This window comes from Lactobacillus sp. A27, from assembly GCF_016742815.1.
Lineage (GTDB): Bacteria > Bacillota > Bacilli > Lactobacillales > Lactobacillaceae > Lactobacillus > Lactobacillus gallinarum.
The window spans coordinates 1-54,964 of record NZ_JAEHNT010000015.1 but is presented as its reverse complement, the minus strand read 5'-3'; the positions used below and the strand labels follow the sequence as shown (position 1 = coordinate 54,964).

Sequence of the window (54,964 nt, the reverse complement as noted above, 5' to 3'; positions counted from 1 at the left end):
ATGTCGCCCGTCATTCGTCAAGAGTGATTGCTTTAGTTTTTCAACAAATCCCGAATTTGATGTATCTGCTGCCATCATTTACTCCTTTCTATTAAAAAACTACTCAGTCTTGATTGATTGAGTAGTTGTCGTTATTGTTTTTGTTCCAACGCTTAACCCAGCGTGTACTTCTTCCTTATGATTGCTTGACCAGCTTGCTGATGTATGCCAAATTGACGTATTTGCAATTCTGCCAATCACTGCTAGATATAGATGCTTAGATGTTTGAGCTTTCCAGCCAGTCCACCAACTTACATTAGATTTAACCCGTTGATAATTCTTGTAGCTAGTGTGCATCCCGTAATAGAGATTTGACTGTGTCTTAGTTTTCCAGCCAGTCCACCAGATCGTTTTTGATCTAGCAGTAGTTTGCCATCTGTCTTGGGTGCCTACTCCGATATAGAGAGGCATTTTAGTTCGGGTTTCAAATACTATTAGGTCTAGCCAGTAGCCCATTGCCAGCATCTTGTGAAGGTTTTTCAAGATAAATTTTTCCATATGCACGTCACGAACGTAGTCGTATGGAATCTGGATACCAATGTGCCGGATGCCTGTCTTCCAAACCTTGAAGCCCTGATTAGTGCCTAATGCGTTAGACATGATCTTAACCATTGAAGGAATAGTACCCTGTGCCCGTGATAATAGCTCCATAATGTGAATTACAAAGCGATAGTATTCATCGTCTGCACTAGGTCTATATGTTTGAATATCCTCACCGAATAAATCCAAAGTTGTACCCTTAGCATCTTTTAATGCACGCCAGCGCTCAACTTTTTCAGCATTCGTATCAATAGCCTCAAACGGCTCATTAAAGGCATCTATCAGTTTATACATGTTTGACTCTGGTCTCTTTTCCCAGTAGTCAGAAGCTTCTGCTAGAAGTTCATCTGTTGTCTCATACGCCATCTACGACCACCTCAATGTTTTCAGGTTGGCATGAGAAGGATTCGAATGGCTTAGAAGCAATGTCTTCATCAGCCATGTGAGCTTTGTCAGTACCAATTTTGATCTTGGCCACACCGACACCTGGAACGTCATAAATTGATGGATAGATCTTAGTTAAGTGGACGGTTTCGCCCATTAGTAAAGTACTAATGTAATCGATAATCGTTTCCTTGACGTCATTAACACCATCATCAACGTTCCATTCATCGTTGGTACGAATTTGAACTTGCGCATATACCGGCTTATCCTTGGCATAATCAAAGTGGATAACTTGTGGATTACCGGTTTTATCTTTGGCAGTTATTGCCTTAGTCCCTGTCAAAGTGATACCAGCCGCTACTTTATCAACCAAACAATCGGCAATATCATTTTCTCTTCCGCCCAAACAAAAAACGTGGACTGAATACGGTGGATTACCGTACTGGTCCGCGTCTGCGAATGGGTTTTCAATAATGTTTACTTGTCTTACACCTGGTAAGTTTAACAATGCTGACTTAATTCCTGCTGACGATGGACCGGGTTTTGCAACGTTTTCCATGATCAACCTAGCTCTATATGCTGGATCGTCTTCGTTGTCTTGACCACCAGCCGCTTTTTCAGGATTGGTTACCGACAAAACATTTTCATCGGGATTATACATAATCGTGATTGTGTTAGGCAAAACATTGTTAAAATCGCCCGTTTCAACTGACTGCACAATACCAATACCAGTATAAGTATTATGTTCATAGTCCTTAGATGTGATTACATCCTTGATTAATTCGAACAGCACGCCGTCCGGGGTTTCAAATTTTTCACCAGATTGAATTAGATATTCCTCCGATGTAGTGATAACAATGTTAGCCTGACTAGGTGTTGCCACTTTGCGAGGTAGGTCAAGATTGGCACCGATTCGGTCAAGTGCGCTTTCAGTAGCTGTACTGATAAACGCGGAATAATAAGTCTTCTGCAATTCCTGAATTAATAAGGTTTCTCGCCAAGCAATCAGCCGAGCAATAATACCAAAATTGGAGTTGCTCGTCAGAACAATGTCTGTCCCGAATCTTTGCATGAAATCATCCATGACGCTATCCAATACTTCTTCATAAGTCGGAGCTAAGAAGCCACGTTTATGAAGCCCAAAACTAGCCATTGCCAAGGTCGAAACCTCCTTCCAATTCTTCCGGCTTGTCGTTAACTTGAACGGTTGCGTTGAATGTGACATATAAGCCACGTTGCGGCAATTTCTTAAATGAAATCCTATTGACCGTTTGAACTTCCGGAACTTTTTCAATAATTGTGGTAGACATGTCAGCAGATGCCAATTTTTCGTTGAAATTCTTGCCAAGGAAATTGCTATAATCCGCACCTTGGTCTGGATCTAGGTTAGTCATTTCACCGTAGCGAATCAGCAGTGTAGCCCTAATTCTTTGTGCTACTTCTTCGATTCCGTCCACGGTTGCTAAATCGTGAGTAGATGGATCAATAACAGGATCGCCGTATTCTGTAACTAGTAAATCCTTAGCCATTTTTTGCATCACCCCCAAGAACTCCAATTATGATTGCGTCGTTTGCATCGTGGAGCCTCGAACTGTTAGGTACATAATTGTTAACAGCTCTACCACCTTCCCAGTTGTCATTGTCACGATCTAACACAACGGCAACAACAGGAACGCCAGCCCTCATTAGACGCCTCTTTGGAAGTTTTTCAGCTAGATTAGAGCCAACATGTGCATCTACTTTTGCTAATTCTGGCTTTAAGCGCTCTAATATTTCATCTTGAATATAACAGTTCTCACTAACTGGAATATCCAAGTATTGTGCAGATGTATCACCGTTGCTTGAATTAGCTAGTGGCAATATATCTGCTTTGTGTGTAGCATTATCATATTTAATGACCTTAGCAGGAAAAGCACACTGGATTCCGGCAACAATTCCATGCATAAACTTTCTTGTTGCCTTGTACCACATGTCTCTTTCTTCATTCTGTGATTGAGCCATCTATTCACCTCCTAAATTTTAACGAGTGAGCATTGCGTTTGAGCTTGGTCCATATCAAACGTATGCTGACCAGCTTTAACGTAGAAATAGCCTTTCAAGTATTTACTAAGCATATGAACACCGACATTAGTTGTAATGTCCGGCACTAATGGAACTTGTATTTCCCATGTACCAGAACCAGAATCATCATCACTACTTTCGTTATAAGAAGGAGGTTGAATTAAGTCTTGATCATCGATTTCGTACCAAGTTCTTTTTGTGCTGCGAGGATTGATAATTTCAAGCTTTCCACCAATATAGGTGAGACTTGAACCGGTTTTCTTTACAACCCGTTTCAACAGGCTTAAAGGTTTTCCTTTGGCAGTAAACGGACGCTTTAAGGTTGGATTATGAGCTAAATCAATCTTAGAAATCACTATTCCAGATTGTGTAGCTATCCCACTAATCAATGTCTTATAATCCGTACCTTTCCGGAAGGTCATGTTAACCATCTTGGTTTTAGTGGCACGGGTCTTAATTCGCTTCTTTTTAAGGCCGCCTTTTTCGGTTACTTTGTAAGGAATGCGATGGTGAACAACGTATTTTTGCCCCTTTTTAGGGCCACGCTTGTACACTTTGACTTCGGTAGTGTGCTTATACTTAGTCACTACTTTGTCAGGCTCTCGAACCATTTTCGTGACGTATTTATTAACTTTTTCTGTTTCCGTAACTTTCAACTTGCGGGCTTCAACATTTGAGTAATTAGTTCCCTCGGTAAAGGTTAAAGAAAACGTATCAGTCGTTCCATCATGTTGAGGAATGCCAATTTTACTAATGAACCCTTCTGCAAGAACTTTCCTGTCACTTCCCCAGTTAAAAGCAACATAGCAATGCTGCTTTTTGTGGTAAAAGTCGCGGTGTTCTTTGGTCAGGTTATAGAGCGTAACCGTGTTTGATTGCGGTGTAGCAACATCAGCAAAATTAACTTCAAACGTGAAAGGATAATTATGTTTGTAATGCTCATTGTTATAAACCGTTTGAGTCTTGCCTTCCGAATTAGTGCAAACAAACCACATATGAGGATTATCGGTTATGACAGTCATTAGTAGGAGACCTCCTCATCGGTTAAGTCGTCGCTGTCTTCGTCAGGATCATAACCAAGCGGCTTAATGGTTGGGTCATCATCTTCTGAACCAAGCGGATCAATGACGTCAATATATAACTGCACATCATAGCCAAGTTCACCCTTGCCAGCATCCCTGGCGTTACCGGTTTCGTCCATGACACGTATATCAGTACGAGGCAAGCGACTATCCGGAATATCAATGCCGACCAATTGATCCAATACAAGTGGCTCCTGTTCCAGGAGCGTTTCACCATCTTGCATGATTGTAAGCGTGTAGTAATCAGCAACCGGGTTGTAATCAACTCTTAGCGTGAAAACCTCACCGGCTAATGTGATGTCGAAAATGTCAGGTAAATCATCGGTGTTAACAGGAATGTATTTACGCATGTTAACCTCCTACTTAACTCGAATCTTGCTCTTGGCTTTGTACTTCCTATCGTTAACATAGATAGGGTTGCCGGCTAAGATTCGATTAGGATTCTTAATGTGATTAACCTTTTGAAGCCAGGAAACCGTAGTGTGATACTTCTTAGCCAATCCCCAAAGCGTATCGCCTTTTTTAATGGTTATAGCAGTGTATTTTTTGCTACGGTTACCGGCCAATGTCTTAGAAGATTTAGAACGCTTAGCGTGTTTTTTGGATTTATTACTAGTTGTGATTTCGGCAGCTCTTACAAATGTAAATGTGATTGACACTTGCATTGTGTTTCTAAAACCAGTGAATTGCCGGTCAAGCTGGGAAATTATAAGGTGCTTGTAATAAATATCGCCACGGAACGTAAGCTCTTCGTGATGACTGTGCCAAGTACGAAGCCGAACCCACTTATCATGTGCAGAGCCGGTGTCTGTATCAGCAATCAAACCATCAATTGTTACTGTTTTACTGGAAAATCTGGCGTAATCCTTACGAGGTGCGCCCTGATCAACGGCATAAGAAGTAATACTTGATGAATTGCTTTCCGATTCCGTATTCACGGGAGCAAAAAAGACAATATCGCTTTTCTTCCCGTTCTTAGTCGGGAAAATAGCCATATTGCCTTCACCAGTGAATTCTTTTGCATGATCTTGAATAGCCGCAACCATTGCCGCCTGGTCTGTATCTTTAGTCTTGACCACACGGTTCTTTTTAGTCGTAGCCTTTTTTAATTGGCTCTTATATGAGTTGTAATCTCTCATATCTGCGTTGTACTTATTCAAGTACTTTTGAGTCAAACGGCTGTATTTAGCCTTGTCTTGCTCGTTTTTAGCATTAAATGCTAATGCGGCAAAATTAAGGCTTTCTTCGTTAGCCTTCATCGCAGAATGATGAGCCTTAGCAGCGTTTTCTTCCAAATCTTTAACTTTTTTGCTGATCTTAGTTTCAGCCTTTGTCTTCTTGCGCCCCTTGTGGGGCTTTGACTTGTTTTTTGGCTTTTCTTTTTTAGCCATATAAATCCTCCTAACTAATAAAGCGATGGATCCGTTCCGAATTCATCGCCTATGTTTACTAAATATTGAGTTATTTCTCGTTTTACAATTTCAGCAATCCTCTTAGCATCTTCAACCGATCCACCTATAGGACCGTTGAAATTGATGTTAATAATTGGAGCTGAATTATTTCTGTGTGTAGGTCTATTAATCTTAGGGTCAACTAAGTTAACCAAATCAGAAAGCTTGCGCTTAGTCTGCTCGTGGGTATCAACCTTAACTGGACCATCAGCTGTGATTAGTTCCGGACCACGTTCGCCGGCAATAAATGGAGTATGTGCCGCAGGTTTCCCGCCCTTGGCGTATCCATGACCATTGCCTAATGCTGAAAGGCTAGGACCATAGCGGTGTTTAGCATAATTCAAGCCAGCATAAATGTTGGCCGGACCATTGAAAATACCACCAGAGCCCTTACGCTTATAGGCTTCAAACGTTAATCTCTTGGTTTGCATTAAACCAAGTGCAGGACCGGAACCGTCACCGTCTGGGTCAGCTCCTGGCTGACGTGCGTGTGGATTACCACCAGATTCGGTATTAATCTGACGAAGCACACGGTTAACCATTGCACTAGACGTGGAGAGGTGCAGCATTCCAAGGATACGTTTAACCGTACCAGCCCAGCGCTTGACACCTTCACCACCGATGTTGCCACCAAGGGCTCCCTCGTCGCCGAGCTTGTCCTTAATCCACTTCAAAGCGGAAGGACCAAGTTCGCGTTTTGCCAGTGCTTCTAGTTTCTTGTCAGCCTTGACAGTTTTTTTACCAGTCGAAGCGTTGTGTAGCCCTTTGACACGGTAGAAACCGTAACCCATGCTCATATCGTCAGAAATCCTAGTCACACGTGCGTGTGGTGGGGTTTCGTTGAACATGGTGCCGGACTTCGGATTCTTAACGATCCCGACGTGTCCGGCAGCACCTGTGCCGTGTCCGAAGATCACTAAGTCACCTGGAATAGTGCGACTTAGTGATTTGCCAAGGTACTGCAATGCTGAACTGTGTTGCATGTCAACAGTTGAACGCCCGGCATCAATACCGAAATGCTTTAAGGCTTGTGCAACCATACCAGAACAATCACTTGCCGCCTTACTCATAGCACCCATGACATATGGGACACCAGAGAAGGTAGATTCAGCGTATTTTAGGAATTTCTCACGAGTTCCGCCTTTGCCAGCACCACCGCCAATGGCGTTATTGATGACTGACCACATAGCGTTAGACCATGGATTTCCGAAGTGTGTAGCTGAATTATTAGCAAGTCCGACCGTGCCACGTTTTAAGTCTGTGCCACCCGGTTTCAGGTGGGTTAAGAACATATCTTTGAAGCTCTTAGCTGGGTTGGCTCCCGCTTTCTCAGCTAGTTTTTTCAAAGCGCTATGACTTATGCCTGAACCCTTAGCAAAATGGCGCAGACCAGCAGAATTAGCTACTTGCTGGGTTTGTGCACCGTTAAGTACTCCCCATCCCTTTTTGAGTGGCAGAATTGTATTCTGACCACGTGGGAACAATAGCTCATTCTTATCTGTGACGATGGCTTCTTGTCTTGGCCCGACCTTGGCATCGTTAACCATTGCAAGAGTGTTTTCGGTTAATCGACCGTTTGAGTCAGTACCAGTAGCAAACTTAACTGGCTTAATAACCGATGCATTGCCACCGAATTGCCCTAATACCTTGTCAATTCCAGAAATACCCTTGTTAACTTGGCTAATGGTACCGCCCATTGCGTCATGGGCGTAGCCTTTCATGCGTCCTAACTCTTTACCAAACCCTTTTGAGGTGGTTTTAGCTAGGTCAATAACACCGTCGTGCATAGCGTTCATTTGCTTATGAGCGCCGGTGCGCATCTGACTATAATGCGAGATCACATTTTTTCGGGTCTTGCTTGCTTCTTTATTAGTAGATTGGGCAATCTCACTCCAAGTGTTCTTGCTCTTCTTAGAGAGCCCATTAAGCGACTTAGAGGACTTATCTGCAATCTGCTTATAATCGCTAGTTACTGTCTTCTTAGTTTTAGCTAATTTTTCAGTGCCATTGGCATAGCCTTTAAGGACCATACCATGACCTAAACCACCATCAAGAACTTTGCGAGTATCGTGAGCATTAAGGATATGTTCACCAGACTGAATTTTAGTGAACTGTGGACCGTTGATACCAAGCAAACGAATGTGGTTAGCATAAGGCTTATAAGCTAGTTCAGGCCCGGATTCACCAACCAAAGCACCATGCGTGGAGTGCATAGCACCACCATTAGCATGGCTCTTGATCTTTTCATACTTAAAGGTGTGTTTTGAATGTCCTGATCCATAGGCAATACTATTAGCAAAGCCTTTGATATTGTTGGTAATACCCTTTCTGATGTCGCCAGCTTTACCCCAGAAATTGTTCCAGCCTTTGCTTAGACGACCCCAGAAGTCATTCCATTTCTTGCCGAAAGCAGTAGAGAACGACTTCCAGCGTGATTGAATATCTTTCAAGGCGGTAGAGAAGAACTCACCTTTTTTGAACGCCTTTACATAGCGAGCGTTGTTAAAGCTCTTCCAACCTGCATTCCATTTCTTACCGAAATCGGTAGAGAACGACTTCCAGCGTGATTGGATGTCCTTTGAAGCGGTTTGAATAAATTCGCCTTGTTTAAATGCTTTAACATAGCGATTATTGTTAACCTTTTTCCAAGTCTGATTCCATCCGCGTTGTAGTGCTTTACCAGTTTGGGACATGTTTTTAGGCAAGTTTTTAAAGAAACTATGGCTTGCCTTCATTCCCTTGTCCCAGCCTTTATGGATATTTCTACCAACGCCACTGGCCCAACTCTTAATGCGCTTCCCCGTCTTATTAAGAGCCGAAGGAAGATTCTTGAACATGTTATGGGTAGACCAGCCAAGGTTCTCCATTGACCAGAATCTTTTAGGAGGCTTGTGCTTTTGCCAGCCTTTAGTAAAGTTGTTAACAGCAGTACCGCCCCATTTGCCGGCGACCTTGCCAAGTTGCGAGCCGACCGCAGCACCTAACGGGCCGCCGAAATACATACCGATACCGCCACCAATGGCTGATCCGATACCTTGACCTATGTCTTGGCTTCGCTTGTCAGCATTGTGACGGTCTTTGTATGCATTTACGAACTGTGACCCAGCGTCTAAGGCAACACCAACGCCAGCAGCACCATTTGCTAATTTTCCGGCAGTGCTTAATTTCTTAAGGCCTCCTGCCGACTTAGCTGACTGTAAAGCGCCAGTAAGAATACCAGCGCCGCCACGTCCTTTAGGTAAGGCACCACCGAGTTTAGTAATAGTCCCGGCAGCTTTTTCGCCACCGGTTACCTTGCCAAACAGACCACCAACAAACTTGATTGCCTTAATGGCTTCAAGTCCTTTTTTGACTTGGCCAAGAAATAAAATGAACTTCAAGCCCTTAGAAATAGAATAGCCGGCAAGAATACCGTAGCCAATCCACTTAACTTCGCGCTTGTGTGTAGCCGTCCATTTTATTAGTTTGACCAAACCGTTAGCAACCTTAGCAACCGCACCACCGACATCCTTTTGGAATTTCTTCCCGTCCTTGCTTAGCAAAAACTTAGCAAGTGCATTACTTGCTTGATTGATAGCCGGAAGCAGGGCATTGCCGAGCGTCATTTTGAAGGCATTCATAGCCTGCTTTGCACTGGCGGCACTCCCTTGTGCGGTACCCATGTTTTGAGCGGCTAACTTAGCAACGTAAGAACCCGTTTTGCCGGCCTTTTCAGTGCGCTTAGTCAAATCTTCCACTTCTTTGGACGACTTGGCCAAAATCATGGCACCGTTCATACCAGATGTACCAAAGATAGACTTGAAGAATCCGTTCTTGTCAGAACCGCCCTTACTATGGGATTCGATATGCTGATACAGCACACCCATATCATGCGATAGCCCCTTAAGGTTACCGTGTGCGTCTAACATTTCGGATTTTTTGATTCCTAACTTGGTAAAGATTGAATTTTTAGTACCAATCTTGTTGATCTGGTTAGTTAAGCCGTTGATCGTAGCTCTTAAAGCAGTACCGGCCTTATCAGATTCTAGACCGTTGTTAGATAGAACACCTAACGCGGAGGATGTTTCCGCAAGGCTAATATTATTAGCTTTTGCCGCCGTACCAACGTAGGACATAGCAGTACCAAGATCGCTAAATCCTGTTGAGGTTGCGTCAGCCGAGTAAGCTAATTCGTTAACTACTTGCTTGGTGTTTTTCAGCATTGTACTGGTGTCCTTGGCTCTCATTCCGAAAGCATCTAACACCTGTGAGGATACCGTAGTAACATCACTGAACTTGTCACCAGAAGCGACAGAAGCCTGAACTTCTGTTGTTAACGCTCCTAATGCTTGCTTAGTTGTATAGCCTCGCTTAACTAAGTCTTCGTACCCCGCCGCAACTTCTTGTTGTGACTTTCCATACTTGATGGATATGTCACGACCCTCACGTTGCATAGCAGAAACAGCCTTAGTTACTTCTTTTTGGCGTTCGCCACCAAGAACGGCAAGGTTATTAATTTCACGGTATCGTTGCTGAATTTCTGCGGATTGCTTTGCCCCTGACATAGCAGCGGCACCAACGGCACCAATACCAGCGGCGGCAACGGTAGCACCACCACGAATATTGTTCCAAGCACTGTGTAGCTTGTTTTTCATTGTGTCTGTTGCCTTAGTAGCAACCGTGGCGCCGTGAACAATTTTGTTAAAGCCAGTCGGTCGGATTCTGTCCATTTCAGCCTGTGCTGACTTCATCCCAGCTTTAAACTTGTTAATATCCGCTACGGTTTGGTTAATTTTGATTTGCTGAGTTCTGTATGCATCGCTGTTTTTATCAGCAGATGTAGCAGCCCGATTCAACGCGGTTTCAAGTTCCTTCTGCTTATTGCTTAGTTCAGCAATAGCAGAATGGTAAGCCTTAACTTTCTGTTGATTAGCTTCATATGTTTTGCCTTCGGATTCCAGACGCCTGATATATGACGCGGTAACCGTGTCAATGTGGTTGATTTCCTTAGGCAGATTGCCGTTCATGTGCATATTGTTTGCACGCCGCTCAACCTGACCAAGTGCCGCATACAAAGCATTAGTAGCCTTGCGTGCTTCCTCAACCTGCGCGAAATTGGCACGGACGACGCCTAGATTAAAGCCTTCGTGCGTTCCAGCCATTCACTACGTCCTTTCGGCAAAATAAAAAAGCCATTAATTATCTAAATGACTTCACCTCTCTATTTCTTGCCATCGCCCCAGACACCTAAGCCTGTGGCATGGGCTTGCATTTTAAATTTATCTTGTTCATCCCTTTGGACAATAGTCCAAAGCATATCTAATTGATTGCGTGTCGCTTTCATGGCTAGATCAAGCGGTACGCCGTGCATTGCTAATCTAATCGGCTCTTCCCAACGATTAGCGGCTTCTTGTAAGTGTTCTTTACTCCAAGTTGCCGTCGATTCCGTCGTTAAGAAAGGAAAGCACTTCACCAGCTACTTCGCCGTAGCCCTTGTGACTGTCCCAGAATGCAACGCTCTTAATATGAGGATTTACGAATACGTCACCATCCACGGCGCCTTGCATTAAGTCAGAAAATCTGATTGAACCGTTTGAATTAGTTGCGGCATCTTCAATTTGGGATGCAACGCCGATACCTGGATATTGAAGAGTCAAAGTGTATTCATACTTAGTGCCGGCATTGATAGTAATGTCCTTAGTGACACCACGTTGGTTAGGAATTTCACTAGTTTGTAATTGCTTGTTTCTTGCGGCAATTTGGTCAGCCATGCTCATTTGAGGAGCTTGGTTTTGTGAATCAGCAACAGCAGTGTTATCAGTTTGAGTGTTTTCTACTTGTGTGTTTTGGTTTTCAGTGTTGTCCATTAGTTAATACCTCGCTTTATAAAACAGAATTTTCTACAATGTTTAACGCATTGACAGTCCAAACGCGTTCGCCGGCTTCGTTTGCGGCACCGCCATCAGGCTTTTTCTTGATGTAGCAGTGCATTGCCACGTAGTGACGTGATCCATCACACGCATCAACAGAAAAACCGCCCTTTCTGCGTTCATTTGCTAACGCATCGAGGACGGCATTGAATGGTGACATTTGGTTAAGTGTCACCGTAAAAGTACCACCGGTTTTGTTATTTTCACTTGCGGTTGCTGTACCCTGTGGGTCTTGTTGCACACTTACCATGTCGTTATCATATGCAACTGTGAACAGAGTAGTTGCACCAAAGCCGTAGGCGGTTTTACCGTCTGCGGTGAAATAGGTATCATTGGCATCATAAGTGCCCATGAGACCAGTTTGAATGTTGTTATGTGCTGCCATTTAATTCTTCCTTTCTAGCTAAATAATCGTGTCAGAATCAACTTCACCATGAACAGTGACAGTATGAATAGAACCAGAAGCGTGGTAAGTAAAGCTCAAACCACCATAGTGGCGCTTACTAATGTCTTCTGCCGGTTGGTCTTCACGTGGAGTAGCAATAACCGTGTAATCACCCTTACCAGTCTTAGAACTGATCAAAACAATTCCTTGTTCGGTAGCTTGCTCTAATACTTGAATCGCAATACCGGAAATCTTAGTAATACCGTTGGTGTCATAGGAAACTTTCTTATTCTTTTGTAAGAAGTTTTCAATGTCGTTTTCCATGTGAGTACTTACCCAGATAATTCCGTGCAAGGTATCAATGTATTCGCCTGAAAGAACCCAACCTTCTGATGTTTCACCGGTTCCGTTAACTTCCACATAAGCAATTGCCTTCATGTGGTTGATAGATGCTAATTCACTTGTGGTAAGTTGATCCGGTGTAATACCGTTCAATTGTTGGAACTTCCAGTCAGTCATGCCGACTGTTAAAGTTGCGGCTGCACCTACCAAAGCGGCGTCCATAGCTTCCTTGGTGTCGTGAACTAAACCGATAACGTAGTTTTGACCACCAATCTTGTTGAAATTAGCTTCATCGGTATCTTGAATTACTAAGAAGCGATTCTTATTAGCTTCAAAAATGTTTGAGAGACTAACTGCATCATCATCAACACCGAAGCCTGCTTTAATTGCAAAAGTCCAACCGAAGTACCAAAATGCTTCCAAAGCCTTGGATTCCTCGCTTGGGTCATAAGTTAAGACTGCAATATGGTCAGAATGGTTATCTTGTGCAAAATAGGTTTGTGCTTTCTTGTAAATTTGAGTATCAGTGCCATAGTCAACGGCTACGGCGTCAATATCACGATATTCAACATAGATAGCCTTACTATCCTTGTCTTGCTTGCGAGATAAAACACCATCTCTGCGATCTTCGTCACTAAGTTCAGTTCTCAAAGTAGTGTTTGTGCTTTGCGTATCTTGATTGTTTTTGCCGTCACCGCTGGTGCTTGGGTCAGACGCCTTTGCAGTAACTGGATTCAAAATCACTAAGTTACCCAAGCCCTTAACAGGCTTTGGATGCACAAGGCTCATAATTACGTTGACATCAGTAAGATGATCGTATGCTGAAACTGAACTGCCAGTTTTTGTTGCCATTAAATTTCCTCCTTGTCATTTTTGGATACAGAAAAGGCGCCACCGACATGGCTGCCAGCGACGCTCCCGTTCGCCTTAACTGATTCGATCACAGGGTCCCATGGTACGAAGTTGAGGTCTTTTTCTTCAAATAAAAAGCCACCAGTAACGTAGAAACTGCAATCAAAACCGTAATCGTTGTCGTAGTTAATACCTTGCAACGTGGTTCGATTAGCAGCATTGCCTACGGTCTGGGGCACAATATACGCTTGTTTAAAAAAGCGGCGGTACGGCACTTCGTGGAGTGCTTCATACAGCCGTTGTGCTAAATTCATAGCTTCACTGTCAGAAGTTGCATGTGCATCAATCTGCATCGTGCACGTAAATTGTCTATGCTCTCCTAGCCAATCGCCAGTCGTTTCTTCACCTGGATCAATCCAACGAAACGTGAAGAATGGATAATCCTCCATCTCATCAATGGTGCTGTCTTTGACTAGTTCACAATTGGTAACTTGATTAACAAGTTTGCCAAGAATGTACTGCACTAAGAAATGATCTTGCAACTTTGGAAGTCTAGCGACCATCTGGGTGTTTTGCATCCCCTTTCAATACATAAATGACGACATCAGAGTAGCCTTGCCAGTTTGAGGAATCGACAACCCTGTACTTCTGACCTGGTTGAGAGGGCACTTCTACGATCGAATTCTTTGGATAGAGCTTAGTACTTATCCAAAGAAGGTCTCCCTGCTCCATCTCACCACCTGGTAAAAATTGAGCCATGAAAGCATCCTGCGGATTAAAAGGCACAACAGGCTCATGACGGGCTTCTGGTTGTGCCGTGGGTGTTTCATCATCTTCAATTCTTTCACCGCCTACGTAATGAAAATGAGGCTTCTTAGCCAGACTTTCATACGGGGTAACAGTTAGGTCAACACCGAAGCTGTTAATCATGTCTTTAAAAGATATATAGAAACTCATTTGATCTCTCCAATCGGCAGGATTTTCCAGGTAACGTGCTTAATTAAGCCACCGGTGTCAACAAGTGGGTTATTAACGCCCTTTTTGTTGTCAATGGTCAATGGCGCGTTACCGGGCTTGTACCATCTTTTCATTTCTTCGCGAATATCAGAGACACCAAGCTTACCCAACGTCGTCAGCAACTCTTTGCCGGTGCCGTTTTCGTAGCATATTTTGTCAATCCCTGCCAAAACATAGCGCTTGTATTTTTGCTGATTATCTAAAAAAGCCTTGCGAATAAACGCACGGGCTGGAATTCTTGATTTTTTCAGCAAGTAAAAACAGACGACTAGCTCCTTGTTCTCGGTAATGCAAGCAACACGCTTGTTCTTAGGGACAAACAAATGCGGGATGTCGCTAGGCTTGACGCTTTTGCCGTATTTTTTAATAGCATAACTAGATGGCACCCATAAATATTTGCCTTTTTTAGGCACAATATCGGCACCGTACTCGTTAGCTCTTACGATTTCAAGCAGTTGGCTATCCTCATCGCCAAAAAAGCCAATAACGACCTGATATTCGTTTAAATATTTCATTTCACGCTCAATGTGCAGAAGTGAATCATCAACTTCTTGAAATGCATCTTTCATTAGTGTTGCACCACCATATACCGACTAATACCGCCATTGCCGTAGAGGTTATACAGCCACAAATAGAGCTGTCCCCACGGTGATCGTTGGTACAAATCAAGCTTGCTAACGTCGGCATATGTACGTTTCAAAACAGAGACCTGTTCGGAAGTAACATTATTGCCGTCATTGCCTAGTGCCTTGTTAATCGTAATCAGGTGCAGAGTTAAATACTCCGTAGCCATATCACGTGGCTTAACCGGCTCTCCCTCTGGATTTGTTGCATCCACCGGAAAACCATCAGCCGTAGCAATTTCACGTGTATTGGTTAATAACCCCTTTAACACATCATCCGATATGCTAGAAGTCAAGTCTGGACTAAGCTGTTTAACAGCCTTCAATAAGTCGTCCATGGTATTTCACCTAAGCGGCTTTCTTAGGGTTGTTAATGCCCTTGAGTTGTACGAATGCGTGTGGGTAGTACATTACTAAGCCACCCATGCGTTCAACGTAAGGAATAGTAGTAGAACCGTTGTGGGTTTCTTGTTGCAATTGAGTTACCGGTTGTGCAATCGGAATCTTAACAATGTCTGAACTATTCAAGAAAATATAACCCATGTCTTGCTTGTTGCCCTTTGCGCCAAAGTTTTGGTGTTCGAATTCAGGAACTACTTTGATTTGTGAGAACCAAGGTCTAATCATTTCAAGCACAGTCATTTGTGGATTGTACTGGTTGAAAGGCATGTCCAAAGCGTCAATAGAGGCTTGTGGCAAGGCTAAAATAGGTTTAGCAGTTGAGTAACCAGCCAAGTGAGTAATCTTTGAAACTGCTGCTTTAAACCAATTACGGATTTGTAAGTTATTGTCTGTATCTTCTGCAAGATCATCAAATGCAACTGGCGCGGTAGCAGTTTGAACACCCAACTTGTCAGCATTATCAGTTAATCCGTAGATATTTAATGCTGGATTTGAGTTGTGGTTACCGTTGAAAATCAACTTGTTTTCTGCTTCTGCTAAGGCTCTACGAGCTCTTTCAGCCATAGGCGTAAGAATATCAACACCAGCTTGACGAGCTTCACCGAGTTGTTGACGGGTGTAACGAACTGCGATGGCTAAATCAGTCAAGTTAGCACTGTATTCAGTCATCTTTTCGTCTACTACTGGGATGTCAGTAGCACCTTCAACGTAGGTTGAGGCTTGTCCGCTGGTAGTCATAACCTTGTATCTAATTGATGGTGTCCATGCTGGTACCGGGAAGGTCTTAAACATAGACAAAGCAGTTAATTCTTGTTTTTTTGGTGTTTTGATGACGTTATCAACCCAAACGAGTTGCTCACGTGTGATAACACCGTTATTCGCTGTTGCTGGCATTATTATTTATTACCTCCATTCTTGTTAGTGGTGTCAGCACTTGCACCAGTGCCCGTATTGCCTGGCTTAGGTGCTGGGGATGCTGGTTGTGATGCGAGAGCTGGGGTGTCAACGTCATTGCCTACTGGGAATGCGCTGTTTTTACCCTTGCCGGTCACTACGTCGTCAGCATTTTGGATAGTTAAGTTCACGATTGCGGTCTTGCCTTTATCGCCGGAACTTAAAAAGACACCGACGATCTTGTCGCCAGTGCCTGCTGTCTTGAAGTTTCCGTTTGCGTCAACTGCTGCGTTTTCTCGGCTGTTAACGTCTTCTGAAATTGGAACGGCTACGTTACCATCTCGTAAAATGCTGATGTACTCGCCGCTGTAATAGTGATCACTCGCCATACTGTTTGGATCTGGATATAAGTGATCGCCGTTAATATGTTGACGTCTTAGTGCAACACCATAGATGTGGCTGCTATTTGCACGCACCACAAGTCCGTCCTTGATAACTACGCCTTGACCGTAATCAATGTCTCCGCCGGCTTGTTCGGTGAAAATCTTGTTAGTTAAGACGTCATTAGTTGCTAATTGACCCGCGCCTAGCGTTGGGTCGCCGTAAAGTGTTCCGTCTGGAATTGCCATTTAATCGCCTCCTATGCCAAGTGGTAGCGGTCAACCGGTTGGTCTGCGCTATCGCCCTTTGTTTCCTTGTATTCATTGCCTGTATAGCCAACCGCTGACGCTTGACTGCGGTTCTTGATTGAATCAAAGTAAGCATCGATATAGTCATCTGACTTGTCGCTTAAATCGACAGAATCAGCCTTTTGGATGGCTTCAAGCTTCATGTCCTTTGCGGATTTGCCTTTAAAATCAAAAGAATCACCGACAAATGGCTTAACTTCGTCAATTAAGTCCATTCGGTCAGCGATTGCTTTATCCAATGCATCCCCTGCAAATTTCTTTTTGGTTTCAGCTAATTCTTTTTCTAATGAATCAGCCTTGGCTTGTGCTTCGTCAGCAGATTTCTTGCTTGCATCAGCACCGCCCTTTAATTTGTCTCGTTCTGCAGTTAATGCTTTGATTTGCGCATTTAAATCCGCAATTTTCTTACTATTTGCTGAATTGTCAGCATCTAACTTCAAAATTCTGTCAGCATCAGATTTTGCAACTGTTACGTCTGCGCCGTCTAATCGAATAGTCGTGGTTTCCATTGAGTCGCCTTTCTCTTCACTATCTATAACCATTTCTGCACTGTCACCGGTCAAACGCACCGAATGTCCGGCACGTCCTCGCTTAACGACAGCCACATGATTAATTTGAATATTCTTCTGCGCCGAATCGTATTTCATTCCCTTGTAAGTACCTTTTACAGGTACCACATCGGTTTGAAATCCAATTGAGAGCTCTTGCTTGCCCTTTTGAATTTCATTGATTAACGCACTGTCCGTGATAGTCATGTCAACTTTTAACTTGTCACCATCAACATGCGCGTTATTGGCTGTAATACCTTTCATATATCGGCTCGTATTGTTGATGTTCACAGATTCACTTGGATGATCGTCTGTAATTGGCTTTGAATTGGCACTCTCAACAGCCGAATCAGTCAATAAATCGTCTGGAAGTTTGGCTTCCATCGTGATGTCCCCGTTTGATTTCTGATAGGGGAACACACCAACACGAGCGATAGGAACATTGGATACATGCAAGAATCCTGTTTGAGAATCAACAGAAAACTTGTTGACCGTCGCAGTGTCGTACCGCGTCAGCATGGTTATTCACCTGCTGGCACGTATACCGGTTCTTTAGGGATGTATAAGGTTTGTCCTTTGCGGATGCGCAATGTCGCCTTGTTGATGTGGTTGAAATAGCGCAATTGTTGCAATGCAACGTTGTATTTTTGCGCCACATCAAATAGCTTTTCGCCTTCTTGTACGACATGTTGTTGACAGCCCGTATAATCAAACTTGCCTTCTGGGTCTTTAACTTCTGCCATTGGCTTCACCTCCTTTTTTGTTGGTTGCGGTGTGGTTACCATTGTGGGTTGAGTTGGTGGATTAACTTCAATTGGCTTTTTTGGAGCAGATAACACATCAACTGCCATCTTAGTTTCTTCGTTTGTCATGCTTTTTCCTCCTAAAATTTCACAAAGTAAGAATGCTATATTGCCGGGCTTGAATTAACTTGGCTCACCGGCTGGATACTTACTTTTTTCACAATCTTTCGTAAATTTGGGCATAAAAAAAGCGCTCCCTCGCATTGAGGAAGCGTTCTTAATTTATTAATCTACAGGGTCCTGGTAACAACGGCATCGAATGGGTTGACCTGGAAGCTGTCCGTTGTCACCGCCGTTCGGATCATCATATTTGAATTCTTTGCCGTCCAATTCTCTATGCTTTGGACGTACTCGCTTGTCTTCCATTGACCGCCATATATAACGGGTTGAGCCGGTTGCTTGATTACGATATGCGTCTATCTGCGACAGTATTTTGCCGGTTTGATCGGTAGCAATTAAATCCGCGTGTTTGAGCGTCATGTTAGCCCGTGCACTGATTGAGTGGGCTAAATCACTAACGCCGCCACCGCTTGAAATAATGCGATAAATGTCGGATTTCGTTTGATCTATATATCGTTGCCTTAACGTCTTGATCAAATTAGTGTTTTCTATGATTTTTCCCATAGTGTACTCACGAAGCTTAGCATTATCACGGAGCGGATTAATCGCAAGGATACCGGCTTTCATCTGCACGACGCCCTTACGCTTTGCTACTTTGTTATAGCTGAACTGATTGACCGCATAAACGAACCTCGTTGTAATGTCATTTAAAGACGTTTCAGGCTGTTTTTGCTCAACCTCGGTAGATACAGGTTGAGTGACATTTGAACGGCGTGAAGCCAGTCAGGATTGCCAGAATTGTCAGCATCCGTTAACATCTTAGTTCCGCCTGATAAATACCGTTTAATTGACTTATCCACATTGCTTTCCACAATCTTTCGCCACGATCTAACCATTTCAGCTATGTCACGGTAGTAACTGCGCTCAATCTTCAATGGATAACCGTTTCTGCGTCTTGTCATTCAAGTCCAGCCCTCTCAATGTCTCGCTTGTACTGTTCAATCTCTTCCTTGGTGTATCGATCTTCCGGATTATCGGCACTATCAGTAACAGGATTGCTATTGTTTTGCATCCCTTGAATAGCGTTATTGCCTTGCTGATCAAACATACTGCGCACTTCGTCAGGTGCATAAATACCATTAGTAACCAATGTACCTGCTGCGTTGGCATGATTAACGAGCACCTCGGATTGCGTCTTGTCGTCTGGCGTCCATAGTGGATTGAATTCGATGTGCCATTCAAGACTGTCAGGGTCAAGATAACCGCCACCGAAACTCTGCGAATACATCAGCAATCTAACAATATTCATGATTTCAGGCTTTAATACTTGTTCCTGAAATGCTTTGACACTGTCGTAGTAGTTTTGAACGTCTTGACTAGCACCAGCCAACGTGCCGGCTTGCTCACCTGTTAGCACTGATTTAGGGATGTTACATGCGGTTGATAGATCTTGCCACAAGTAATCTAACAGCACATTCATCCCTGCTACTGGTGTTCCAAGTTTAAGTACTTTGTCATCGTTGCCGGTGAACATCATTGCCTCTGTGTTTGCTACGCGTGATATTTCAGCCTTGTCTTGCTGGAACTTGTCTAGTGGCTCATTCATAAGCCTGTCACTTTGAAATACCTTCAAAGTGAACTCACGTAGCATTTTACCGGCTGATACACTAGCGATAGCCATATTGTTAAGCTGACGCTCACAACGCTTGATAATTGAAGTACCGTTAGTGTCCTCGTCAAACTTGTCTAAGCTGATATGACTGTATCTGGTTGAATCTAAAACAATTGGCTCTAATTTGTTATTATTTGGCACAATATCGCCGTTTTTGTCGTAAGTCACGCCTGTTTGTTTAGGCATGATCTTTAATTTGGATTCTTTGCCGTAGTCGTCAGATGTTGGATCGTCATTAGTTCGGTAACTCTCAACGTTTTTTTGACCAAACGCATGCAATGCTACCAAGTTATCGATGTTATCAATCTTTAAAGGATCAAATGTGCTAGTGGGATGCAATTCACGCACGATATAAGCAATATAGCCATCACCATGCCGACGCTGGAAGTTTGTTTGCTGAGCTAAAACGTTTTGTATTTTTAATTCATTTAATCGATTTTGATAAACGTCTTGTAAATCAGGTTCGCCCGGCATAACTAAGCGGAATCCATTTCTTGTTGCGTCTTCTGCAAACTTAGCAACAATCTTATGTGCGATAGGATCATATTTATACCGATCATCCCAGCCTTGATAATCAGCAGGATCACCAGTCGTCTTCCATGCTAGGTCTTCATAACCAACACTAGGATTAAGGTCTAGCATGTCCGTTCTGACCGCTGGCGTAGATTTATAATGTTTAATTTTCTTCTTAGCCATGTAATCCTCCTAGTATCTAATAATCGGACCGTTAAACTTCGTATTAAGCCGTCTCAATGCATAAACCATGCTATCGACGTTATCATCGTGTGGCATGTTTGGGAAGCCTAGAATTTCTGTTATCCAGTCTTTAACTTCGGGGCGCCACTTTGGATGCGGAATAAATACTTGACCTGCTTCCCACATTGGAGAAACAGAAGCGGCACGTGCTTCCTTGCTATCTGCACCAGGTGAGACCGGCATAATGCCTGGAATCTCACGTTTTAAAGTGTCAATGATAGCCGGACCGTTTGCCTTGTCTTCCACCATTTTGACGGTTGCCTCTGGGTACATGCGTGACATGGCTCTAATAGCGTCTAGTGTCTCCGTAAAGCTTAACCGCTTATGACACCAGTTAGGACGCAAGTAGTAATTAGCACCACGACGTGACCACACTTGACCGGCTACGAAGTCATCATTAGCTTTACTCTTAAAGGTTGCATCCCATGCCTGGACGGTTTGATCTAAGTGCCGCGGAATAACAACGCAATCTTTATCAATTAAACCAAGTCTCGCCATGGTTTCGCGACTGTCAACGTAGTAATGTACCCACTCATCTTTGAAAATGTTACCGCCCTCGATAATTGGGCTTTGTTGATATAGTGCCGTAAACTTGACGGTACCCATGTCGTGCTTGTGCGTTTCTAGCTCTTTTAAGCTGTGCAGTTCCGGACATAGTGCCTCGCCATTGTGACGACCAATTGCGTCTGTCTCGCCTGCCGGAATGCCTTCTGCAATAGCTGGCAATTTGATTTCTTCCCACGGTAAGGATGATTCAGCAAGCAAGCGCCCTGCTAAGTCGTCTGTTTGCCATCTAGTCATGATTACGATAACCGAACCACCTTTTTGCAGACGTGGGTAAAACGTCAAGTTCCATTCGTCCCATATCTTGTTCTTGACGGTCATAGAATGTGCTTCTTCTGCGTTTTTAACGGGGTCGTCGATAACTAGCAAGTCGGCACTCATACCAGTAGCACCACCCAAAACAGACGTAGCATAAAAGCCACCACGGTGGTCCTTAATGTCGAATGTCTGGCTTGTGTTCTTGCCTGTCTTTAATTGAAACAAGCGACTTGACCATAAATTAAAAGCACGCCTATTGCTTGCCGCAAACTGACTATATAAGTCTTGTGAGTATGCAACAATCATGGCGTGCTTGTCTGGATGTTTCATAAGGTAATAAGAGGGAAAAGTCTTAGTAATTGTAAGACTCTTCCCGTGCTGTGGGAGGCATAGAAATTATGTAAAAATGCTGTTCTCCGTCCGCTATTTTCTGCAATTTTTGGGTAATTAACTTAGTATGCGGATACAGTTTCATGCTTGGATTAGCAAGCAAAAAATATTCAGCATAACTGCGCTTAGCTCGCGAATACTTAGCTGTATTTAATATTAATTGTTTAATATCTGTATCAATCATTGCTCTCACTTCCTTCAATACTATCAATAATCTTCTGCAAGCTCTCATCGCTTTGTTTATCCATAAACCGCATAAGCTTGCCTGTTTTGTCTTCACTTTCATTTGTTTTGGATTCTGCAAGTGTGGCTTCTGCATTAAGTTTGCGTAACTGTGCTTCCATAAGTGGATCATTCGTTGGATAGCGTTTAAGCAATTCTTTTGCTGCACTCATTCTGTCCTTCATTTCAGGTGGTGCTTCAATAGCCCCTTTATTTGTTATTACAAGGCTTTTTTCTTCACCCCTCATAACTCTACCTAGAAACTCTAAAATCTCTTTCTGCTTGGGTATTTTTGCATCCTCAAGTTCTTTCATGCGTTTGTCTATGTAATCTTGAACGGGGGGTTTTCGGAGGGTACGTTTAGCCTCTGTATTTACAGACTTGCCAGACATTCTTTTAGTCGAATATGCTGATTTATACGCTTCGGTGGCGTTGCCGGTCTCAATGTACTTGTCGGCAAACGCCTTTTGTTTTTCTGTCAGTTGTTTGCCCTTCAACCGGCTTCACCTCCTAATTTTGGGTACAAAAAAAGACGCTACCATTTCGGTAACGTCTAATTTATTATTTCAATCTAAAAGAACCTTCAATACGATTGCCATACTTTGTAATCATTTTCTTTTCCTCACTGGTAAGGCTTCCCCCTACTGTATCCTTGCTCCATTTAGTATGACCTTCGATCTTTTTCCTACGTCCGTGGGAATCCCTGACTATTGAGTAATGCGTAGGGACATGCTCACCTTTGAAAGTATGCACACTAACACCATAGCCAAAATGGGTTTTTACACCAACTGGAACGTTTTCTGGATACCCTTTGCCTAAAACCCTAATAGTTTTTCCGTCTTTTCCTGGAACTATAAATTTATCAGCAACACCGTATTTCTTATTACCAGGTATTCTAGTAACTTTCAAACCTGTAGTATCATACTCATGCTTGTTGTGATAAGCACTATTTTCATCGGCTTTCCTTTCATACGGCGCGAGTATACTTTCTATTTTTCTGTTTTGTTCAGATTCAATGTTTCCACGTTTTGAATAAAATTCTTGATGTTTATCATATTCTTCTTGTGTCAAGCCTGTATCATAAGTAAAATAGCCGTCTTTAGGAAGAGCCGCACCTCCAGAATGCTTAAAACTACTTGATCGTCCGCCCATAATAAACTCCTATCTATTCAAGATGCTTCAATCTATCAATAATTTGAAATTTTGCAAGACCTTGTTTTCTTAATTTTTCAGCTTCTCGACCATACTCGGTATGCTTTCTAATCCAGGTCTTGCCCTGGAGCATGTTTTTCCATTCCGGATGTTGAGACTTCAATTGATAATATCGTCTACCAATCGGATCTTGCATTTGTTCTTTTTTAAAATGCTCGTGCATTTGTTTCGGTGTCATTGGATGCTTACCAAACTCTTTAATAGGATTATACCCATATGAACTTACAAATCGTTCTTCAAATTCTCGATCTTTTCTAGCCTTCCAGCGGTCATAGGTTGCAGTATGTGCATTATAGTATGTCATATTGTCCAAACCTGCTCCATTTGTAGCTTTTTCAGCATTTTCTTTTTTATTAAGACCGCCACCAGATTTCTTAGCTCTGAAACTGCTTGATCTACCACCCATAACACGCCTCTTACTTCAATTCCTTTTTATGACTAATCCACCAACTAGCATCTTGATGGCTCATTAACTTCTTGCCCTCAGATCTATAAAACGCATTTATAGCCTTCTGGGTTTGTTTTCGTACACGTTGAGCTGTTGTCTTAGCCTGTTCCAACGTAATTTTGCCAGAACGCACATTTTCAACTAACTCATGCCGGCGATCATCCGTATCGCCGTGGTTTTGCCTTATTCTCGTTAAATCCTTAGCAACTGAATTATTCGTTTCATAATACCAAGGTGCAATGCCATTCTTCATAGCCTGTTCAGAAGTTTCACCGCGGTTAACTCTGATACCCTTGTAAATAGTATATTCATCAAGATTTTTCAAAGCGTCGGCATAAGGCTTTCTGATTTTCTCCGCCTGTGCTATCTGATCTTTAGAGCCGTGCAGGGTTGGCACAGAAGGCATTGCCCCTCCCGAATTCTTCCGACTCCTAAATGAACTACTGCGACCACCCATCTATGATTGCCTCCCTAATCTGTGAACCGTACGACTTAACATGAATGATGTTGCCTTTGCATTCATTCGGAATTTTGCCGTAAAAAATAATCGTTGAGGGGTTCAATGCCTGAATCATCGCATTATATCCTTCAACGAATTTGTCTAATACTCTATTGCAACCAACGCTGGAGACAGCTACGACGCTCTCACGTGGTTCTCCATCAAAGCACCAGTCAAAACTATCCGGCGTTGACCAGCTGATTGTAGGAATCACATGCACGCCCTTTTCTTGTAAATACGCGCCTATCCAGTGTTTTCTAAAATGGTTATAAATCTGTAGTGCTTTAGGAAAATCAGTGTACATGCTGAAATCTGGACTCATAACGTAATCAAATTGCCGGAACAGATCAACATACGCATCAATGTTTTTCCATTCTCGGACGAATTGGTAATCATCGATGAAATGATGAATGCCAACGCCCTTTCTTTTCTGTGTAGTCTTGCTTTTATTGAACGGTATCCACTTTACAGAATGAAAATCATATTCCGGTCTGATAATTGGAATATCGTAATCGCCGGCAACATCATAGTCAGTAAATAACCGCTTCTGCTGATTTTCCCAGTCACGGGTATATCTGTAATTACTCGTCATAGTCTTGCTACTGATAAATTATTTCCGTCAAGTGTGCTGTTACCCGGTTTCCTTCCACTTTGACGACTTCTCCCTTTTCAATAGATCCATCTACATGGTCTAATTCAATCGGATAATGGGGTCTAGCTTCTATTGTCAAGCCCTTCTTGAATTCAAATGATATATATATGTATTTATAGGTATATGTATATCTGAACCAACACACTGATCCAACGGTATTGTAAGTTCTGCTGTATCACTATCGTACGGTGCCAGCATCCACTTGCCATGACCTTCTTTGATGTATTTCATAATTGTCTCCTACTTGTAAGGAATACCAACGGCATCATTAATCGTTTTAAAGTAGGTATTGCCACTTTTATCTGTAATTGCTACAGTCCAAACGACGTTTAACTTAGCACCATAAGCATTTTCTCTTAAATCATGCTCAGTGATACGTTGATTATCAGTTTTTCCATAGCCGTAGATTACATAAAAACTAGTTTCATTTTCATTAATCGATTCAACCTGAAATGGCAACGTGTAGCCATCATTTTTAGAGATCGATACCATGCCGTGCGGTAATTGAGAGTAACTCAAATTTACTGAATCTTGTCGTACGGCGTTGTATTGTGTCTTACTTGATGTAATTGACACATCAGAATACACATTGTTAATACCCAGCTTCAAATTAGGATTATCTGATACTGGTTTAAGAGATAAGATTACCTTTTCAGTATTGGTAAACCGCCAGTTATGTACATAACGCTTTTCGATGCCATATTTAGCTATGAAACTAATCTTCTCACCATTGAAAGTTACTGAATGATTGATTTTCGTGTAGCTCATAACAGGATCTTTTACATGCTTCACGTTTTTACCCATCGTGGCATCGGTTTGACCCTTTAAAGTTTCACCAGAATCCTCACTACAGCCTGCTAATGCAAAACAAGCAGATAATAACAATGCTGACGCAATTAATTTATTCTTCATAGCAGTATTTTCTCCCATTTATCGATAAATCGCTGTGGTGTCATATGAGTTTCAGCAATGAACCATTTTTCAAGGTCAGGGCAATCATGCGTTAAGCAGTAATGTGCTCTTAGTATCTGACGCTCCAATAATGAGCCCGTGAACGGATTCTCAGCATCTCGGTATGATCTATGCTTACGTTTACAAGCCTGCCCTATAAATTTGTTTTCTTGCGTCATGGGGTGTTTTAATCCTTCCAACAGTTGTCATACTCCTCAATGTATTCCTTAGGCATCATGCCGGCTTCTTGCTTAAAAGCAATGAATCTCTTGATATTTTCAGTTTTGTCAGCATTTAATTTATCGAGCTTTTTAGCTTCTTCTAACAGTGCATGGTGTTTTCTAAGCTTGTAATACCGCTCTGGAGTCATTAATCGTCCTCCACGCTTAAATCAGCAATTCTTAAATTCAAAATGTTTAAAACTACCATCATTGCATTTCGTTGGGTTTTTAGCAGCTTAACTTGATAATCAGATATTCCAATAGGATTAATAACTTTAGTGTCAATTTTTAAGATGTTATCTTGAATGCTGTGCTTCTGATCGATTAATTTGTTGATTAGCGTAGAGTTCCTTGCCATTCTTGTATCCTCCTTGGTGAATGTTTTCTCGTACTGCTTAATATTAGGCACCTGTGCAATTGGTGCTCTCATAGGTTCATTTGGTTCATCTTCGAGTTTGGCTTCTGTTTCCTTAATATCTTCAATCGGTGGCTTGTACTTTGACTTGTGCCACTCGAATTTTTCAGCATTGTCTCGTGTAGCCTTGTCCTTGTTTTCTTTGCTGATCCATTCCGCCAGCGTCTCGGTAGGCTCGTCTAGCTTTTTGTGATACATAAAAACTCCCTGGAAACACAAAAAAGGCATCACTCTTACGAGTAATGCCTTTAATGATTATTTAGTTTTAATAAGGCGGTAGCTGGATTTGAACCAGCGATTATAGGGTTGCAACCTATTGCGTTTCCTCTTCGCTATACCGCCTGAGGTAAAAGAAATAAGTAGATAAATCTTGGAATACTTAAATATACATATCCGGGGCGTTAACCCCAAAGGTAGGAGAGAGATTCGAACTCTCGCGTCGCTCATCACGACCTATCTCGTTAGCAACGAGACCTCTTCAACCACTTGAGTATCCTACCAAGGCCTCTAACTATTGGCGTAGTTAAAAGCAATAAGTAAAAGTCTTACCACAAATTTTTACAGATCAATTATAAGTCATTTGGGTTTTAACCCAACAGGGTACATGGGAATTGAACCCATAAGAACAGTTCACCGCGTAAATGCATGTCCATTCTACTGTTCAACGGATGCATTACCGTCTCAGCTCGTCCATCTGCTGACGATACCCTTGCTTAGCGTCACATGGCTTGCTACGCCATGTCTATCTGTATTGCTACCACATGCGTAGTCGCGAGGTATACAGAAAACCCCGAATGGTGGTTGAAAGATTCGAACTTTCGAAGCCCGAAGGCGGCAGTTTTACGGACTGCTTGCTTTAACCACTTGCATAAGCCACCAGGAATGCACGCCTTGAACGTGACTAACTTAACTATTGATATAAGACTAGTTATTGCCTCATATCATCGCTTTATTTATTACAGCCGCTAGCTACGAACCGGCTACAGGCTCACTAGGACTTGAACCCAGATACTTAGATTTGGAATCTAAGCGTCTACCAATTGACTTATGAACCTACGATGACGTCGCACAGCTTGTCACACTGTACCAAGTCCATATTTCCTTCCCTCGGCATTAATCCAATGGACCAGGACAGCCGGCGTGCTTTATACTCCAACCGGTAGAGTTATTGCCTCTGTACAACAGGCAATATGGGTCCTGATGGATTCGAACCATCATCTCACGCCTTAAAAGGGCGTTGCCTTAACCAATTAGGCCAAGGACCCAAAATTCAGGTGGCTCTTAACCACTGAAACTTGTTAGATCGTCAATTATTCAGTCACGGATGTAGGCAAGTCGCAATACAGAGAGCGACTCTGTATCTCTTACCTACTTTGACACCGGCGAGGACTTATCCTCCAGCTTTCACCTAACATGCGATTGAATAACTTTCCAAACAGTTACATGTAATTATATTTCTCACAATTTAGGCTACTCGTACGGTACGTATCAGTTATAGCCGTATTTCTACGGGATCAACGTGAACCAAAGCTTTAGCGCATTTACCCCTTTGGGTCGTCCGGAATGCCTTCTGGGCTTTGCTGAGGCTGTTTCACTCCCACCAGTGCGAGCTTCGCAATTCTAGCTTCGCTGACATTGTACCTGCCTTATTGATAATCTAATGTTTTCTCAATCAACCGCGCCACCTTTTTCCTTTTCGGTAAAGGTCCACCAAAGATACTGCCCTTTGGTGCGTCTGAACCTCTGCCGGTATCCCGACAAAACGTCGCTGACAAATTAAGGTTGATCGGCGTGAAGCCTGTCACGGCCTTATACACACGCTTCTGATAGGAATAGCTGGGCTCGAACCAACAATACACAGGATCAAAACCTGATGCCTTACCAATTTGGCTATATTCCTTGATTTAATTGCTACAATGTTGCATTAGTTTCAAGTGAAGGGACATTCGCCCCTTTTCTATAAGATATTTAGTTGTGTAGCAATTAAAACGGTCCATGCCGGAATTGAACCGACGTTTCCGCATAGACAGTGCGGCGCCCTAACCTCTGGACTAATGAACCAAAACTTGCAGACAGATTCGTAAGAGATGGGATAATTCATATGGATGTCTGCAAGTATTAGCAGTGAGGGAATTGAACCCACGCACGTGACCGATTTGGTCTATAAGGCATAATATATTGTGTTCGTGAAAAGTATTTTCTTTATAACGTGCCTCAACACTACTGCTATCAATTGAATTCGAATAACCGAAATATTCGTTGTGCGGCTTTCCACACCGCAATTGATGCTGTGAGAATCGAACTCACATGCTGTCTAGATCAGTCATTTGGAAACAATGACCAGCAACGCCAGCGCATCAAAAGGATCCTTTAACACGTGATCCTAAGAGCTAGCGAGGAGTCGAACCTCGTCTGTGAGTAAGGCACTTCTCAGGACCCGGATCTAGCTCATGAAACTGCCCACAGTCCCTGGGGCAGAACTTCAAAATTTTGTTAAAGAACAGTATGCTTGCTCGCCGTTAACTCTTAAACCGGGTCGTCGCAAGCTATAACGATGTCGGGAATCGAACCCGGCTATAAGGCGCCAGCTATCGTTACTGTTGAAAAAGAAGTTTTTCCAATAATGAATTTCAAAACTTAAAAATGTACTAACTGCGTTCACTCCATCAGCTATGTCGATCGATCTATCTCAATCTTTCGACAGTACTATAATACAGCCACTTAACCCCTGCCGATGTCCGTTACATCCCCTTGTAATGTGCTCTCGGTATCCTTTTTCGGTTTTCTCAGAACATGGAGGTCTTCCAGGTACTCAATACCGTAATAAAGCTTCCACTTATCGAACCTGTCAGCAAACTCACACAATGCGCGGCGCTTTAATACATCGTAGCGGCTAGGGGAGTAGCCTAGCATTGCCTGAATATTAATGTCTGGTTTGTAATGCAAGTAGTTTTCAGACAAGATGGTTTGATATGGTGTTCTTTCCCCGTCTCTACAATTTTTGATAGTCCTGTAAATTGCCTTGCAGGCTTTCTCGGCTTCTATGATGCGATTAAAACTCTGTTCAGTATGATTTATCCCGCCGTGCGCTGAAACGCCTGATGCGTCCATTTTCGGGCTTGATAGGTGCGTATCATCGATAACAGATAGATCAGAAGCATTCAAGCCGGCAAAACTCAAATAATGCTCAAAGTTATAATCCAAGAAACGTCTCACCCGGTTTGCTGTCGCTTTTTGATCTATGTCAAGATCACTGTCTAGCAATAATTGCTCTGCTCTGTCTGTCATCTAACCACTCCTACTTTTTAAAAATCAAATTCTGAATTTGTTAGTCGCTCGATCATTTGATCTGCTAGTTTCTTCTTGCACCGTGTCTTCCAATTTTCCATGTTTATGCCTCACACAAAATCAAAAACCACTTAATAAAAAACAAAATTCCTACTCCTAATGCTGCCGCAATTAACATCCATATAGCAGCAGTGAAGAAAAAATCTACAGCCTTTTCTAATTTATCAATCATGTGTAGCCCACTTTCTTCTGGCAATGAGGTGGCGCATAGCAGCATCAAATTGCTTATTTTTCTTGGCATTTTTGCCAAAACAGGAAAGTTTTGTATTGCCTAACAGTTCCATAGAGCTATCAACATCTTTCTTCGTGCACCATACTTGGTGTTCCAAGGATTCATTAAACATACGCTGTTTAACTAGATTTTCACGCTGTTTGATCCGGCTTTCTTGCTCCAAATTTTCCAATACAGCTAATCGACCTCGCAGAACAATCAAGTTAGCATTTAAATCTGCGAGCTCCTCATATACCCTTTTATAGCTTACATAGGACGCCCAACTCCAAGCTAACAAAGCAGTACTAATGCAAATAATCGCAATTGAAGTCCCCATTAGTCACGCTCCTTTGGCATATTGCCAAATACGATGTGAACCTGGTCTGGTGAAATCTTAACTAATCGGCTTGTGTCATGCGTACCAAATGTATCTTTTATAGAAGTGCAGAGCACACCTACGGTACCGTTATCTGGACGCGATATAGCGTAATAACCGGCATTTTTAACAATTTGATAGTACTTACGAGTTATTTCATCATAAAACCAGTCACCCGCTTCAAGTTCTTCTGGTTCTGTGTAGTGTTTGTGCAAATTATCAATAATTTTTGTCATGTTTATTCCTCCAATAGTTGCCAGGTGCCCAGCCCTAGATACTTAATCTTTTGATCGCCACGCACCTGTGTAGTTTTACCGTTATCCAGCTTCACGCTGGCACCGTGTCTACCGTCCTCTAATTGCTCCACACCTAAATAATTCTTCATAAAGTGCCAATTAAACACCATTTCTAGCTCCATCGGTGTAGTGACAGCAAATAATTTCATATCGAATCGGTGTAATAAATAGCTATTCATCATCGTCACCTAGATTTTTAATTATCAATACGGCGTCTACTCTATCAACGTGATCCCAGCGCTTAGCCATATCTATTCTCAGTTCTTCAATTGAGTCATACCATTCACCTTGGATACCAGTATCTAGCACGCCCATACCATCTGCGGTTATATTGCCCGCTAACAAGTTGCTACGATCTAACATAGTAATTGCATATTTGTCATCTAATGCTTTGCTAACCAGACCATAACGTATTACAGGAGAACCAATATTCCAAAAGCGAATCACATCTCCACAATCATATTTTTTGCTATTCTTAATTTCTCTATCAATAATTTCCATGTTCTTGCCCTATTCAAAACTTACATATGTGAGGTTATAGTTATCAAAAGCTGTTTTAATCTCACTCATGAGCATCTTGCCTTCTTCACTATCCATGCCGTACTTTTCTAACATGTCTGTAATTTCAGCTCCAATCTGATGCGCTTGCACCATTCCTCGATAAATTGACATCTATGCTTCATCCTCCTTAGGTTGTCCTACCGTGCCATAATACGGAACATGTTCAACCGTCTTATACCATTTTGTTAGTACATCAACTATTTTTAGAATGCTAGGATCAGCTACCCCAGATTCCTCAAATTGTGCATCAGAAAACAAATCCCCGTCTCTCAAATCAACAGCACAGTAAAAATCTTTTTTCGTCATGCGTGGTCCATATGCACACCACTCATTGCTATAACCAGTATGATGGTAAGCAAGCATGTAGTAATGATGTTCGCCATGATAATTAGTGCACCGAAGTACATCTCCTCGCTTAACAGACATAACTTTCTCTTTATATTCTTTATCAATCGTTTTCATCTTCATGCTCCTTATTTATTTCTTTTAAAAATTCTTTTTTCGCTTCATTTGTCAAAAATTTAAGCGTTAGCATAGTAGCATTTAAGCTTAAATAAAGCTTTCTGGTATTAACTTTATGTCCTTTGTTCCAATGTTGTTGTTGTCTTTTAACATCACTTAATTCAGATTCAACAGTTTTAATTCCTTCATTAAATAATTCTTTATCAATCATTTTCATGCTCCTTCTAACAATTTTTTCATTTCTTTAGACAAGCTAGAGATCATGCCCTTGGCTAGAGTTGTCCAATCATTTTGAGCTAAGGAATAATTTATTTTGCAGTGCTTAATAACTTGAAATTTATTTTTACCATTCCACGCTATAATGCCAACTGTTGGGTGTTTCTCTATCCATGGGTCATTGCACTTTTTTATTTCTTTTGCCATTTTCAATGGGCAAACTAAATAATTCTTATTTCCTACAAACGTTTGAGCAGCCTTAGAATGTAAATCTCTCATTGAAACTTTAAGCTCTAAGCATGTATACATGCCGTCTTTTTCAATTACCGCATCAATATATTCTGCCTGCCCTACCGGTCTATATATACCGGCACCTATTGACTCTGTATGCCAGTATTCAACTTCGAGTGCGGGGTGCTTAGATTTACCTAAAGCATCAATTATTAAAGCCTTCTCCATTCTCTTAGTGAGCTGTGTTTTCATCTTCATGCTCCTCATACATTATCAAGGCACTTTTCATACCATCTTCGTAATCTTCACTGATTGAAAAGTTCTCTTGAAATTTAATGTCAATGATTTTCTTGTCTTTGATAAAGTCATTGATTTCTTTTTCAAATTCATCATGTGCATATGGTTCAGCAATATATTTAACTTTCATATTTAACACCTTCATAAATTGTCGCTTTAATTATCATTTTCATGCTCCGTTCTTAAATCTTCTTTGCTGATACCTTGGGCTTTCATAATCCTTTCAATGCAATCAATCGCATCTTGCTTAGATTCAAATTTAAGATCATTAGGTATGTTGATATTTATGAAGCCTTGTAAATAAGGTACTGAGACATGAAAGAAACTTGCTAGTTTTTGCCATGTTTCAAGTTTTGGCTCCGTTTTTCCATTTTCATAATTGCTATATGTACCACGCTTGATGCCTGTCTTTTCTTCCATATCATCAAGAGTGTAATTATGCTTTGTCCTTAATTCTTTAATTCTGTTTTTCATTTCACTTACCTCTAATCTGGGTCAAATGTCTGCAAAACATCGCCTTTAAAGTAAGGATTCATGCAATACGGGCAACATTCAATATCTTCACGTATTGCATTAGGCTCTGGAATAAAGTAACCGCCACATCTTGTACATGTATAAACCGTATAGCCCTTTAAATAGGCAACTGGCACATTGAAGTAATCAGCCAATTTTTGCCATGTTTCAAGTTTAGGATTACGTTGTCCAGTTTCATATTGGCTTATAGTCTGTTGAGTAATTTTTACTTCAACTGCTAATTGCTCTTGTTTTAATCCCGCTTTAAGTCTTAATTCCTTAATTCTATTCTTCATTTTCTTCACGCATTCTTAGCTAATGCCTTCCATTTCCGGTGTGCTTCTGCTTGCTTTCGTCTCTTGGCAAGCTCCTTCTGCCGTGCTTCCTTACGCCGTTGCTCTTCGGCTTTGATCTCATCAAATACACCTTGTACTAGGTTGTCATACCAAGCCTTTTGCTCATCAGACCAGGAATCATAGCCCTTAGCCTCTTTCTGTTGTGGTGTAGCCGGATGCTTTTCCAATTCAACAAAGCCAAGATGTACCTGCTGACACTCCTGATCCTGCTTCTTACGCCAGGAACCTGGTCCATGACGTTGATCATACTGCTGTTCTTCTTGTGCTCTTTTGGCTCGGATTTCAGCATACTTTTCCTGCCAATCTATGCCCTTTTCTACGCGTTTTCCGTTATTTGAGTATGAGTTTACCTGTAAGTTAAATGGATCGCCCTCCGGCTTTAATACACGTAATCTCCGTGTCATATAGCTGACAGGTTGCATAGCATTTTTATTAACAGCCTCATAAAAAACACGCCGGATGTCCTTATAGGACACATTAGGGTAAATGGTTCTAAGTTCTTCAATTTCAGCTTCCCCGACATAACAGCCTTGTATTTTCGCTTTAAAAAAGGCAACCATTGACTCTATGCTTGGTTTTTCTGATGCTTGCATAGCGAGCCTCCTAACTAGCATTCATAAGCGACTTAATCAGATATGCCGCCGGATCACGTATGCCGGACGTCATTGCATCAACTACTTGGTGCATTAGATCGGTAGCATTAGCCAGTGACATAGAGTGCAGCTTCTTATTGATCTGGTTATATTGTGGGTTAGTAAGTATCACGTTTGTCCGCTCAATAAACCATTCAATTAACTCACTTATTTTTTGATCTTCTTCTTCCTTGGTTTTTGCTGTTGGCTTAAATGGATCCTCTACTGAGGAGGAACTAGAAGAAGAAGATTTATTTAGTTTTTTGTTAGTTGAGTATTTAGTTATATTAGTATTTTGTAGATGCGGGTTATCCGTTAACGGTTTTTCCGTAGACGGATTTACCGTTAACGGGTTTCCCGTAGACGGGTCGGGTTTGGGTTCCGGTTTAGGCTCCTTTTCAGGTTGCGGTTGCTCATGAACAATTAAATCAGTTTGTGCGAATTTACCGTCTTTGCTACGGTTACGAACCTTAGTCACATAGCCAGCTTTTTGTAATTCAAGCAATTGGTTATGAATAGCATCACGACCGTCTTTGTTACAACGCTTTTCAAGGTCTTTTTCATAAAATTTCCAATCATCAGGAAACGAAAGCATTCTGACTAGAAGCCCTAATGCTTTGTTTGATAAATTAGCATCCTGTAAGGGCTGATTATCAATAACAGTGAAGCGCTGTTTTCTTTTCTCGCGATATATAGCCATTTTTAAGCCCCCATTTTTTCAGTTGTTTCTTCGTTTGGATCTTCTGCCGCTTCTTTAATTTTCTCAACTGCCTTCTTCTTTTCTATCTCATTTTTGATTTGAGCAGCATACTTGCTTTTACAAAATTGAGCGGTAGCTTGGCCTTCTGGCATATTAAGCTTCTTGATCATAGTGTGAAGCCAGCTTTGTGCCATTTCATCGCCTGACATAGCCAAGGTATAGATAGTCGAGAGCTTGAATTCCATTGGTTCAGAATCAGCATCTGGTCTATACATAACCGTGTACTCCTGCAATTGTTTGTCAGTAAGTTGCTTGTAATTTGGCTTAACCTTACTTTGCTGTTTCTTTTGTGTAGGTTTGCTTGTTTGAGATTGCTTTGACGGCTTCTTTGTTGTTTCTTCTTCTGTGCTTGGTAAATCTTCCCCAGCGTACACATCCAGCCCTAATCCAGCCAATGCTAGTGCTTTAACCAAGCAGCGCATCTGGGTTTTATTAATATCTTTAATGTTTGGATTCATAACAGGCTTGTTGAACCTATCCATGACATATAGCTTCTGCGTATACTCGTGCCCCTCAATAATCGCTGTGACTTCTACTTCGCATCCCACTGATGTTTTTCGATAATCTAACGTGCCAGCTTGTTGAAAGCCTGTGGGGGTTTTAACCCAGTTCTCATACTCGCGAATTTTATAATCAGCATCCGGATATATTGCTTTAACTAAGCCCCAAGCTTTTGGCCAGCTAAGGTAGTCTAAATATACAGTCTTTCCGGTCTTTTTACTTGTTCGTGGAATATGTTCAAGGAGCTTTGAGACATCAATTTGAGAAAGTGTCTCATAGATGCTTTTCTTCTTTTTCTCGGTCATTACTGTCACCTCTATAAAATCGTGGTTTTACGATTTTCTTTCAGGTGTGCACCTGGAACCTCTTCACCAGCCTTAAGCGCTTGATAAATAGCCTTCTTATCAGCTTTTTCAACGGGATCTGGCTGGGTTACCTTAATAAATTCCCTAGGAAGCTTTTCCTTGCTATCGATTACAGTGATAGGCGTGTAGTTTCTAGGTTTTAAGACGTGGTTCTTGGTCTTGATCTGCTTATATCCGGTATCATCAATAGCTTGGGTCAAGAATTCCATTAAGTTCTTGCTATGTTTCTTTAATGACTTGCTATATTGTTCCCATTCCTTAGCCTTTTCAGCGGCCCACTCACTGTCTCGATCGTTGTCTTCGATCCAGTTAGCGATATTGTCTAATTTTTCATTACGAGGAATTTCTAAGCTTTCGAGTGTGTCCTTAACTTGGGCTTCGGTAAGCTCTCCCTTGTCTACTTTTTCCTTAAGTTCTAAAATATTTTTGTTATATTCAAATACATTCATATGTTATAATCTCCTTTAGAATCTTTGTTTTGAGCCTTTTACTGTGCTAGCAGTAAAGGGCTTTTTTTGTACTTAAACCTAATAGACGCTTAACATTGGCTGAAAGTTCAGCAAAAGCGCCACTAGTAGCGTGAACAGCATTGCTATTAGCAAGGCAATTTTGTTGGTAGTCTTCAAGCTTATTGGTTTGTCCACTTGATACAGTGCGTTTATAAGTCTGTTCCATGTCTTCATTAGTCCTCCTTATTCATCATTTGGATAAATGCTTTGACAGTCTCACTTTTTTGGTTCAATGCACTTAACAGAAACGCTTGTACTTTCTTTGGATCAAGCCCATCGCTAATCAATGCATTAGATAAATTTTCAAAGCAGATTCCTATTAATCTAGCTAGAATAGCTGGACTACCTGACATGATGGAGCGTGAGTTACCTGTCTTTCTAGTCCCCTTTGGATTGCTCCAACTGATTACGAAGCTATCAACTTCACCGGCTTTTATAGCGTCTAAAAATGGTTCAATATCCTTAATAGTTGTCTTACTCATCTTTACTTACCTCTTACTTTTCTAAATAATTTAATTCCATATGCTGAAACAGTAATCATTAGTACAACTAACAGCGAAACTACCTGGTCTGGATTTTTCTCACCATATAGGCAGACCTGATACAAGATTCCGGCTGGTGTAGCTACGATTAATAAGAATTCCAATGCTTTCATGAAATAGATAACGATGTAACTAAGCACATGGTCCAGCTTGGTTTTGCCGTACTCTCTTTCGAACTCTTCTTCACTCATTTAACTCACCTTCTTTAAATAATCCTTACCGTGTTCTGCATACGCATCTAGGTCTTCACGCAAATAAAATTTAGTTAATCCATCTCCAGGTAAAGTCGGATCTAACTGGCCGGTTTTAACAAGCTTATCGATATAAGAGCCAGACACACCCAGATATTTAGCTGCGTCCTTGCGGTTAAACATTTTTTGCGTTAAGGTGTTGCCACGTTTAGCAAGTTCTTGAATGACCGCTTCGTGGACCCATTTGTTTACCATTTGCTTTAATGCTGAAACGTTGAAGAGTGTCATAGTGAATTCTCCTTCCTATTTCTTCTGCGACTTGATCAGACATTGCAATCAATCTTTGATTGCGGTCAAAGTCACGCTCATGTATGCGAGCACGTAGCAGCTTCGCTCTCAGTTCCCATAGCTCGTGAATTGACATGTCTTTAAGTTTCATAGTTGCTTCTCCTTGTTGCTTTCTGGATCATCCTCAACAGCAATGTAGCCATTTTTGATTGCAAAATCAGTTGGATTGCCTTCTTTATCAATCAGCTTACTTTTAACCATCACTTTGTAGACTTGCCGCTTGGTGGCGCTAGGGTCATATTTTTTAACTACTTGATAGCCTTGCTCCACCAATGGCGAATATTCCGTGCAAAACAGTTTATCTAACAGTTTGTCTAAGATCTTCATGATTAAACCTCCTAATCTCCTAACAGTTCTATCTGTTCTAACGTTGGGTGGATGTCATGCTCTGCTAACTTGTCGTAGATAAACTTGCGACCTTTTTGTGTCCACTTGAGATTGTTATGAATGCCTCTGCCCTTGTAATTCTTGTAAGCATATGGCTCATATTGTGTATAACCTTGACCGGCATATCTTTGGTAGAGCACCCAGTGATCGCCTTGTTTGTAAATGATGTGGTGAGCTTCGAGCCACTTGTTAAGCTTGGATGCTGACCAACCGAAATCTTTTGCAATTTCCGTGGTTGTCATTAATCCAGGATTTCTCATTTGAGAATCGTAGTAATCAACCTTTGGCTTTTGCCTTGCTAATTGATCCGCTTCATCTGCTGCCAGTCGTAAAGCCTCGCCCATTGTTCTTGGAATGGGAAAACTCTTTAATGCTTGCTCAACCGGATTACTGATCTGTTCCTTCATTGAGTTAAATAGGCTCACATATTGGGCTGTAAACTGATTGCCTTTCTTGCCCGTTAACTTATTAGCTACGAACTCGCAACCTAAACGAGGTAGTAGGTAGCAAGGACGAACTTGATTGTTTTTGTCCGTGTAAGTTGACGGAATAAAGAAATCTGCCGGATTCAAATTTGAATTGGGCTTAATATCCCTGATATAGCAATGAATATCTCGCATAAGATTTGAATGCTGCTTTCCAATCATCTTTGCAACATCTCTGCTGTCTAAAACAGATTGACCTTCAAAATTTAATAGTTCCATTTGCTTTCTCTCTTTCTTACTTAGTGAACTCAAAGTCATTAATCTTTTGTAATGTCTTTTTTAAGTCCATTGTTTGGATTAATGCATCTGAGATTAGACTTTGTAAGTCATCTAATTCACTAATGCTTTTGACTAACTTTTTACTCACAAAGATGCATCCTTTCTTTTCAACTACACGTATCAACTAGTTTTAGAGTAAAAAATAAGTTGATCTAATGGTATTTCGACCATTTTAGCGAATCGTTTTGCCATACCGATTCTCATTTCCACATCGCCCCATTCGTAGCCTTGATAGGTTGCTAAGGCTATTCCCAGTTGCTTAGCCGCTTCACGTTGAGTTAAATTTCGATACTCACGTGCTTGCTTAACTGTGAATTTCATATCTTTACCTCCTTTCGATTACACATAAAGTATAGTACACGATTCGTACTTATGCAACACTTTTTAACTATTTTTATAGTTTTTTTGTGTAAATGTTCTATACTCAAAGTATAGAAATCTAGTTGATACGCGTAAGGAGGTAATCCTATGAATCTAGCTGAGCGTATTAAAAACGCACGAACTAATAAACACTATACTCAAAAAGAATTAGCAGAACTTCTAAATGTTAAATCAACAACTGTATCCGGCTGGGAATTAGGGAGAAATGAGCCATCAATCGAGACACTAAAAACCTTAGCTCAAAAGCTTAATGTTAGTTTTGACTATTTAGCGGGTGTCAATGGTCAAGCCCCAAATTCTGATACAGCTCTTACATGGTCAGATCTGGACATGCCGATGCCCTACGGTGGCAAATTACCTGACGAATTAAAAAGCACTTATGCAGATATAGCTAAAGGCTATTTCAAACGTCATCCTGAAATGCTAAATGATAAAGAGTAGATCTATATGAACAATTCTATTGAAGACATGTCATTAGAAACTCGTAAAAACTACGACAAACTAATGCAATACCTTATGAATTACGCTATGTTTGATTGTCATATTGGTGTCGAATTTACTAATAGACTTCCAGCATATGCCCCTTCTGTCAGCTATAACGAACCTGGAAAGTTAATCATCATGAATGCCAATTGGCCATTTCCAACTCAAACGCCTTTTCTTCTAGCCCATGAGATAGGACATGTTCTGCACGAATACGAAGCATATTTCAATCTAAATGACGACACTAAACGCAGTGGCGAAGCACAAGAAAATGTTTTTGCTATTAAATTGCTGCAAAAATACTGCATTGAAAATGAATTTAATTTTAGTAGTATTTATCAGTTTGCTAGAAGTTTTGCCATTCCTCAGGAATGCTACTACCTGCTTGCTGACATTGCATAACATAGTCCATCACACCAGCGACTATAAACCTATGGCAAAAATATCTATTATGGAGGAATACAACATGACAGGATTTCGAAAACCTTCTGCGAAAAAGTCTTTTAGTGCTAGAACTACAGGCAGAATTAATCGCTCCGTAAAGCGCGCAACCAATCCGTTCTATGGCAAAAAAGGCGCTGGCTTTATAAAAGATCCGGAAAGAAGTATTAAAAATTCTATTTATCATAAAACTACAACTGGTGGATTAAGTTCCATTAAAAGTAGCAAAGCAGAACAGTCAGATGATCTATCAGCTGATGAATGGGTTAAAGTTATCCTATTTTTTATCGTTGTCTTTATAGTTGGTGGATTTATTGGAGTTACTTTCTTCTAAGCAAAATAAAAGCCGCCCGAAGGCGGCGGAAAGGATATAGATAATGAAACATAAATACTTGATGGTTGCTTTATCAGCTGTAATGCTGTCTGGTGGGATTGGCGCGGTAAGTACCTCGTCTGCTTCCGCCGCAGTTCATTCAATTAACTCTTCTTTCTGGAATAAGACTAGAAAAGTTAAGGTAACAAAAAAGACCACGTTTAGACGCTTTGATGCTTTAAAGCGTAGATATGTAAAAGGCCACAAAACATTTAAAAAAGGTAAAGTAATTAAAGTACGTGCCGCAGGAGAATTTAAAGGCTGGGTTTTGCCTGCAAAAGCTGGGAGCCGTTACTGGTATGTTAGCGAAAAGAAATCTAGTAACTGGATGAAAGAATACCATAAGCGTCATACAGTAAGTGAGTATACAGATGACTATCACGATCCTCATTGGAGTGGAAATACTTATACAGTAGATGATGGCTCAAAGATAACCGTTAATGGTCTTACTAAAATCAATAGAAATTTAGGTTTCACCAATGCCGGTTACCTTCTTTTAAATATTACGCTCAAATACAACAGCACTACTCCTCGTGTAGCTGATAATTATTTCAACAAAAACTTCTACCTTTATCCTGCAGGTAAATCATATAACGACTATCAAAGTGGAGACCGCACAATCATTGCAGCCGATCTCGAAAAATTGCCTCAATATCAAGACGCTATAAAAGCTGGTGGCAAAACTATTTCATATGGCCAAACAAGAACATTCATCGTTTCATTTTCATTAGATGATGCTTTCGTTAATGCTTCAAGTTTTACCATTGAAGACTTATACGGGCAAAAGAAGACCTTTACTAGTGAAAGCGTAAATATTTAGGGCAAACTAAAAAAGCCGCCCGAAGGCGGCAGAAAGGATGCGTATTATGAATGAAAATTTACCACGTCTACTCTACTTTGAGATAACAAATGGAAATGGTGACAGACGCTACACTTTACATCAAGGCGAAGCAGCTTTTATAAAAACAGCTATCTATATTTCTGATGAACTATTAATTTCACAGGCAAAGGATGGAGATTTTTTTATTCAATGGAATATTGGTAAGAGAGTTGAATATGATAATATCCCTATCCAAGAAATGATAAAAGAAGGCAAACATATATTAAATATTTATTTTGAACTCGATAATAGTTTCCAAGGCCCAATCAATATTAATTTGTCTTTAGGTGCAAAACACAGTGATATTCCACCTCAAGAGCAAATTGAGAAATTCTCATTCTTTAGAACTATTATCGAACGTAAACCTCAAAGTACTAATTCTCAAACTAATGAAAAAATAAAAAAGGAAGAACCATCACGGAAGGCTCTTCGATTTGATAATGAGGACTGGCTTGCTTCTCACTCACGAGATGAAATAAAGAAACATCAGGATAAAGAATTTAATGAAGAAAGGGATACAGATAAAAAAGATTAATCTTTTAAATTAGCAATAATAACAATAAATTTTTGCTGGAAATTTACATATTGCAATATGTCATATTTATTAGCTAAATTATCCTTTTGAATTTTTTGAGTTATTTCTTCAAAAGTTGGCTGCTTTCCCTCATCATAAGCAGGCTGAAAACTTATAGAATAATTGCTTTCTTTATCATTTGAAATTCCAACTCGCCATCCAAAGCCCAGCGGATGATGATCGAAATCATACAAATAAACTTTTTGCCACTGATTCTTATTAGTTTTTAATGAACTTTGCCAATTAGTAGCTGATCTCCTAAAAGACATATTATTTTTACCACGTACAAAATTAATTAAGTCATAGAATTTCTTGTTAATCCATTTTGAAGCTAGAAAAGATATGACTAATGAAATTAGTGCTGTTGAAACACAAGTAGCTATTAGTAATGGTATGCCCTTTAGATGAAAACCATACAGTAATTTCATTAGTAAATATAAGAAATAGTCAAACATAGTAAAGACAAGAGCTAATGCTTTTTCTCTATTGCTACCATTTTGAGTAGTATCTATTGCACTCAATTGTTCAGCAATTATGTAATTGATTATTCCAACACCACCGACAGTTAAAAGAGCTGCCATTATTTCATAAAAAGTTTTTGTCATTTGATCACCCGTTCGTATAATTAATTAATTTAATCATACCAGCAAATGATGCATCCCGCCAAATAAAAAAGAAGATACCTTTTACAGTACCTTCTTTAAACAAGCATCCCTTTGAGTTAAAGCTCTTGGGGCGCCCGCTCACTCATGTTTTTACACTCTCCTCATTTTAACGCAACAAGTTGCGTTGTCTTTCACTCGGAGGTGAAAAACATGAACGATATAAATCTTACATTAATCATATTACTTCTTTTGATTCATGAAATCAACAAGAAGTAATCTATCACGCGGGCGCCCCATGCGCGCTCGTGCCGAGCGCGCATCATTAAAAACAACAAAAAAGAGCCTGCCTACTCTTTCGAGTAAACAGGCTTATATTTTAAAGTTATTAGAACATTAGTTTCACTAGAAAGGAGGTGAAAATTATGCCTAGAAGAAAAGACCCAGAAATAACTCAATATACCCTACAAAATGGCCAAACTTACTTTAGGTTGAAAACTTATGTCGGTACTAATCCTGAAACTGGTAAACCAATTAAAGTAACTCGTAGTAAGTTAAAATCTCGTAAGGAAGCCGAATTGCTTAGAAATAAGCTTAAAGCTCAAGGTCCTGCAGCCGTAGCAAATAAGTTAGAAATCAGCAGTAAACGTAAAACGGTTGAAGAAGTTTACAGCATCTGGTTAGATAACATGAAACTTGAAGTTCGTGGCTCTACCCTCAGTCGGTTTAAGGACACATGGAGAAATCAGACACAGCCTGAATTTGGTAATAATTACATTGATGAGATTTCTCCTGATCATATCCAAAATTATGTAAACTCGCTTGCTTCTAAATATACTACTTACAAATCTATTGCTAATCAGTTACACAGGCTTATCAGATACGCTATTTTCCGTCACTGGTGCGAAAATGATCCCTTCGACTTTGTACTGATGCCTAAACGGTCAGCAAAGCAAAAACGGGACACATCACATAATTACTATGAGTTAGACGAATTAAAGCATTTTCTAGAAGTGGCAAAAGACTACAATCTGATGAAATATACTTTTTTCCTCACAGTAGCATCCCTAGGATGTAGACGTGGTGAAGCATTGGCACTTAAATGGTCCGATATTGACTTTGACCGAAAAACTGTCATGATCCAGCGGACTGTCGCAAAAGATTCCGACGGCAAAAAAACAATTGATGATGTAAAAAATGGTGTGCATCATATGGTCCCTATGTCTGATAACTTGTATCAAATCTTGCAAGAATATAAGCAAGACTGCAACGATAAAGAAATTAACTTTGAATGGGTGTTTCCTACTAAGTCAGGGAGCTTTAATTGGGCACAGCAGACCGATTTATGGATTAAATATCTTTATAAGTTTGACGAAAGGCGCTGCGAGAAATGGAACGAAGAACATCCTAATGATAAAAAGAAGCCCCTTCGCAAGATAACCCCTCATGGATTGCGTCATACCCTCGCCACACTGCTTTACGATGGCCATAGTAGAATTACACCTAAGGACGTTCAATACGTTTTAGGCCACAAGACATCTAAAACAGCAATGGAAATTTATACCCACGTAACCGAGAAACAGAAGAAGGATATTAAAGGATCAATCAATAATTTGAACTTTTAAAGTATGTTTTACGTAGATTTTACGTAAATTACGTAAATAAAAAGGCAAGAATAGCCAAATCCCTTGGTATTCCTGCGTCAGTTCAAATCTTATTTACCTTTGATATCATCGTCATTCATCTTAAGTACAGCCATAAAGGCGTCTTGTGGCACTTCTACCCTACCAACTGCCTTCATTCGTTTCTTACCACGCTTCTGTTTTTCCAAAAGCTTGGCACGACGGTCTGGGTCACCGGTATGGATCTTCCAAGTAACATCTTTACGATATGGCTTAATGGTTGCACGCGAAATAATCTTAGCACCAATCGCACCTTGAATATCAACTTCAAAGTTTTGACGTGGAATTAACTTCTTAAGCATAGAAGTCATTTGACGTGCACGGTCTTGTGCTTCAGATCTATGAGCAATGAAACTCAAAGCATCGATTGGCTCTTTATTAAGCAAGATATCAATCTTAACCAAATCAGTTGAACGATATCCGGTAATTTCATAGTCAAGAGAAGCATACCCCTTAGTTGAAGACTTCAAATCATCAAAGAAGTCAAAGATAATTTCAGCTAATGGCATATTGTAAATTACATTAACCCGATACTTATCAAGGTAGTCCATAGTAACAAATTCACCACGTTTGCGTTGGCACAATTCCATTACTGGGCCAACGAAATCATTCGGTACCATGATTTCTGCTTTAACATAAGGTTCTTGTACTTCTTGATATTCACCAGCATCTGGTAAATCAGATGGATTATCAATTACCTTAGTAGATCCATCATTCATAATTGCGTGGTAGTCAACACTTGGAGCAGTCATGATTAACCCTAGATCAAATTCTTGCTCAAGTCGTTCTTGCACAACATCCATATGAAGCAAACCTAAGAAACCACAACGGAATCCAAAACCTAAGGCAGTTGAAGTTTCAGGTTCAAATTCCAAAGCAGCATCATTTAACTGCAACTTTTGCAAAGCTTCCTTTAAATCATCGTAATCTCGGTTGTCAACTGGATACATACCGGAATAAACCATCGGTGGAATCTGACGATAACCTTCTAATGGTTCCTCAGTTGGATTAGTTGCATCAGTAATGGTATCACCAACACGAGTTTCACGAACTGATTTAATATTGGCAGTGATATAACCTACATCCCCAGCAATTAAAAGATCTTTCTTAACTGGATGAGGACTTGAAACACCTACTTCGGTTACTTCATATTCCTTTCCGGTGTTCATAATCTTAATTTTATCGCCAGGCTTAACTACACCGTCTTCAATTTTGACAGACATAACAACACCGCGATAATCATCGTACTTGGAGTCAAAAATCAAGGCTTTAAGTGGTGCTGTAATATTACCAGATGGAGCAGAAATATCCTTTACTACCTTTTCCAGCATATCTTCGATGCCTTGGCCTGTTTTACCTGAAACTTCGGCAGCTTCTGAAGCATCCAAGCCTAACATTTCTTCTATTTCTTCCTTAGTTTTAGGAATATCTGCTGAAGGTAAGTCAATCTTATTAATGACAGGCAAAATTTCCAAGTCATCATCAATAGCCAAATAAGTATTGGCTAAAGTCTGCGCTTGCACACCTTGAGAAGCATCAACAACCATTAAAGCACCTTCACAGGCTGCAAGTGATCTTGAGACTTCGTAAGAGAAGTCTACGTGCCCAGGTGTATCAATTAAGTGGAAAATATAATCTTCTCCATCCTTAGCATGATATTTAACTTCAACGGAGTTCATCTTAATAGTAATACCACGTTGACGTTCAAGTGGCATGTCATCAAGCATTTGATTTTTAAGTTGGCGCTGACTTACTGTATCAGTTAATTCTAGAATTCTATCAGCGATCGTAGATTTACCATGGTCAATATGGGCAACTATGGCAAAATTACGAATATGCTTTTGATAATCTTTTAATTTTTCTAAATCCATAAATTTATTCACCCTTTACTATCCTTAATATTATAGCAAAGGTCCTTAATCTTATAAAACGAATAGATATACAAAAATGACATTGCCTGATGCAATGTCATTTTTCTTAATCTTCACCACTTAATTTGTCTTTAAGTCGTTCAAAAAATCCTTTTTCTTTTGGTGTAATATCTCCGCCACCATCATGAACAAAGTCAGTCAAATCTTGCTTTTGCTTTTCATTGATATGCTTTGGAATCACGATATTAATTGTAATAATTTGATCACCATTACCATTTCCGCGAAGATATGGTACACCCTGTCCGCGAAGAGTAAACTTCTTATTTGGTTGAGTACCAGCTGGAATAGTTAATTTTTGATCACCATGGACAGTTTTAACAGTAATTTCATCACCTAATGTAGCTTGAGCAAATGAAATTGGAACATCAGTATAAATGTTTTGACCACGACGTTGGAAAATCTTAGATGGTTTAATACGGTAATTAATATACAAATCACCGTAAGGTCCGCCGTTTATACCAGCCTCACCTTGGCCTTGATAGCGAAGTTGTTGGCCATTATCAATACCTGCTGGAATATCAACTTCAATAGTATTCTTTCCTTGAACAGTACCTTTACCACCACAAGTCTTACATGGGTGTTCAATGATTACACCGCGACCATGACATTTATCACAGATGGTTTGACGACGAATCATCCCTAACATAGATTGCTGAGTAACAGTCATATAACCTGTACCGTGACATTTATCACAGGTAATTGGGTGAGTGCCTTTTTCACAACCATTGCCGCCACAAGTACCACAGGTTTCACTACGAGTATAGCTAACTTGCGTCTTCTTGCCTTTAATCGCATCCATAAAGTCAATAGTCAAAGTATAGTCTAAATCTTGACCACGTTGTGGAGCAGTCGGATCTACTCTTTGTTGTCTTCCTTGACCAAAGATATCACCAAAAATGTCGCCAAAATCACCAAATCCAGAAGTATCAAATCCAGCACCGCCAAAGCCTTGGCCAGCGCCACCAAAACCACCTTGGCCATTTACACCAGCGGAGCCAAATTGATCATATTGTGCACGCTTTTGCTTATCATGCAAAACTTCATAAGCTTCGTTAACTTGTTTATATTTTTCTTCAGCACCAGGTTCATGGTTCAAATCTGGGTGATATTTTTTAGCTAACTTTCTATATGCTTTACTAATTTCTTGGTCACTGGCGTTACGATCTACGCCAAGCACTTTATAATAATCTTCTTGTGCCATTAATTGAACTCCTTATATTTTCAAAAGAAAAGAACTACTCAATGGGTAGTTCTTTTCTCCTTTTGTTTAATTATAAACCCATTACTTGTTTGGATCTACCTTATGGAATTCACCATCTTGGGCACCACCATTGTTACCACCTTGTGGGCCATTTTGTGGACCTTGAGGACCGGCTTGTGGGCCAGCTTGACCTGCAGCACCTTGTGCTCCACCGTTTTGTTGGTAAAGCTTAACTGCTAAATCTTGTGCAGCCTTTGATAAAGCATCCTTCTTTTCCTTCATTTCGTCCAAGTTGTTGTCCTTTTGAGCCTTCTTCAAAGCTTCAAGAGCATCTTCAACTGGCTTACGGTCACTATCAGAAAGCTTATCCTTAGTGTCCTTCAAAGTCTTATCAGTAGTAAAGATTAATTGATCAACTTCATTTCTAAGATCAACTTCTTCTTTACGCTTCTTGTCTTCTTCAGCATGTTCTTCAGCGTCTTTTTGCATACGCTTGATTTCTTCATCTGACAAACCGGATGAACTCTTAATAGTAATCTTTTGTTCCTTACCAGTACCCATATCCTTAGCAGATACGTTTACGATACCGTTCTTATCGATATCGAAGGTAACTTGAATTTGTGGAACACCACGTGGTGCTGGTGGAATATCAGTTAATTCAAAGCGACCAAGGGTCTTATCATCTGCAGCCATTGGACGTTCACCTTGCAATACGTGGACATCTACTGCTGGTTGGTTATCTGCAGCAGTTGAGAAAATTTGACTCTTTGAAGTTGGGATAGTAGTGTTTCTGTCAATTAACTTAGTGAAGACACCACCCATGGTTTCAATACCAAGTGACAATGGAGTAACATCAAGCAAAACGATGTCCTTAACGTCACCTGAAATAACACCACCTTGGATAGCTGCACCTAAGGCAACAGCTTCGTCAGGGTTGATTGAGTGGTCAGGTTCTTTACCAGCCCATTCCTTAACGGCCTTTTGAACTGCAGGAATACGGGTTGAACCACCGTTTAAGATAACCTTATCGATATCGTTTACAGTTAAACCAGCATCCTTTAATGCATTGTCAAATGGTACTTTAGTCTTTTCAACTAAGTCACTAGTCAATTCGTCAAACTTAGCACGGGTAAGGTCAGCTTCAAGGTGTAATGGACCAGCTTCACCAGCAGAAATGAATGGAAGTGAAATGTGAGTTGAAGATACACCTGACAAGTCTTTCTTAGCCTTTTCAGCAGCATCCTTCAAACGTTGCATAGCCATCTTGTCCTTAGACAAGTCAACGCCATTTTCATCCTTAAAGTTCTTGATCAACCAATCCATGATACGGTTATCAAAGTCATCACCACCAAGGTGAGTATCACCGTTAGTTGATAATACTTGGAAGACACCGTCACCTAATTGAAGAACGGAAACATCGAAAGTACCACCACCAAGGTCGTAAACTAAGACCTTTTCATCTTGGTCTTTGTTTAAACCGAAGGCTAATGCTGAAGCAGTAGGTTCGTTGATAATTCTTTGTACATTCAACCCAGCGATCTTACCAGCATCCTTAGTAGCTTGACGTTGTGCATCGTTAAAGTAAGCAGGAACAGTGATAACTGCATCAGTTACCTTTTCACCTAAGTAATCTTCTGAGAACTTCTTGATGTATTGTAAAATAAATGCAGAAATTTCTTGTGGTGTGTATTCCTTGTCACCAACCTTAACCTTGTAATCTGCTTCACCCATGTGACGCTTAATTGAAACAATAGTGTTAGGGTTAGTAATAGCTTGACGCTTAGCTACTTCACCAACTTGAATTTCACCATCTTTAAAAGCTACTACAGATGGAGTAGTACGGTTACCTTCTGGGTTAGTAATAATCTTTGGTTCTTTACCTTCAAGAACTGCAACTGCTGAGTTAGTAGTTCCGAGGTCAATACCAATAACTTTTGACATGTATAAACTTCCTCTCCTATTGAGCAACTACAACCATTGCTGGTCTTAGTGTCCGATCTTTATATTGATATCCTTTTTGTAAAACCTGAACAACGTGATCTTTTTGATCATCATTTTCGGCTGCTACAGTTTGAACAGCTTGATGCAATGTCGGATCAAATTTTACGTCTTCAGCTTCAATCTCAACGATGCCATGTTCTTTCAATGCTTTAGTTAATGAATCAAGCGTCATCTTAACGCCCTTCTTCAGTTGCTTGGAAACATCATCATCGGCTTCTACGCTTAAAGCTCTCTCCAAATTGTCTACAGCAGGCAAAATATCTTTAGCTAAGCTTTGAGATTCATACTTAATAAGTTGAGCTCTTTCTTTTGAATAGCGATTTTGCATATTTTGAATTTCTGCTTCGCTACGAAGATACTTATCTTCAAGCTCCTTATTTTTATCTTTTAAATCAGCCAATTCTTTAGCTAATTTTTCATCATGTTTATCATTTTTTGCTTCCTTACCTTCAGTTGCCTTTTTCTTAACATCCTTAGGTGTTGAAGCATTTTCTTTTTCATCTAAATTCTTTTCACTAGGAAACTCTTCTTTACTCACGGCTAACCTCCTCTATTATTGAAATTTACCGTAATAATCAAGTAACTTCTTGGCTAATTCATTTCTGAAGTATTCTAGAAGCCCTATCATTTGAGAATACGGCATATTTGTTGGCCCAAGTAAAGCTATTGTTCCTTTACCATGGGAGCCGACACTATATTCAGCTGTCAGCAAACTATAATTTTTTAATAAATCATTCGGCAATTCAGATCCTAACTTTACCTTAACTGGGTATTTTTCAGTCTTAGGATCAGCCTTAATATTCATCAAATTAGAAAACAAATTATCTCGATCAATTAATTCATAGAGTGAACGTATATCATTTACATTATTCTCAGTTGTATTGTTCAATAGATTAATTTGTCCATCAACATACATCTGCTCACTAGCCGCATCTTTTAACACGTCTTCAACTAAGCTAAATAATTCGTTAGCATGATCACTACCTAATTCGTTTTTAGCAAGTTCACTTAGCAATGAAACATTAATTTCCTTTAAACTCTTGTCAACTAATTGGTCATTAATCATTCGAACCGCTTTTTCAATTTCTTCACCATGAATATTATGTGGTAAAGCATAAACTTGATTTTGGACATTGCCATCACTCGTCACTAGAATTGCCATCACTTGTCTAGAAGACAGGGGAACAATCCTAAAACCTGTAATTTTAACATCCCTACTCTCAGGTCCTTCAGCAAAAGCAGTGTAATTAGTTAAATCAGATAAAATGCGTGCTGCTTCTTGTACGATTTCATTCACCTGATGAAAAGGTCGATCTAATTGTGTCCCAATCGTGTTATAAACAGACTCTGGCAACTGAAGCGGTTCAACTAAATTATCAAGATAATAACGATATCCATCACTTGACGGAATTCTTCCGCTAGAAGAGTGTGTCTTCTCAATTAAGCCTTGATCTTCTAGGACCGCCATTTCATTTCGAATAGTAGCGCTTGATACTTTAATTGGTAACTGCTTCATCACCGTCTTAGAGCCAACAGGCTCATGCGTTTGTGTGAAGTCTGTAATAATTGTTTTTAAAATAAGCTCTTGACGCTCGGTCAACATAATAATCGCCCTCACTTTTAGCACTCGTAATTCTCAGGTGCTAACAATTAATATGATACTATAAATTAGCAGAAAAACAAGAGGAGTGCTAAAATTTCTTCAAATTATTTCAAAAAATAAAAACTGAAGAACTTAGTTCAAAATTGCTAAGTTCTTCAGCTTCTCGTTACGCATTACTTCGTGCTTCTTGTGCAAAATAATGTTCAATTTCTATTTGGTCTTTCTCTAATTGTTTTTTCAATTCTTCAAGGCCGCTAAATTTAATTTCGCCTCTAGTATATTTATACCATTTAATTTTTATTGGCTGATCATAAATATCCTGTTTAAAATTAAATATATATGATTCAATAAAAATTTGTTCAGGTTGGCCAATCGTTATATTATAACCGACACTAGTCATAGATTCATACCACTTTCCAGCTACCTGCGTTTTAGTGGCATATACTCCTATTTTGGGAATTACCTTATGACTAGCCCAAACTAAATTAGCTGTTGGGAAGCCTAATTTATGGCCATTTCTTTTACCATGACCAACGATCCCGCTCATCACATAATGGTGACCCATTAATTGAAAAGCTAATTCCATCTTACCTTCCCTAATTGCCTGTCTAATTTCAGTTGAACCTATTTTTTTACCATTAAAAATCTGCTTAGGCATAACGAAAATTTCAAATCTATCCTTCGCAAATTTTGGTAAATTCTTCATATTAGCAGTCTCTTTAGGACCATATGTATAATCAAATCCAGCTACTACTGTATCTGCATTGAGTTTAATTATTACATTATCTACAAAACTCTGTGCATCTATCTCGCTAAACTTTTTAGTAAATGGCATTACGGCTAGATAATCTACACCTAGTTCTGCCATTTTATCTGCCTTTTCATCTAAAGTTTCTAAATACTTAAAGTCTTTTTTGGCAGCATAAATTTCCTTCGGATGACGATCAAAAGTTAATACTACTAATGGTAATTTCTTTTGATCAGCTATTTTTTTGGCTTTATTGATTAAGCGTTGATGACCTAAATGAACGCCGTCAAAAAAACCTAAGGCTAGAATAGTTTTTGAAGATATGATATTTTCGCTAACTGGATAAGTTAAATGAATGATTTTCACAACTAATCCCTTCATTTCAGTTATTCATTTTGAATCAACATTAAACTTGGGCGATATAATTTTCCCTTATTCTCATAAATCGCCTTGACTTTTTTATTGTACCTTAATGCGACTTTTTTAGCATCTATTTCTAACGAAATACCTGCTCCATTTTTCACTTTAAGCCATTTTCCTTCACTTAGATCAATTTGAGGATAGTCTTTAAAGAAAGCGTCAATTGGTTGAATCAATTCTGCAGCTTTTTCAGGATTCTCTTCAATTTCACTTAACTTAACGGCCTGAGAAATATCAAAACCTGAGCTAGCTACTCTTCTTAAGTAAGTCATAACTGCTGGGCAATTCATTTTCTCGCCCAAATCATTTACTAAGGATCTAACATATGTACCTTTACTACATTTAATTTTAAAATCAAATTCTTCTTGTCCATCTTTTTCATTGAATGTAGGTTTATTGGTTAAATCATATTGTAAAATATCAACTTTACGTTTTGGTCGCTCTACCTCAATACCTTCTCTAGCATACTCATATAAATGCTTACCATTTACCTTTACGGCTGAGTAAATTGGTGGTACTTGTTCTATTTCCCCTAAAAACTCATTCATATGATTCTGAATATCTTCAGAAGTAAATGCCTTGGTTAACTTGGTCTTTTTCAAAACTGTGCCAGTTGAATCATAACTGTCAGTGGCATATCCAAAAAGACCACTACCAATATATTCTTTAGGTCTAGTATGCATAAGTTCAATCAGTTTAGTTGCTTGTCCAATTGCAATAGGTAATACACCTGTTACCTCGGGGTCAAGTGTACCCGCATGTCCAATTTTTCGGATATGCAGAGCTTTGCGTAAATGATAAACTACATCAGCACTAGTCATCCCTTTATCTTTATCGATAACTAAAATTCCATTTAACATAAATAATCCTTTTCTATCTAAACGAAAAAAGCGCCTAAACGGCGCTTTTTTTATTTACTTGCCCGTTCAGCATCTTGCTTTTTAACTTCTGCAATTAAACGGTCAATTTTACTACCATATTTTACTGAATTGTCTCGTTTAAAAATTAATTCAGGGACTTTATAAACGGTTAAAGTTTGTCCTAATAAGTGACGCATCATACCTTTAGCCTTTTCTAGTCCTTCTTGAACTTCTTTTTCCTTATCGGCATTTTCAGTTAAAAGACTATAGTAAACAGTTGCATATGAAAGATCATTCGTACATTCCACTGCAGTGATAGTTACTTCACTCAAACGAGGATCACGAATATTCTTTTGTAAAATTTTGGTTAATTCACGAAGAATTTCTCCTTCAACACGACCAATTCTATGCTTCATGTTTGCCTCCTAAAAATTATTACTTAGGTTCAACTTGTTGCATTTCGTAAACTTCGAATTCGTCGCCGACTTTAATATCGTTGTAGTCTTTGATAGTTAAACCACAATCGTTACCTTGCTTAACTTCTTTGGCATCATCTTTAAATCTCTTAAGTGAAGCAATTTCACCATCGTATTTAACAATACCATCACGAATAACTCTAATTTTGGCGTTATTCTTAACCAATCCCTTATCAACAAAGGAACCAGCAATAGTACCAACCTTAGATACTTTCCAAGTTTCACGAACAGTAAGGTTACCGATAACCTTTTCTTCGTAAGTTGGTTCAAGCATACCCTTCATGGCTGCAGTCACATCATCAATTGCCTTGTAGATGATACTGTACAAACGAATGTCGACGCCTTCAGTTTCAGCTTGACTCTTAGCAGTTGCAGTTGGACGAACATTAAATCCAATGATAAATGCATTAGAAGCACCGGCTAAGGTTACGTCTGACTCATTAATAGCACCTACACCTGAGTGAATGATGTTAACACGAACGCCTTCAACTTCAATCTTTTCAAGAGATTGTTGCAAAGCTTCAACAGAACCTTGAACATCAGCCTTCAAGACAATGTCAACTTCCTTCATATTCTCCTTCTTCATAGTATCGAAGAGGTTATCGAGAGTGACATGTTGAACATTTTCACGAGACTTTTGCAAAGCTTGTTGTGCTCTAGCTTCACCAACTGAACGTGCTGTCTTTTCATCCTTAAATTCAACTAATTTATCAGCTGATTCTGGAACGTCATTCAAACCAGTAATTTCAACTGGTTCAGATGGAGTAGCCTTTTTAACTTGACGACCACGATCGTTAGTCATAGTACGAACACGGCCAAAAGTATCACCAACAACAATTGGATCACCAACATTTAAAGTACCTTGTTGAATCAAAACGTCGGCTACTGGTCCACGACCACGTGATAAGCGAGCTTCAATTACAGTACCAATTGCCATTTCTGTTGGGTTAGCCTTAAGTTCCATCACATCAGCTTGAAGCAAGATCATTTGTAATAAATCATCAACATTTTGACCAGTCTTAGCTGAGATATTTACAAAGATGGTGTCACCACCGTAATCTTCAGGAATTAAATTATATTTCATCAATTCTTCAGTTACGTGTTGTGGGTTAGCACCTGGCTTATCCATCTTGTTAATTGCTACAATAATTGGAACATTGGCGCTCTTAGCGTGGTCAATAGCTTCAACAGTCTGTGGCATAACACCATCATCGGCTGCAACAACTAAGACAACAATATCAGTAATTTCAGCACCACGTGCACGCATGTTTGAGAAGGCTGCGTGTCCAGGAGTATCTAGGAAAGTAATCAAGCGGTCATCAAGACGAACTTGGTAAGCACCGATCTTCTGGGTAATACCACCAGCTTCATGAGCTGAAACATGGGTATGACGCAAACGGTCAAGCAAAGTAGTTTTACCATGGTCAACGTGCCCCATAATAGTAACTACAGGTGGACGCTTAACTTGATTCTTAGACTTCTTAGAAGCTTCCATTCTCTTGTCATAAAGAGTATCAATATCAGAAATATCTTCATGAACCTTTTGCTTAGCATTAATACCGTATTCAGCTGCTAATAATTCGATGGTATCCTTATCCAAAGATTGGTTTTGGTTAGTCATCACACCAAGCATGAATAATTTCTTAACAATTTCAGCTGGTTCACGGTGAATCAACTTACCAATGTCTTGAGCGTTCATACCTTCTTCATATATTAAAGTTTCTGGTAATGGACGTTCCTTACGCTTAGTAGGTTGCTTCTTTGGCTTTTGTTCTTGTTGACGTTTCTTATTCTTACGACGTTTTCTTTCTGAACGATCAGAATGTTCATTATGATTATTAAAGAATTGGTTCTTACCTTTACGTCCTGGCTTACCCATATTCTTACCGCGACCATTGCCACGTTTTTCATCTTTAGGAGGCTCAGGAATAGAAACCTTCACTGCAGGCTTATCATTTGTTGAAGGTTGATTCTTCTTCAAACGTGCTGGAGATGGTTTCAAAATCTTTGGACCAATAACTTTTTTCTCTACTGATTCTGACTTCTTAGTATTGTTTTCTTTGTTAGTTTTCTTCTTATTATTCACTGGTTGTTCTTTTTT

The 54,964-nt window shown here is 40.2% G+C and carries 73 protein-coding genes, 7 tRNA genes and 1 pseudogene (1 of these 81 cut by a window edge); 6 read left to right on the top strand and 75 right to left on the bottom strand.

Annotation, left to right across the window (positions count from 1 at the left end):
• From JEM49_RS03025 to JEM49_RS02720, 65 genes and pseudogenes are all read right to left on the bottom strand, one after another.
• A protein-coding gene (locus JEM49_RS03025; RefSeq protein ID WP_201873614.1) for a hypothetical protein crosses the window boundary here: on the bottom strand, positions 1-75 show its 5' end (the start). The gene continues 1,014 nt to the left of window position 1, outside the view; the window shows 75 of its 1,089 coding nt (coding positions 1-75); its start codon is at positions 73-75; its stop codon lies beyond the left edge, outside the window.
• Positions 76-99: 24 nt separating this feature from the next.
• Entirely contained in the window at positions 100-945 is an 846-nt protein-coding gene (locus tag JEM49_RS03020) for a hypothetical protein (protein WP_201873612.1), read from the bottom strand.
• Complete coding sequence (locus tag JEM49_RS03015; RefSeq protein WP_242509743.1) at positions 935-2,116, bottom strand: baseplate J/gp47 family protein; 1,182 nt, start codon at positions 2,114-2,116, stop codon at positions 935-937. Before JEM49_RS03015 ends, JEM49_RS03020 begins: the two co-directional genes overlap by 11 nt.
• Positions 2,109-2,492, bottom strand: a complete 384-nt coding sequence (locus JEM49_RS03010; protein WP_201873610.1) for a DUF2634 domain-containing protein — start codon at positions 2,490-2,492, stop codon at positions 2,109-2,111. The genes JEM49_RS03015 and JEM49_RS03010 overlap by 8 nt, the downstream gene beginning before the upstream one ends.
• Positions 2,485-2,964 (bottom strand): hypothetical protein, encoded by a 480-nt coding sequence (locus JEM49_RS03005; protein ID WP_201873609.1) that lies wholly within the window; start codon positions 2,962-2,964, stop codon positions 2,485-2,487. The genes JEM49_RS03010 and JEM49_RS03005 overlap by 8 nt, the downstream gene beginning before the upstream one ends.
• 11 nt (positions 2,965-2,975) lie before the next feature.
• Positions 2,976-4,046, bottom strand: coding sequence for a hypothetical protein (locus JEM49_RS03000; protein ID WP_201873608.1), 1,071 nt, complete (start codon positions 4,044-4,046; stop codon positions 2,976-2,978).
• The gene (locus JEM49_RS10780) at positions 4,046-4,456 is read right to left on the bottom strand and encodes a phage baseplate plug family protein (RefSeq protein ID WP_201873607.1); all 411 of its coding nucleotides are present in this window, start codon (positions 4,454-4,456) and stop codon (positions 4,046-4,048) included. Before JEM49_RS10780 ends, JEM49_RS03000 begins: the two co-directional genes overlap by 1 nt.
• A 9-nt stretch (positions 4,457-4,465) precedes the next feature.
• The gene (locus JEM49_RS02990; protein ID WP_201873606.1) at positions 4,466-5,497 is read right to left on the bottom strand and encodes a LysM peptidoglycan-binding domain-containing protein; all 1,032 of its coding nucleotides are present in this window, start codon (positions 5,495-5,497) and stop codon (positions 4,466-4,468) included.
• 14 nt (positions 5,498-5,511) lie between these two features.
• Positions 5,512-10,698 (bottom strand): phage tail tape measure protein, encoded by a 5,187-nt coding sequence (locus tag JEM49_RS02985; RefSeq protein ID WP_201873601.1) that lies wholly within the window; start codon positions 10,696-10,698, stop codon positions 5,512-5,514.
• A 59-nt stretch (positions 10,699-10,757) separates the two neighbouring features.
• Positions 10,758-11,009: a hypothetical protein gene (locus JEM49_RS02980; RefSeq protein ID WP_342211666.1), complete on the bottom strand. Its 252-nt coding sequence runs from the start codon at positions 11,007-11,009 to the stop codon at positions 10,758-10,760.
• The gene (locus JEM49_RS02975) at positions 10,960-11,403 is read right to left on the bottom strand and encodes a hypothetical protein (RefSeq protein WP_242509740.1); all 444 of its coding nucleotides are present in this window, start codon (positions 11,401-11,403) and stop codon (positions 10,960-10,962) included. Before JEM49_RS02975 ends, JEM49_RS02980 begins: the two co-directional genes overlap by 50 nt.
• 16 nt (positions 11,404-11,419) lie before the next feature.
• Complete coding sequence (locus JEM49_RS02970) at positions 11,420-11,851, bottom strand: hypothetical protein (RefSeq protein ID WP_201873597.1); 432 nt, start codon at positions 11,849-11,851, stop codon at positions 11,420-11,422.
• An 18-nt stretch (positions 11,852-11,869) separates the two neighbouring features.
• Positions 11,870-13,045: a DUF3383 family protein gene (locus JEM49_RS02965; RefSeq protein ID WP_201873596.1), complete on the bottom strand. Its 1,176-nt coding sequence runs from the start codon at positions 13,043-13,045 to the stop codon at positions 11,870-11,872.
• Positions 13,045-13,608: a phage neck terminator protein gene (locus JEM49_RS02960; RefSeq protein WP_201873595.1), complete on the bottom strand. Its 564-nt coding sequence runs from the start codon at positions 13,606-13,608 to the stop codon at positions 13,045-13,047. Before JEM49_RS02960 ends, JEM49_RS02965 begins: the two co-directional genes overlap by 1 nt.
• Complete coding sequence (locus JEM49_RS02955; protein ID WP_201873593.1) at positions 13,598-14,002, bottom strand: hypothetical protein; 405 nt, start codon at positions 14,000-14,002, stop codon at positions 13,598-13,600. Before JEM49_RS02955 ends, JEM49_RS02960 begins: the two co-directional genes overlap by 11 nt.
• Positions 13,999-14,631 carry a hypothetical protein gene (locus JEM49_RS02950; RefSeq protein WP_201873591.1) on the bottom strand — a complete coding sequence of 211 codons (633 nt, stop codon included), beginning with the start codon at positions 14,629-14,631 and terminating at the stop codon, positions 13,999-14,001. The genes JEM49_RS02955 and JEM49_RS02950 overlap by 4 nt, the downstream gene beginning before the upstream one ends.
• Positions 14,631-15,023 carry a hypothetical protein gene (locus JEM49_RS02945; RefSeq protein WP_201873590.1) on the bottom strand — a complete coding sequence of 131 codons (393 nt, stop codon included), beginning with the start codon at positions 15,021-15,023 and terminating at the stop codon, positions 14,631-14,633. Before JEM49_RS02945 ends, JEM49_RS02950 begins: the two co-directional genes overlap by 1 nt.
• A 10-nt stretch (positions 15,024-15,033) precedes the next feature.
• Positions 15,034-15,981: a major capsid family protein gene (locus tag JEM49_RS02940; RefSeq protein WP_201873588.1), complete on the bottom strand. Its 948-nt coding sequence runs from the start codon at positions 15,979-15,981 to the stop codon at positions 15,034-15,036.
• Positions 15,982-15,983: 2 nt separating this feature from the next.
• Complete coding sequence (locus JEM49_RS02935) at positions 15,984-16,610, bottom strand: structural cement protein Gp24 (RefSeq protein ID WP_201873586.1); 627 nt, start codon at positions 16,608-16,610, stop codon at positions 15,984-15,986.
• 11 nt (positions 16,611-16,621) lie between these two features.
• A complete protein-coding gene (locus tag JEM49_RS02930) occupies positions 16,622-17,737 on the bottom strand; it encodes a DUF2213 domain-containing protein (RefSeq protein WP_201873584.1) in 1,116 nt (371 codons plus the stop codon).
• Between the two features lie 2 nt (positions 17,738-17,739).
• A complete protein-coding gene (locus JEM49_RS02925) occupies positions 17,740-18,090 on the bottom strand; it encodes a LysM peptidoglycan-binding domain-containing protein (RefSeq protein ID WP_201873582.1) in 351 nt (116 codons plus the stop codon).
• A 156-nt stretch (positions 18,091-18,246) separates the two neighbouring features.
• A complete protein-coding gene (locus JEM49_RS10435) occupies positions 18,247-18,708 on the bottom strand; it encodes a phage minor head protein (protein WP_242509738.1) in 462 nt (153 codons plus the stop codon).
• 80 nt (positions 18,709-18,788) lie between these two features.
• Entirely contained in the window at positions 18,789-19,043 is a 255-nt protein-coding gene (locus JEM49_RS10430; protein WP_242509737.1) for a hypothetical protein, read from the bottom strand.
• Entirely contained in the window at positions 19,040-20,449 is a 1,410-nt protein-coding gene (locus tag JEM49_RS02915; protein WP_201873580.1) for an anti-CBASS protein Acb1 family protein, read from the bottom strand. Before JEM49_RS02915 ends, JEM49_RS10430 begins: the two co-directional genes overlap by 4 nt.
• A 9-nt stretch (positions 20,450-20,458) precedes the next feature.
• Positions 20,459-21,905, bottom strand: a pseudogene (gene terL / locus JEM49_RS02910) (phage terminase large subunit).
• The gene (locus JEM49_RS02905; RefSeq protein ID WP_201873579.1) at positions 21,898-22,440 is read right to left on the bottom strand and encodes a terminase small subunit; all 543 of its coding nucleotides are present in this window, start codon (positions 22,438-22,440) and stop codon (positions 21,898-21,900) included. Before JEM49_RS02905 ends, terL begins: the two are co-directional and overlap by 8 nt.
• Before the next feature lie 64 nt (positions 22,441-22,504).
• Positions 22,505-23,095, bottom strand: coding sequence for a hypothetical protein (locus tag JEM49_RS02900; RefSeq protein ID WP_201873578.1), 591 nt, complete (start codon positions 23,093-23,095; stop codon positions 22,505-22,507).
• Positions 23,096-23,108: 13 nt separating this feature from the next.
• The gene (locus tag JEM49_RS02895; protein ID WP_201873577.1) at positions 23,109-23,561 is read right to left on the bottom strand and encodes a hypothetical protein; all 453 of its coding nucleotides are present in this window, start codon (positions 23,559-23,561) and stop codon (positions 23,109-23,111) included.
• A gap of 10 nt (positions 23,562-23,571) precedes the next feature.
• Positions 23,572-24,009, bottom strand: coding sequence for a hypothetical protein (locus JEM49_RS02890; protein ID WP_201873575.1), 438 nt, complete (start codon positions 24,007-24,009; stop codon positions 23,572-23,574).
• A gap of 34 nt (positions 24,010-24,043) precedes the next feature.
• Entirely contained in the window at positions 24,044-24,694 is a 651-nt protein-coding gene (locus JEM49_RS02885; RefSeq protein WP_201873573.1) for a DUF4417 domain-containing protein, read from the bottom strand.
• A gap of 300 nt (positions 24,695-24,994) precedes the next feature.
• Positions 24,995-25,666 (bottom strand): hypothetical protein, encoded by a 672-nt coding sequence (locus JEM49_RS02880; protein ID WP_201873571.1) that lies wholly within the window; start codon positions 25,664-25,666, stop codon positions 24,995-24,997.
• Positions 25,667-25,892: 226 nt separating this feature from the next.
• Positions 25,893-26,075: a hypothetical protein gene (locus JEM49_RS02875; protein WP_201873569.1), complete on the bottom strand. Its 183-nt coding sequence runs from the start codon at positions 26,073-26,075 to the stop codon at positions 25,893-25,895.
• Entirely contained in the window at positions 26,075-26,539 is a 465-nt protein-coding gene (locus JEM49_RS02870; RefSeq protein WP_201873567.1) for a hypothetical protein, read from the bottom strand. Before JEM49_RS02870 ends, JEM49_RS02875 begins: the two co-directional genes overlap by 1 nt.
• Before the next feature lie 73 nt (positions 26,540-26,612).
• A tRNA-Cys gene (locus JEM49_RS02865) sits at positions 26,613-26,683 on the bottom strand.
• Between the two features lie 69 nt (positions 26,684-26,752).
• Positions 26,753-26,841, bottom strand: a tRNA-Ser gene (locus tag JEM49_RS02860).
• Between the two features lie 295 nt (positions 26,842-27,136).
• Positions 27,137-27,219: transfer RNA gene (locus JEM49_RS02855), tRNA-Tyr, on the bottom strand.
• A 105-nt stretch (positions 27,220-27,324) separates the two neighbouring features.
• Positions 27,325-27,396, bottom strand: a tRNA-Trp gene (locus tag JEM49_RS02850).
• Between the two features lie 136 nt (positions 27,397-27,532).
• Positions 27,533-27,606: transfer RNA gene (locus JEM49_RS02845), tRNA-Lys, on the bottom strand.
• A 562-nt stretch (positions 27,607-28,168) separates the two neighbouring features.
• Positions 28,169-28,241, bottom strand: a tRNA-Gln gene (locus JEM49_RS02840).
• An 89-nt stretch (positions 28,242-28,330) separates the two neighbouring features.
• Positions 28,331-28,402 (bottom strand) — tRNA-Asp (locus JEM49_RS02835).
• 660 nt (positions 28,403-29,062) lie between these two features.
• On the bottom strand, positions 29,063-29,629 hold the full coding sequence (locus tag JEM49_RS02830; protein WP_201873566.1) for an ArpU family phage packaging/lysis transcriptional regulator: 567 nt from the start codon (positions 29,627-29,629) through the stop codon (positions 29,063-29,065).
• A 103-nt stretch (positions 29,630-29,732) separates the two neighbouring features.
• Entirely contained in the window at positions 29,733-29,861 is a 129-nt protein-coding gene (locus tag JEM49_RS10660; protein ID WP_274609061.1) for a hypothetical protein, read from the bottom strand.
• On the bottom strand, positions 29,854-30,237 hold the full coding sequence (locus JEM49_RS02825; protein WP_201873563.1) for a hypothetical protein: 384 nt from the start codon (positions 30,235-30,237) through the stop codon (positions 29,854-29,856). Before JEM49_RS02825 ends, JEM49_RS10660 begins: the two co-directional genes overlap by 8 nt.
• Positions 30,237-30,512: a hypothetical protein gene (locus JEM49_RS02820; RefSeq protein WP_201873561.1), complete on the bottom strand. Its 276-nt coding sequence runs from the start codon at positions 30,510-30,512 to the stop codon at positions 30,237-30,239. The genes JEM49_RS02825 and JEM49_RS02820 overlap by 1 nt, the downstream gene beginning before the upstream one ends.
• Before the next feature lie 2 nt (positions 30,513-30,514).
• Complete coding sequence (locus JEM49_RS02815) at positions 30,515-30,751, bottom strand: hypothetical protein (protein ID WP_201873560.1); 237 nt, start codon at positions 30,749-30,751, stop codon at positions 30,515-30,517.
• Positions 30,744-31,073, bottom strand: coding sequence for a hypothetical protein (locus tag JEM49_RS02810; RefSeq protein WP_201873559.1), 330 nt, complete (start codon positions 31,071-31,073; stop codon positions 30,744-30,746). Before JEM49_RS02810 ends, JEM49_RS02815 begins: the two co-directional genes overlap by 8 nt.
• A 9-nt stretch (positions 31,074-31,082) precedes the next feature.
• The gene (locus tag JEM49_RS02805) at positions 31,083-31,244 is read right to left on the bottom strand and encodes a hypothetical protein (protein ID WP_201873558.1); all 162 of its coding nucleotides are present in this window, start codon (positions 31,242-31,244) and stop codon (positions 31,083-31,085) included.
• Positions 31,245-31,595: a hypothetical protein gene (locus JEM49_RS02800; protein ID WP_201873557.1), complete on the bottom strand. Its 351-nt coding sequence runs from the start codon at positions 31,593-31,595 to the stop codon at positions 31,245-31,247. It abuts the gene before it with no gap.
• Complete coding sequence (locus JEM49_RS02795; RefSeq protein ID WP_201873556.1) at positions 31,582-31,806, bottom strand: hypothetical protein; 225 nt, start codon at positions 31,804-31,806, stop codon at positions 31,582-31,584. The genes JEM49_RS02800 and JEM49_RS02795 overlap by 14 nt, the downstream gene beginning before the upstream one ends.
• 2 nt (positions 31,807-31,808) lie before the next feature.
• Positions 31,809-32,294 (bottom strand): hypothetical protein, encoded by a 486-nt coding sequence (locus JEM49_RS02790; RefSeq protein WP_201873555.1) that lies wholly within the window; start codon positions 32,292-32,294, stop codon positions 31,809-31,811.
• Complete coding sequence (locus JEM49_RS02785; RefSeq protein ID WP_201873553.1) at positions 32,275-32,469, bottom strand: sporulation protein Cse60; 195 nt, start codon at positions 32,467-32,469, stop codon at positions 32,275-32,277. Before JEM49_RS02785 ends, JEM49_RS02790 begins: the two co-directional genes overlap by 20 nt.
• A 26-nt stretch (positions 32,470-32,495) precedes the next feature.
• Positions 32,496-32,813, bottom strand: coding sequence for a helix-turn-helix domain-containing protein (locus JEM49_RS02780; RefSeq protein WP_201873551.1), 318 nt, complete (start codon positions 32,811-32,813; stop codon positions 32,496-32,498).
• A gap of 11 nt (positions 32,814-32,824) precedes the next feature.
• Entirely contained in the window at positions 32,825-33,148 is a 324-nt protein-coding gene (locus JEM49_RS02775) for a helix-turn-helix transcriptional regulator (protein WP_201873549.1), read from the bottom strand.
• A gap of 5 nt (positions 33,149-33,153) precedes the next feature.
• A complete protein-coding gene (locus JEM49_RS02770; RefSeq protein ID WP_201873547.1) occupies positions 33,154-33,768 on the bottom strand; it encodes a hypothetical protein in 615 nt (204 codons plus the stop codon).
• Between the two features lie 43 nt (positions 33,769-33,811).
• The gene (locus JEM49_RS02765; RefSeq protein ID WP_201873542.1) at positions 33,812-34,540 is read right to left on the bottom strand and encodes a hypothetical protein; all 729 of its coding nucleotides are present in this window, start codon (positions 34,538-34,540) and stop codon (positions 33,812-33,814) included.
• A 2-nt stretch (positions 34,541-34,542) separates the two neighbouring features.
• On the bottom strand, positions 34,543-35,406 hold the full coding sequence (locus JEM49_RS02760; RefSeq protein WP_201873541.1) for a Sak single strand annealing protein: 864 nt from the start codon (positions 35,404-35,406) through the stop codon (positions 34,543-34,545).
• 11 nt (positions 35,407-35,417) lie between these two features.
• The gene (locus JEM49_RS02755) at positions 35,418-35,915 is read right to left on the bottom strand and encodes a siphovirus Gp157 family protein (protein ID WP_201873540.1); all 498 of its coding nucleotides are present in this window, start codon (positions 35,913-35,915) and stop codon (positions 35,418-35,420) included.
• Between the two features lie 46 nt (positions 35,916-35,961).
• A complete protein-coding gene (locus tag JEM49_RS02750) occupies positions 35,962-36,141 on the bottom strand; it encodes a hypothetical protein (RefSeq protein WP_201873539.1) in 180 nt (59 codons plus the stop codon).
• Positions 36,142-36,148: 7 nt separating this feature from the next.
• Complete coding sequence (locus JEM49_RS02745; protein WP_201873537.1) at positions 36,149-36,457, bottom strand: hypothetical protein; 309 nt, start codon at positions 36,455-36,457, stop codon at positions 36,149-36,151.
• A 2-nt stretch (positions 36,458-36,459) separates the two neighbouring features.
• Entirely contained in the window at positions 36,460-36,708 is a 249-nt protein-coding gene (locus JEM49_RS02740; RefSeq protein ID WP_201873531.1) for a hypothetical protein, read from the bottom strand.
• A complete protein-coding gene (locus tag JEM49_RS02735; RefSeq protein WP_201873530.1) occupies positions 36,709-36,996 on the bottom strand; it encodes a helix-turn-helix domain-containing protein in 288 nt (95 codons plus the stop codon).
• Positions 36,997-37,143: 147 nt separating this feature from the next.
• Positions 37,144-37,383, bottom strand: a complete 240-nt coding sequence (locus tag JEM49_RS02730; RefSeq protein WP_201873529.1) for a hypothetical protein — start codon at positions 37,381-37,383, stop codon at positions 37,144-37,146.
• A gap of 11 nt (positions 37,384-37,394) precedes the next feature.
• Positions 37,395-38,147 carry a Rha family transcriptional regulator gene (locus JEM49_RS02725; RefSeq protein WP_201873528.1) on the bottom strand — a complete coding sequence of 251 codons (753 nt, stop codon included), beginning with the start codon at positions 38,145-38,147 and terminating at the stop codon, positions 37,395-37,397.
• 16 nt (positions 38,148-38,163) lie between these two features.
• On the bottom strand, positions 38,164-38,295 hold the full coding sequence (locus JEM49_RS10655) for a hypothetical protein (protein WP_274609060.1): 132 nt from the start codon (positions 38,293-38,295) through the stop codon (positions 38,164-38,166).
• 32 nt (positions 38,296-38,327) lie between these two features.
• The gene (locus tag JEM49_RS02720) at positions 38,328-38,528 is read right to left on the bottom strand and encodes a helix-turn-helix transcriptional regulator (protein WP_103662633.1); all 201 of its coding nucleotides are present in this window, start codon (positions 38,526-38,528) and stop codon (positions 38,328-38,330) included.
• A gap of 147 nt (positions 38,529-38,675) precedes the next feature.
• Between JEM49_RS02720 and JEM49_RS02715 the strand changes: the two genes are divergently transcribed.
• The 5 genes from JEM49_RS02715 (at position 38,676) to JEM49_RS02695 (ending at position 41,300) form a co-directional block, all read left to right on the top strand.
• Positions 38,676-39,029, top strand: coding sequence for a helix-turn-helix domain-containing protein (locus tag JEM49_RS02715; RefSeq protein ID WP_201873526.1), 354 nt, complete (start codon positions 38,676-38,678; stop codon positions 39,027-39,029).
• 6 nt (positions 39,030-39,035) lie between these two features.
• Entirely contained in the window at positions 39,036-39,473 is a 438-nt protein-coding gene (locus JEM49_RS02710; RefSeq protein ID WP_201873524.1) for an ImmA/IrrE family metallo-endopeptidase, read from the top strand.
• 64 nt (positions 39,474-39,537) lie between these two features.
• Positions 39,538-39,846: a hypothetical protein gene (locus JEM49_RS02705; RefSeq protein ID WP_242509736.1), complete on the top strand. Its 309-nt coding sequence runs from the start codon at positions 39,538-39,540 to the stop codon at positions 39,844-39,846.
• A 43-nt stretch (positions 39,847-39,889) separates the two neighbouring features.
• Positions 39,890-40,705, top strand: coding sequence for a hypothetical protein (locus JEM49_RS02700; protein WP_201873518.1), 816 nt, complete (start codon positions 39,890-39,892; stop codon positions 40,703-40,705).
• A 46-nt stretch (positions 40,706-40,751) separates the two neighbouring features.
• A complete protein-coding gene (locus JEM49_RS02695) occupies positions 40,752-41,300 on the top strand; it encodes a hypothetical protein (protein WP_201873516.1) in 549 nt (182 codons plus the stop codon).
• Here JEM49_RS02695 and JEM49_RS02690 read toward each other — a convergent pair.
• Positions 41,297-41,944 (bottom strand): hypothetical protein, encoded by a 648-nt coding sequence (locus JEM49_RS02690; RefSeq protein ID WP_201873515.1) that lies wholly within the window; start codon positions 41,942-41,944, stop codon positions 41,297-41,299. The two genes, JEM49_RS02695 and JEM49_RS02690, sit on opposite strands and share 4 nt — an antisense overlap.
• A 422-nt stretch (positions 41,945-42,366) precedes the next feature.
• On the opposite strand from JEM49_RS02690, the gene JEM49_RS02685 reads away from it, so the two are divergent.
• On the top strand, positions 42,367-43,566 hold the full coding sequence (locus tag JEM49_RS02685) for a tyrosine-type recombinase/integrase (protein WP_201873514.1): 1,200 nt from the start codon (positions 42,367-42,369) through the stop codon (positions 43,564-43,566).
• Positions 43,567-43,655: 89 nt separating this feature from the next.
• Here JEM49_RS02685 and lepA read toward each other — a convergent pair whose 3' ends face one another.
• From lepA to infB, 9 genes are all read right to left on the bottom strand, one after another.
• Positions 43,656-45,494, bottom strand: a complete 1,839-nt coding sequence (gene lepA / locus JEM49_RS02680) for a translation elongation factor 4 (protein ID WP_201873513.1) — start codon at positions 45,492-45,494, stop codon at positions 43,656-43,658.
• 106 nt (positions 45,495-45,600) lie between these two features.
• Positions 45,601-46,755 carry a molecular chaperone DnaJ gene (gene dnaJ / locus JEM49_RS02675; RefSeq protein WP_025005946.1) on the bottom strand — a complete coding sequence of 385 codons (1,155 nt, stop codon included), beginning with the start codon at positions 46,753-46,755 and terminating at the stop codon, positions 45,601-45,603.
• 81 nt (positions 46,756-46,836) lie between these two features.
• Entirely contained in the window at positions 46,837-48,696 is a 1,860-nt protein-coding gene (dnaK, locus tag JEM49_RS02670) for a molecular chaperone DnaK (RefSeq protein ID WP_087176039.1), read from the bottom strand.
• A 16-nt stretch (positions 48,697-48,712) separates the two neighbouring features.
• Positions 48,713-49,294 carry a nucleotide exchange factor GrpE gene (gene grpE / locus JEM49_RS02665; protein WP_025005945.1) on the bottom strand — a complete coding sequence of 194 codons (582 nt, stop codon included), beginning with the start codon at positions 49,292-49,294 and terminating at the stop codon, positions 48,713-48,715.
• 15 nt (positions 49,295-49,309) lie between these two features.
• Positions 49,310-50,359 (bottom strand): heat-inducible transcriptional repressor HrcA, encoded by a 1,050-nt coding sequence (gene hrcA / locus JEM49_RS02660; RefSeq protein ID WP_191451246.1) that lies wholly within the window; start codon positions 50,357-50,359, stop codon positions 49,310-49,312.
• A gap of 166 nt (positions 50,360-50,525) precedes the next feature.
• A complete protein-coding gene (ribF, locus tag JEM49_RS02655) occupies positions 50,526-51,488 on the bottom strand; it encodes a riboflavin biosynthesis protein RibF (protein WP_201873506.1) in 963 nt (320 codons plus the stop codon).
• A gap of 5 nt (positions 51,489-51,493) precedes the next feature.
• The gene (gene truB / locus JEM49_RS02650) at positions 51,494-52,387 is read right to left on the bottom strand and encodes a tRNA pseudouridine(55) synthase TruB (protein ID WP_201873505.1); all 894 of its coding nucleotides are present in this window, start codon (positions 52,385-52,387) and stop codon (positions 51,494-51,496) included.
• A 50-nt stretch (positions 52,388-52,437) separates the two neighbouring features.
• On the bottom strand, positions 52,438-52,803 hold the full coding sequence (locus JEM49_RS02645) for a ribosome-binding factor A (protein ID WP_025005941.1): 366 nt from the start codon (positions 52,801-52,803) through the stop codon (positions 52,438-52,440).
• A gap of 19 nt (positions 52,804-52,822) precedes the next feature.
• On the bottom strand, positions 52,823-54,964 hold a 2,142-nt coding region (gene infB / locus JEM49_RS02640; RefSeq protein WP_201873504.1), incomplete at its 5' end, for a translation initiation factor IF-2.

Coding starts and splice junctions, on each gene's coding strand:
- JEM49_RS03020 (WP_201873612.1), bottom strand. CDS start 945: ATGGCGTATGAGACAACAGATGAACTTCTAGCAGAAGCTTCTGACTAC.
- JEM49_RS03015 (WP_242509743.1), bottom strand. CDS start 2,116: ATGGCTAGTTTTGGGCTTCATAAACGTGGCTTCTTAGCTCCGACTTAT.
- JEM49_RS03010 (WP_201873610.1), bottom strand. CDS start 2,492: ATGGCTAAGGATTTACTAGTTACAGAATACGGCGATCCTGTTATTGAT.
- JEM49_RS03005 (WP_201873609.1), bottom strand. CDS start 2,964: ATGGCTCAATCACAGAATGAAGAAAGAGACATGTGGTACAAGGCAACA.
- JEM49_RS03000 (WP_201873608.1), bottom strand. CDS start 4,046: ATGACTGTCATAACCGATAATCCTCATATGTGGTTTGTTTGCACTAAT.
- JEM49_RS10780 (WP_201873607.1), bottom strand. CDS start 4,456: ATGCGTAAATACATTCCTGTTAACACCGATGATTTACCTGACATTTTC.
- JEM49_RS02990 (WP_201873606.1), bottom strand. CDS start 5,497: ATGGCTAAAAAAGAAAAGCCAAAAAACAAGTCAAAGCCCCACAAGGGG.
- JEM49_RS02985 (WP_201873601.1), bottom strand. CDS start 10,698: ATGGCTGGAACGCACGAAGGCTTTAATCTAGGCGTCGTCCGTGCCAAT.
- JEM49_RS02975 (WP_242509740.1), bottom strand. CDS start 11,403: ATGGACAACACTGAAAACCAAAACACACAAGTAGAAAACACTCAAACT.
- JEM49_RS02970 (WP_201873597.1), bottom strand. CDS start 11,851: ATGGCAGCACATAACAACATTCAAACTGGTCTCATGGGCACTTATGAT.
- JEM49_RS02965 (WP_201873596.1), bottom strand. CDS start 13,045: ATGGCAACAAAAACTGGCAGTTCAGTTTCAGCATACGATCATCTTACT.
- JEM49_RS02960 (WP_201873595.1), bottom strand. CDS start 13,608: ATGGTCGCTAGACTTCCAAAGTTGCAAGATCATTTCTTAGTGCAGTAC.
- JEM49_RS02955 (WP_201873593.1), bottom strand. CDS start 14,002: ATGAGTTTCTATATATCTTTTAAAGACATGATTAACAGCTTCGGTGTT.
- JEM49_RS02950 (WP_201873591.1), bottom strand. CDS start 14,631: ATGAAAGATGCATTTCAAGAAGTTGATGATTCACTTCTGCACATTGAG.
- JEM49_RS02945 (WP_201873590.1), bottom strand. CDS start 15,023: ATGGACGACTTATTGAAGGCTGTTAAACAGCTTAGTCCAGACTTGACT.
- JEM49_RS02940 (WP_201873588.1), bottom strand. CDS start 15,981: ATGCCAGCAACAGCGAATAACGGTGTTATCACACGTGAGCAACTCGTT.
- JEM49_RS02935 (WP_201873586.1), bottom strand. CDS start 16,610: ATGGCAATTCCAGACGGAACACTTTACGGCGACCCAACGCTAGGCGCG.
- JEM49_RS02930 (WP_201873584.1), bottom strand. CDS start 17,737: ATGCTGACGCGGTACGACACTGCGACGGTCAACAAGTTTTCTGTTGAT.
- JEM49_RS02925 (WP_201873582.1), bottom strand. CDS start 18,090: ATGACAAACGAAGAAACTAAGATGGCAGTTGATGTGTTATCTGCTCCA.
- JEM49_RS10435 (WP_242509738.1), bottom strand. CDS start 18,708: ATGAAAGCCGGTATCCTTGCGATTAATCCGCTCCGTGATAATGCTAAG.
- JEM49_RS10430 (WP_242509737.1), bottom strand. CDS start 19,043: ATGACAAGACGCAGAAACGGTTATCCATTGAAGATTGAGCGCAGTTAC.
- JEM49_RS02915 (WP_201873580.1), bottom strand. CDS start 20,449: ATGGCTAAGAAGAAAATTAAACATTATAAATCTACGCCAGCGGTCAGA.
- JEM49_RS02900 (WP_201873578.1), bottom strand. CDS start 23,095: ATGGGCGGACGATCAAGTAGTTTTAAGCATTCTGGAGGTGCGGCTCTT.
- JEM49_RS02895 (WP_201873577.1), bottom strand. CDS start 23,561: ATGGGTGGTAGATCAAGCAGTTTCAGAGCTAAGAAATCTGGTGGCGGT.
- JEM49_RS02890 (WP_201873575.1), bottom strand. CDS start 24,009: ATGCCTTCTGTGCCAACCCTGCACGGCTCTAAAGATCAGATAGCACAG.
- JEM49_RS02885 (WP_201873573.1), bottom strand. CDS start 24,694: ATGACGAGTAATTACAGATATACCCGTGACTGGGAAAATCAGCAGAAG.
- JEM49_RS02880 (WP_201873571.1), bottom strand. CDS start 25,666: ATGAAGAATAAATTAATTGCGTCAGCATTGTTATTATCTGCTTGTTTT.
- JEM49_RS02875 (WP_201873569.1), bottom strand. CDS start 26,075: ATGACTCCAGAGCGGTATTACAAGCTTAGAAAACACCATGCACTGTTA.
- JEM49_RS02870 (WP_201873567.1), bottom strand. CDS start 26,539: ATGTATCACAAAAAGCTAGACGAGCCTACCGAGACGCTGGCGGAATGG.
- JEM49_RS02830 (WP_201873566.1), bottom strand. CDS start 29,629: ATGACAGACAGAGCAGAGCAATTATTGCTAGACAGTGATCTTGACATA.
- JEM49_RS10660 (WP_274609061.1), bottom strand. CDS start 29,861: ATGATTGATAAATTAGAAAAGGCTGTAGATTTTTTCTTCACTGCTGCT.
- JEM49_RS02825 (WP_201873563.1), bottom strand. CDS start 30,237: ATGGGGACTTCAATTGCGATTATTTGCATTAGTACTGCTTTGTTAGCT.
- JEM49_RS02820 (WP_201873561.1), bottom strand. CDS start 30,512: ATGACAAAAATTATTGATAATTTGCACAAACACTACACAGAACCAGAA.
- JEM49_RS02815 (WP_201873560.1), bottom strand. CDS start 30,751: ATGAATAGCTATTTATTACACCGATTCGATATGAAATTATTTGCTGTC.
- JEM49_RS02810 (WP_201873559.1), bottom strand. CDS start 31,073: ATGGAAATTATTGATAGAGAAATTAAGAATAGCAAAAAATATGATTGT.
- JEM49_RS02805 (WP_201873558.1), bottom strand. CDS start 31,244: ATGTCAATTTATCGAGGAATGGTGCAAGCGCATCAGATTGGAGCTGAA.
- JEM49_RS02800 (WP_201873557.1), bottom strand. CDS start 31,595: ATGAAAACGATTGATAAAGAATATAAAGAGAAAGTTATGTCTGTTAAG.
- JEM49_RS02795 (WP_201873556.1), bottom strand. CDS start 31,806: ATGATTGATAAAGAATTATTTAATGAAGGAATTAAAACTGTTGAATCT.
- JEM49_RS02790 (WP_201873555.1), bottom strand. CDS start 32,294: ATGAAAACACAGCTCACTAAGAGAATGGAGAAGGCTTTAATAATTGAT.
- JEM49_RS02785 (WP_201873553.1), bottom strand. CDS start 32,469: ATGAAAGTTAAATATATTGCTGAACCATATGCACATGATGAATTTGAA.
- JEM49_RS02780 (WP_201873551.1), bottom strand. CDS start 32,813: ATGAAAAACAGAATTAAAGAATTAAGGACAAAGCATAATTACACTCTT.
- JEM49_RS02775 (WP_201873549.1), bottom strand. CDS start 33,148: ATGAAGAATAGAATTAAGGAATTAAGACTTAAAGCGGGATTAAAACAA.
- JEM49_RS02770 (WP_201873547.1), bottom strand. CDS start 33,768: ATGGTTGCCTTTTTTAAAGCGAAAATACAAGGCTGTTATGTCGGGGAA.
- JEM49_RS02765 (WP_201873542.1), bottom strand. CDS start 34,540: ATGGCTATATATCGCGAGAAAAGAAAACAGCGCTTCACTGTTATTGAT.
- JEM49_RS02760 (WP_201873541.1), bottom strand. CDS start 35,406: ATGACCGAGAAAAAGAAGAAAAGCATCTATGAGACACTTTCTCAAATT.
- JEM49_RS02755 (WP_201873540.1), bottom strand. CDS start 35,915: ATGAATGTATTTGAATATAACAAAAATATTTTAGAACTTAAGGAAAAA.
- JEM49_RS02750 (WP_201873539.1), bottom strand. CDS start 36,141: ATGGAACAGACTTATAAACGCACTGTATCAAGTGGACAAACCAATAAG.
- JEM49_RS02745 (WP_201873537.1), bottom strand. CDS start 36,457: ATGAGTAAGACAACTATTAAGGATATTGAACCATTTTTAGACGCTATA.
- JEM49_RS02740 (WP_201873531.1), bottom strand. CDS start 36,708: ATGAGTGAAGAAGAGTTCGAAAGAGAGTACGGCAAAACCAAGCTGGAC.
- JEM49_RS02735 (WP_201873530.1), bottom strand. CDS start 36,996: ATGACACTCTTCAACGTTTCAGCATTAAAGCAAATGGTAAACAAATGG.
- JEM49_RS02730 (WP_201873529.1), bottom strand. CDS start 37,383: ATGAAGATCTTAGACAAACTGTTAGATAAACTGTTTTGCACGGAATAT.
- JEM49_RS02725 (WP_201873528.1), bottom strand. CDS start 38,147: ATGGAACTATTAAATTTTGAAGGTCAATCTGTTTTAGACAGCAGAGAT.
- JEM49_RS02720 (WP_103662633.1), bottom strand. CDS start 38,528: ATGAAATTCACAGTTAAGCAAGCACGTGAGTATCGAAATTTAACTCAA.
- JEM49_RS02715 (WP_201873526.1), top strand. CDS start 38,676: ATGAATCTAGCTGAGCGTATTAAAAACGCACGAACTAATAAACACTAT.
- JEM49_RS02710 (WP_201873524.1), top strand. CDS start 39,036: ATGAACAATTCTATTGAAGACATGTCATTAGAAACTCGTAAAAACTAC.
- JEM49_RS02705 (WP_242509736.1), top strand. CDS start 39,538: ATGACAGGATTTCGAAAACCTTCTGCGAAAAAGTCTTTTAGTGCTAGA.
- JEM49_RS02700 (WP_201873518.1), top strand. CDS start 39,890: ATGAAACATAAATACTTGATGGTTGCTTTATCAGCTGTAATGCTGTCT.
- JEM49_RS02695 (WP_201873516.1), top strand. CDS start 40,752: ATGAATGAAAATTTACCACGTCTACTCTACTTTGAGATAACAAATGGA.
- JEM49_RS02690 (WP_201873515.1), bottom strand. CDS start 41,944: ATGACAAAAACTTTTTATGAAATAATGGCAGCTCTTTTAACTGTCGGT.
- JEM49_RS02685 (WP_201873514.1), top strand. CDS start 42,367: ATGCCTAGAAGAAAAGACCCAGAAATAACTCAATATACCCTACAAAAT.
- lepA (WP_201873513.1), bottom strand. CDS start 45,494: ATGGATTTAGAAAAATTAAAAGATTATCAAAAGCATATTCGTAATTTT.
- dnaJ (WP_025005946.1), bottom strand. CDS start 46,755: ATGGCACAAGAAGATTATTATAAAGTGCTTGGCGTAGATCGTAACGCC.
- dnaK (WP_087176039.1), bottom strand. CDS start 48,696: ATGTCAAAAGTTATTGGTATTGACCTCGGAACTACTAACTCAGCAGTT.
- hrcA (WP_191451246.1), bottom strand. CDS start 50,359: ATGTTGACCGAGCGTCAAGAGCTTATTTTAAAAACAATTATTACAGAC.
- ribF (WP_201873506.1), bottom strand. CDS start 51,488: ATGAAGGGATTAGTTGTGAAAATCATTCATTTAACTTATCCAGTTAGC.
- truB (WP_201873505.1), bottom strand. CDS start 52,387: ATGTTAAATGGAATTTTAGTTATCGATAAAGATAAAGGGATGACTAGT.
- JEM49_RS02645 (WP_025005941.1), bottom strand. CDS start 52,803: ATGAAGCATAGAATTGGTCGTGTTGAAGGAGAAATTCTTCGTGAATTA.